Origin of the sequence: Cytobacillus oceanisediminis 2691 (assembly GCF_007678455.1) — a bacterium.
GTDB lineage: Bacteria > Bacillota > Bacilli > Bacillales > Cytobacillaceae > Mesobacillus > Mesobacillus oceanisediminis_A.
Map to the genome: position 1 here is coordinate 171,800 of NZ_VEEP01000001.1, position 57,671 is coordinate 229,470.

A 57,671-nucleotide genomic window follows, 5' to 3' on the forward strand; every position below is an offset into this window, starting at 1 on the left:
AAAGCCGAGGATGACCATGGTGTATACCTGAGAGTGATTGATTACAAATCAAGCGTGAAGGATGTCAATCTGACAGAGGTGTATTACGGTGTAGCACTTCAGATGCTCACCTACCTGGATATCATTATCACCCATTCACCGCTTCTTGTCGGGAAGCAGGCTGACCCTGCAGGTGTACTCTATTTCCATGTGCACAACCCGATTGTCAATGCTTCAAAAATGCTGACGCTTGATGAAATTGAAGAGGAAATCCTTAAACGTTTTAAAATGAACGGATTGCTGCTAAGCGATGAGAATGTCATCCGGATGATGGACAAGGGGCTCGATACAGGCAGTTCACAGATCATCTCCGCGGGTTTTAAAAAAGATGGAAGCCTGCTGAAGAGCTCGAAGGTTGCCAGCCGTGAGGATTTTGACCATTTACGGCAATTTGTGCGCCATAAGTATGTGGAGACCGGCAACAGGATTGTCAGCGGAATTGTTGATGTTGCTCCATACAAACTCAAGGACCGGGCACCATGTACATTCTGCTCGTTCAAGCCGGTATGCCAGTTTGACCAGGCGGTTGAATCGAATGACTTCAGGAAGCTTCCTGTCATTAAAAAGGAAGACCTGCTGCAGTCGCTGAGACAAGACGAAAACTTGAAGGCCGATGATGGGCTGGCAGTCGATTCTGCAAGACTTGAAGAAATCAAGAAGTTCGGCCTACTGTCAGCAATAGGAGAGGAGGAAGAGGACCTTGGCTAGAATGAATATACCGCCAGTACCGGAAGGCGCGACATGGACGGAAGATCAGTGGAAGGCAATTATGGCCTCGGGGCAGGATATACTTGTCGCAGCGGCGGCCGGATCAGGTAAAACGGCTGTTCTTGTCGAGAGGATCATCAGGAAAATCACTTCGGAGAACTATCCTATTGACGTCGATGAGCTGCTCGTCGTAACGTTCACAAATGCTTCTGCGGCTGAAATGCGTCACAGGATTGGTGAAGCGCTTGAAAAAGCCATCAACAGCCACCCTGATTCAACACATCTGAAAAAGCAGCTGAGCCTGTTGAATCGAGCGTCCATTTCAACGCTCCATTCCTTTTGCCTTGAAGTCATCAGGAAATATTATTATCTGATTGATGTTGACCCTGGCTTCAGAATCGCGGATGAAACCGAGGGACAGCTTTTGCGGGACGAAGTGATTGAAGATCTTTTTGAAGAAGAATACGGCAAAGCAGATAATCAGCCTTTTTTCAATCTGGTGGATGCGTTCACGAATGACCGCAGCGATGAAGGGTTGAAGGACATCATCACTGACCTGTTTGATTTTGCCAGATCCAATCCTTCCCCTGATGCGTATCTTGATTCCATCGTATCCATGTACGAAGCAGCAGGCAGCATTGCGATCGAGCACTTGCCGTTTATGAAAGTACTTATCTCAGATATCGAGCTGCAGCTTCAGGGGGCAAAACAGCTTCTCGAAAAAGCGCTGGACATTTCCAGGATGCCGGGCGGACCGGCACCACGGGCTGTCAATTTTACAGAAGATCTTCATGTGATCGACACATTGCTGGCTGCCAGTGAACAAACCTGGGGAGATTTGCATGAAGCGATACAGCTTGCTGATTTTGGGAGGGCAAAGACATGTCGCGGCGATGATTACAATAAGGATCTAGTCGATAAAGCCGCCAAGCTCAGGGACCGTGCAAAGAAAATTGTCCATGATTTAAGAAGTGAACTATTTTCCAGAAAACCAGAAAGCTTCCTGAAGGATATGCAGGAAATGAAACCGTTGATCGCCGTGCTGATTGACCTCGTGAAAGAATTTTCGCACAGGTTTGGAGAAGTGAAGCAGGAACGTGGTCTCGTGGATTTTTCAGACCTTGAGCATTACACACTTGAGATATTGACTGCAAAGACTGATGATGGAAATGTATCTCCTGTATCGCCTTCCGAAGCTGCACTGGCCTACCGCAATAAATTCAAGGAAGTGCTGGTTGATGAATACCAGGACACGAATATGGTCCAGGAAGCCATCCTCCAGCTGGTAACGGCAGAAGGAGAGGCAGCCGGGAATCTGTTCATGGTTGGGGACGTAAAACAATCGATCTACAAATTCCGTCTTGCTGAACCAAACCTTTTCCTCGGAAAGTACAACAGGTTCACGGCTGAGGGTGAAGGAACTGGCCTGAAAATTGATCTTGCGAAGAATTTCAGGAGCCGAAGCGAAGTACTGGACGGCACCAATTATTTATTCAAACAAATCATGGGCGTAAAAGTCGGTGAAATCCATTACGATGATAATGCTGAATTGAAAAAAGGGGCTCCCTATCCTGAGGATGATTCCTTCCCAGTCGAGCTCCTGTTGATTGATAAGGGAGAAGGTGCTTCAACAGACTATGATTCCCCAGAAGTGAATGAGTCAGCTGATACTGAATTCGATGCTGAAGACCTTGAACAGTCCCAGCTCGAAGCAAGGCTGATGGCCAAGCATATCAAGGATATGGTTGAAGAGCGCCGGGGTGTGTATAATCCCAAAACAAAAACATCCAAACCCGTCAATTATCGCGATATCGTCATCCTTCTTCGCTCAATGACTTGGGCTCCTCAAATCATGGAGGAATTCAAGCAGCAGGGAATCCCGATTTACGCGAATTTGTCGACTGGCTATTTCCAGGCGACAGAGGTCGCGGTCATGCTTTCTTTGCTGAAAGTAATCGACAACCCTTATCAGGATATCCCGCTTGCCGCTGTATTGAGGTCACCGATCGTCGGCCTGGACGAAGAAGAACTAGCCATCATCAGGATCAGCCAGAAAAGAGGTTCGTTCTATGAGGCGTTGACGGAATTCTGTCTCCACAAGCCGACAATAGAAAATGAAGCTCTTCATGAAAAGACGAGTCGTTTCTTTGAAGGCTTGAAAAAATGGAGAACGGCTGCAAGACAAGGATCTGTTTCTGATTTAATCTGGCAATTATACAGGGAGACGAGGTTCTTCGATTTTGCAGGCGGGATGCCAGGCGGAAAACAACGCCAGGCTAATCTCAGAGCGCTTTATGATCGCGCAAGACAATATGAAGCGACGAGCTTCCGCGGCTTGTTCCGCTTTTTGCGCTTCATTGAACGGATGAGGGAGCGTGGCGATGATCTTGGCGCGGCAAGGGCGCTGGGAGAACAGGAAGATGTCGTCAGGATCATGACGATCCACAGCAGCAAAGGGCTGGAATTCCCAGTAGTTTTCGTAGCGGGACTTGCCCGGAATTTCAATACGATGGACTTGAAAAAATTCTATATGCTTGATAAAGAATTTGGCTTTGCTGCTAAGTACATCAACCCTGAGAAGCGAATTTCGTTTCCATCTTTGCCGCAATTGGCGTTCAAACGCAAGCATAAGATGGAAATGCTTTCTGAAGAGATGCGTGTCCTCTATGTTGCCTTGACACGGGCAAAAGAAAAGCTCTACCTGATCGGTTCTGTGAAGGATGCAGATAAAACGATCAGCAAGTGGCAGGACGAAGCAAGCCATCCGGAATGGCTCCTTGATGAATATTTAAGGGCATCGGCATCAGGCTATATTGACTGGATAGGGCCAGCTGTTATCCGTCATAAGGATTGTGAGTCGATCAGGGGAAGCCAGGCAATCCTGCATCCTGCACTCGACGAAGAGATTAACTGTCATCCATCCCGCTGGAAAATCGCAACGATTAACGCAGAGGAAATCATTTCATATGCCGATGAGAAAGACGAAGAGCGCGAGAGCCTGATGGATCTTGTCGCAGCTGGCCAGGCTGTAAACCAGGTTTCGGAACTGGCTGATAAGGTCAATGAACAGCTTTCATGGAAATATCACTTTAAGGAAGCGGCCAATCACCGTTCGAAACAGTCTGTAACCGAGCTGAAGAGAAACCACGAAACAAGGGATGAGGAGAGCGGGACACAGATCGTCCGCCGGTTTACGAAGCCAATCCTTAACAGGCCAAGGTTCATGCAGGAAAAAAAGCTCACCCCTGCAGAACGGGGAACCGCGATGCATATGGTCATGCAGCATATCGATCTTTCCAGGCCGATTACAGAGTTAAGCCTTGAATCACAGCTGGAGCAAATGGTCGAGAAGGAGCTGCTGTTCCCGGAACAGAAGGAGGCAGTCGATCAAAAATGGATTCTTGCCTTTTTTGATACTGAGATCGGCCAGCGACTCCTTGGAGCAAACAAGGTCAGCCGCGAGGTTCCATTTTATCTCTCATTGCCGGCAAAAGAGGTTTACCCTGATTGGCAGGGAGAAAATGAGCCGATTTTTATCCAGGGGGTCATCGACTGTATTTTCGAGGATGAGAAAGGGACAGTCCTGCTTGACTTCAAGACAGATGGCATCCATGACCGCTATAAAGGCGGGTTCGAACAGGCAAAACCGATTTTGGAAGAGCGTTATCGAATCCAGATCAGCCTGTATGCAAAGGCGATTCAACAAGTATGGAAAAAGCCAGTTGAAGAGAAATATTTATATTTCTTTGATGGCGGACATCTTCTGGAAATGGATCAGTTCTAAATTAAAGGAATCGGTTGATTGTTCACACAATCCTTGCCGATTCCTTTTTTTGTAGCGTATGGGACAGGTGCACAACTGATTAAGAAAATCCATGAAGGGGAAATTACCAACAGGGCTTGTTGAAGGAGGGATTGTAAATGGCAAAGAAAAGCCATATCAACACTTGTGAACTATGCTGCAGGAATGAGGTCGAGGTCACGGTCCATCATCTGACACCAAGGGAAATGGGCGGAGCCTTCATGCCAACTGCCAGCCTTTGCATTCCTTGCCACAAACAGATACATGCTTTATTCACAAATGAGGAGCTGGCTACGGAATTGAATAGTATTGAATTGCTCCGCTTACATCCTGAACTGCAAAAATTCCTGAGATGGATAAAAAAGCAGCCCTCTACAAGGCTGCCGAGAATTTTAAAATCAAATGCTCGAAAACGTAAAAAGCGCTAGTTATTTCCTACTGTCGGCTGGTCGATCAGGTTGGCATCAAGGACATTACTGGCGCTAAGTCCGTTATTCGTAACAATGAAACCACCAGTATTGAAACCACCCTGCCCAGCGACTGTTTTTGAATTACTTTTTGGCGAGATGAACAGTGTGTCGCCAAACTGCACCGTCCCGCCGCCTACATTCAAGATTTGGACTGGACCTATGATTGCTGGCATTGAAAACATCCTTTTCTGCTATTCTATTGGGCGATATACATAAAAAGTTGCGGCTAGTTAGCCAAATTCAGAGTCATTAAAAAATGCGATGCCCAAAAGTCAATATACGAACGGTAGAATGGCCTAAGAGTACATCAGCCTTGATAAAACAATATGCATGCATCAACGATTTTGTTCGGGGCGCGGCAGGAGATGCCGGATGTGCTTGACCCTTGCCTCCATAGAAACATTGCAGGTATTCCCAAGATGCACCACTGAAGAAGACGATACACCCAGTATATTGATACTCCGCACCTTTAAGACAGGATTAACATTATGAGTAGAACTATTTATGGTTTCAACATCCGGTTGAAATGTAATGGGCTCAGAAAAAATGGGGTAGGCACTAAATGCGCCTTCATTCTCATAAAATACTTCACGCTCTCTTTGGACTGCAAGAGCTCTGGAAAATGCCTGGATCTGCTGGGAATCACCTATTTGGAACACTGAAGAAAATATTACTGAATCTATTTTTATTCTATCAACACTAGCGATTCTTTGAAGCATCATCGTCCAGCTTCCGGCGAAAGAGGGACGAACGGCCCGATTATCAGTGACTCTGCAGGAGTATCGAATGTGGATGCCAAATTGATGGTATCTGCATCCCCGACCATTAGCAGCGAGGAACTTGAAACGCCAAGGATTCTGATGTCGCCAACGCAAATATCCCTGTTATAGACTTGAAAATTCATTCTGAACGACCTTCCTTTACATTATCTGGCAGGTTTTTGAGGAAGAGGAATACACCATTCTGAATCTCCTGCTTTAGCAGGTCAATCACTTGATTATTCATCTCCGGGCTTATTACCGTCCCATTCTCACCGGAGGACCTTTCCTTTAAATGTGCCGCCACTCTGCCAGACAACTGTTTTCTGATATCTTCTTTTATAAAAGTGAAATAAGAATCATCTACATTGATCCCCAGCTTCGCTTGAGCATCGCGATAGATACCCTCTAAATCCGTTTCAAGGTATTTGTACAGTGCTGTTTCAATTTCGATTGTCCTCTTAAACAGCTGTTTTCCAGGAGTAGGTACATTAACCGCTTTTTGATCTACCGAAAAATCATCAATTCCATCCAGTTCACTCGGGTTCAAGCCAATATTCAAAGTCCCTTCAAGAGTTTCTACCTTCAACTGGTCGAATTTGTACTCGATATTTCCAATTTGGACTGGAGGCCGATCCTTCAATGCTGCAACTTCTTGCTGCAAATCCATGGCCATTTTTTCCAATTTGGATATCTTTTTGCTTTGGTGCTGTACATATAAATGCAGCTTTTTAACATATTCATAAAATTCAGCATTCAAACGAATCACCTCGCCTCGAACCAGTTTTTAAATGTTAGCTTCGTGTAACCGGAGCCTGTAAAGGAACCGCAGGTGTCTCAAGTATTTCTGGTGTATATGATGTACCTGTTGTTATTTGGGAGGGATGCAGCGCCTCTGGAGCTGGTGCTATAAAGCCGCCCGTGTTATATAGGTTAGAAACTGGCTTGATCAAACCAGCACTGCCAATTTGCAGGACAGAAGAGTTCGATATTCCCTCAACCTTTAAAAAATTGATATTGATCGATTGTTGTATATAAAAATTCAACCTAATCACCCGCACTATACATTCAAATAATTTCCTTGATCAATTGCATCTTGGTCATAGGTATTTGTCGAGCTAAGATTATTGTGTATGGTCAATCCGTCTCCGGTATTGAATGAGCCCGCACCGGAGAAGGTTTTAGCGCTGGAACGGGGAGTTATTCTGTAGACATCGCCAATGTGGAAGACCGCACTGCTGCTAATTGAAATGACCTGTATGACCCCAACTATTGCTGGCATGAGCAACACCCTTTATTTTGATTTCTTTATTATCCTATGTGCCCAAATAAAGAATGTGATTAAAATGCCTATTTGTTTCAAATAAGGAACTACACTAAACAAAGTTCCTATGAAAATTTCCTGGAAAATCAGCTATGAAAAATCATGTTATATAACAGTTGAAATTTTGTATAACAGAGATGTAGATATGTTAATATATTTATATATTAAGAATTTTAAATTTATTATTACAGGAGGCAAATAATGAACGTTCCATTGCTGTTGAACCAGTTTCTAGACCGTGCGGTATCGCTTTATGGAGACAAAAAGGCTATTTTTTCCGAGGACAGGGCGCTTACATATTCTGAGTTGAACGAAAGGGTAAACCAGCTTTCGGATGGTTTGAGGAAGCTTGGAGCCGCCAAAGGTGACCGGATTGCCTACCTTGCGCCAAATTCAATTGAAATGCTTGAAGGTTTTTATGGTGTCTTCCAGGTCGGAGGTGTGATGGTGCCTTTGAACATTCGCCTTAAACCGGAGGATTATCTATTCATCCTTAACCACAGTGAATCCAAAGTGTTATTTGTCGATCAGGATTTATACCATCTCGTCGAGCCAATCAAAAACCAACTGGAAACCGTGAAGGAAATCATTGTCCATTATAAGGAAGACAGCCTCGAGGAAATCGGATACGATGTGTGGCTTTTACAGCATTCTCCCGAACCGTTCAAACGCGAAGAATTAGAGGAAAATGATGTATGCAGCCTCCTCTACACAAGTGGAACGACTGGGAATCCCAAAGGGGTCATGCTTACCCACAGGAACAATTATCTGCACGCACTAAGCACGATGCATCATTTGCGGGTAAGCGATGAAGATGTCCTGTTGCATGTCCTGCCGATGTTCCATGTAAATGGTTGGGGGTCTCCATTTTATTACACGGCAAACGGCGCTTCTCAGGTTTGCTTCCGCAAAACAACCCCCGAGGCGATTTTCAGCGCATTGGAAAAGCATAAAGTCAGCGTGATGCATATGGCACCGACAGTTTTGAACGCCCTGCTCCAGTATTATGAAAAAAATGTCCCGAACATTGAACAGCAGGTGCGTGTAGTCATCGCTGGATCGGCACCGCCGCCAGCATTTGTTACACGTGTTGAAAAAGAACTTGGCTGGGAGTTCATCCAGGTGTACGGCATGACGGAATCTTCCCCGTTAAGTACGATTTCAACTGTCAGGTCGCACTTGAAGGGACTGCCATTGAATGTACAGTACAGGATGAAAGCGAAGGCCGGCATCTCGATGATTGGCTGCGAGGTCAAGGTTGTCAACGACTTTGGCGAAGAGGTTGCACATGATGGCAAGGAAATCGGCGAAGTGATCACGAGAAGCAATGGAGTCATGAAAGGCTACTGGAAAAATGAAGAGGCAACCATGGAAACGATCCGCAATGGGTGGCTCCATACAGGTGATATGGCGACCGTAGACGAATACGGGAATATCGACATTGTCGATCGTAAAAAAGATGTCATCATCAGTGGCGGGGAGAATATATCGTCCATTGAGGTCGAGGGGGCTTTGTATGACCATCCGGCTGTCCTTGAAGCTGCAGTCATCGCCGTCCCGCATGAAAAATGGGGGGAGACCCCGCACGCATATGTCGTGTTACGTGAAAATGAACAAATCACGGAAAAGGACCTTATTGCTTTTTCCAGGGAGAAACTGGCCCATTTCAAAGCGATTACTGGGGTAACCTTTGTAAAAGAACTGCCAAAGACTGCTTCTGGGAAAATTCAAAAAGTCCATTTGAGGAATGAGTATTGGGAAACGAAGGGAAAGGCTGGAAGATTTGTGAATTAATAGATTGCGGGGGATGCCGTTAGGTGGTGTCTCCTTTTCTATAAAATTGTATGCATGATATCCAATCTGTATATAAGGTAGTGGTTTCTATGCTGGATCCTCCGTTCCTTTTGCAAGGTTCGCTGATAGTGTGATATACATAGATTATATGTTAAACATTGGATGGAATGAGGGGGAAAATGGATATTAACGGAAGGGCATCGGGAAGGATTGTTTCGATCGACCGGATGCGGGGTTTTTCATTGTTAGGGATTTTTCTTGTCAACATGATTTCATTCCACTCACCGTATTTTTATATTGATCCTGAAACATGGTGGGAGGGAAATATAAATTTATTTACATACAGATTCATCGATGTGTTGATCCAGGCAAGTTTTTATCCGTTGTTTGCGATGTTGTTTGGATATGGGCTGGTGATCTTAAGGGAGCGTATCCTCGATAAAGGTCTGAAGTTCACTCCGCTTGCCGTAAGAAGGCTTTCGCTGCTGCTGCTGATTGGCTGTATCCATGCTTTCTTTATCTGGGAAGGGGATATCCTCATAACCTATGCAGTCTGCGGTTTTGCCTTTCTTTTATTCCTGGGATGGAGCGCAAAAAGGTTGATGATTGCAGGTTTGGCCATCTATATTGTCCCAAATCTCCTTCTCGTGCTGATGCTTGGAGCAGCCTCGGCGGTGGATGGAGGGGCAGAATTTTCAATGTATGATGGACAGGCTGCAGAACAGGCAATAAATGTCTATCGAACTGGGAGCTTTGCCGAAGTGACAGAGCAAAGAATGACAGAGTGGTATAAAAATAATAATCTCATGGGTTTGTTTTTTTATTTAATCACAATTCTGCCTTTGTTCATGTTTGGAGCAGGTGCGGCCAAAATGAGGCTGTTCGAAAAAGTACACAGGAATAAGAAAAAGATCAGGACATACGCAGCCGCACTTTCTATTCTCGGTCTGTTGATCAAGTCAATTCCGTACCTTTATGGAAGAACATTGATGACTGATTATGCCCAGGATATTTTTGGAGGTGCAATGCTGGCGATGGCTTATGCGCTGATCATTGCCCTTCTATCCGAGCACAGGAAAATGGACAGGGTCCTTTACCCGCTAGAAGCTGCCGGCAGGCTGTCAATCAGCAACTACTTATCCCAGTCTATTTTCTCAACGATGATTTTTTACAGTTACGGACTCGGTTACTATGGCGATGTGTCCATATTCGCTGGAACAATGCTGGCTCTTGCCATCTATGCAAGTCAATTAGCTGTCAGCAGCTGGTGGGTCAAAAGGTTTTATTATGGACCTGTCGAATGGCTGTGGCGAAGCGGTACTTATTTAAAGAAACAGCGTTTTAAAAAGGGTGCAGCCTGATGGAAAAAATCATGATCATAGGCAACGGGGGTTCGGGGAAATCAACATTCGCAAGAAAGCTGGGAGTGGTTCTTGCCAAAGAGGTGTACCATCTTGATGCCTTGTTTTGGAAACCTGGATGGGAAATGACAGCAAGTGATGAGTGGAAGGCTATTTTAACAGAAATCATGGCAAAAGATTCATGGATCATGGATGGAAACTATGGAAGCACAATCGAGATGAGAGCGCGGGCAGCGGATACAATCATCTTCCTCGATTACTCTACTTCAAGATGCCTTTATGGTATTTTTAAAAGGCGTGTCATGTATCATAAGAAGTCCCGGCCTGATATGAATGGAGGCTGTGAGGAAAAACTTGATTGGACATTCATAAAGTGGGTGGCAGGATATAAGCGTAAAAAAACACCAGGAATCCTTGCATTCCTGGATGAGATGAAAACATCAGGTAAAGAAATTCATCATTTCACAAATCCTCGGGATACCGAGCATTTCATTACACGAAACAATGAATAAAGGGGGCAATTCAAATGAAATTCGCAACAGTAAAAAATGAAAAAGGCCAATGGATCGGCATCGTAAATGATGAAGGAAGTCATGTTTTGCCACTGCAAGAAGTACATGGAAAAATGGGGGACGAAAAAATTTTTTCATCTGACATGATTGAAGCCATATCGTTAGGCGACAAATTTCTTCAAGAAGCTGAAAAGACAGTTCAGTGGGTAAAGGATAACAAGCTGGAAAGTGAACATTACCTTCCGCTATCATCCGTTGAATTGCTGGCGCCAATTCCCCGTCCGGCCAAGAATATTTTCTGTGTAGGGAAAAATTACGCTGAGCATGCGATCGAAATGGGGAGCAAGGAAGATATACCCGAGCATGTCATGGTATTCACCAAAGCACCTACGACTGTCACCGCCAATGAACAAGAAATTTTAACTCATAGTGAATTGACAGAGCAATTGGACTATGAAGGTGAACTGGCAGTTGTCATCGGCAAGAAAGGGAAAGGAATTAAAAGGGAAGAAGCGCTGGATTACGTTTTTGGCTACACAATTATAAACGATGTTACTGCCCGCGACCTCCAGGCAAGGCATAAACAGTTTTTCATTGGCAAAAGCCTTGATACGACATGCCCGATGGGACCATGGATTGTACATAAATCAGCAATCGCCAATCCGAATGAACTGGACATAAAGACAACTGTTAATGGTGAAGTAAGACAGGACTCCAATACAGAAAACTTCATTTTTCCTGTTGAAGAGATTATTGCCGTGCTTTCGCAAGGTATGACGCTGGAGCCGGGTGATATCATTGCGACCGGAACACCGGCAGGAGTAGGGAAAGGCTTTAAGCCGCCAAGGTTCTTGAAAGCCGGGGATACCATTGAAATAACGGTTGAAGGCATTGGGACGTTAAGGAATACAGTGACAAATTAATAGAAATAATCTCCTGATTCTCCTTATAAATTATAGGGAGAATTTTTATTATATTATTATAATTTTAAAAATATTTTATATTTTCTGTATTTATTTGCAGGAGTTTTTACCCATATATGAGAATATATTTGTGGCAGTGATTGAATACTCATTCAGTCGCTTTGACATATATATAATTCTCATGGGGGAGTATGAATGAATTGGTTTAGCTTGTTTTTGGCTCAAATGTCCCAGCTGGCATCGAGTAAAGGGGTACTCTATTCTGTAATAGCAGCTTTGTTAGTGCCAATCGTCTATGGCGGAATCCTGCTGTCTCCAGATTGGGGACCGTATGATAATCTCTCCAATCTGCCAGTTGGGGTTGTCAATAATGACAGAGGTGCCATGTCCGGGGACGAGCCCCTTAATGTCGGTGAAGATCTTGTGGCAGACTTGAAGAAAAGCAATGACTTAGGCTGGAAGTTTGTAGATTCAGAGGAAGCAGAAGAAGGATTGAGAAGCTTTAAATATTACATGGTCATTGAAATTCCAGAAGACTTCTCTGAGAGAGTGACGACAGTTCTTGAACCGGACCCGAAAAAGCTGGAACTCAATTATATCCAGAATGAGGGCCTTAATTTTATGGCAGCACAGGTCACTAAAAGTGCAACAGAAAAGTTAAGGGAGAAGCTGGCGAACAAGATAACGGAAAAGTATGCAAATAATATCTTCGCGAGTCTTGGTGAAGTATCAGATGGATTTAAGACAGCAGCTGATGGTTCTGCGCAACTGCATGATGGAACAGCTGAACTCCAGGATGGAACTGGGCTTCTATTGACTTCTCTAAATGAGAAGTCAGCGGATATTTCCAAGCTTGCGGCTGGAACTCTGGAACTGAAAAGGGGTACTGGTCAATTGGCCGGCACATTAGCTGAAAAACAAGGAAGTATATCTGAGCTGGCAAACGGTTCAAAGGAGCTCGCAGCCGGTACGGCTCAATTGGCAGGAAGCTTGAAATCTAAACAAAGAGATATTACAAAACTTGCAAACGGCTCTAAAGACCTGAAAAACGGTACTGGCCTGCTATTAAGCTCTCTTAATGAAAAGTCCGCAGACATTACCAAGCTTGCGGACGGATCAGCAGATGTAAATGCAGGGACTGGGTTGCTTCTGCAAAAGCTTAAAGACGGACAGCCGGGCATTACTCAACTGGCTGCGGGTGGTAAGCAGTTAGAAGAAAAAATGCCAGAGCTTAAGGCTGCTACTTCCGAAGTCTTGGCTGGTTTACAAGCGGCACAACAGGCTGTAAAGGTAATTGGACCTGGAACTAAAGAAGTGGCGGACGGGATTGGCGAAGTAATTACAAATTCTCAAAATCTAGGAAGCAATCTGCAAAACCTGACTGTACTGATAGAATCGTATCTTGCTAAGAACCCAAGTTTAGCCACAGATAAAGAATTTTTAACTATTTTAGGGACGAGCCGAGGAATCAGGGATGCTGCCACAAAACCAGAAAATGCAACCAAACTACAAGAACTGAAAGATGGAGCGGATCAGATTGCTGCAGCGTTCAATGAAAAAATTCCTGCAGAACAAGGATCACTGGCATCAGGAATTAATCAACTGGCAGAAGGGCAGAAATTAATAAACAATGGAGTAGCTGATTTAGCAGCAAAAGCCCCAGCCCTTTCTGCCGGAACAGCAAGTGTAGCGGCAGGCTGGGATGAAATGATCACTAAGGTCGGTTTGCTTCATGATGGAACATCTCAAATAGCTGCAGGAAATAAATCGGTCAATGCAGGGTGGGGAACCATCACAGCAGGAGTTAAGGAGCTTGATGGGGGAGCAGCGCTAATCTCTGCCGGGAATCAAACGGTAGATAAAGGCTGGAAGGAGCTCGCTACTGGTGCGACAAAAATCCATTCAGGTGCAGCTCAGGTCAGCGATGGAAATGCTGCCGTAGATAATGGATGGCGTGAGCTGACAGCTGGTGCTTCCAAGATTCATTCTGGAGTTGTCCAGGTTAGCGACGGAAATGTAAGTGTCGAAAAAGGTTGGGGAGATCTGACAGATGGAGTAACAAAATTGAATGATGGAGCCGGGAAACTTTATGATGGAAGCGGTGAATTGGCTGCCGGATTAAAGGATGGAGCCGAGGAAACTGGTAAAATTAAAGCTAATGAAAAAAATATCGGCATGTTCGCCTCACCGGTGGAACTAATTAGTAACAAAGTCAATGGCTATTCACTTTACAGAGATTCTTCTGCGCCATATGTAATGACGCTTGCATTATTCGTGGGGATATTAATCATGTCAATGTTCATCAATTTCAACAAGCCTCAGGAACTAAATGTATCCAAGGTGGGCTGGTTTGCCGTGAAATTTTTGAATCTTGCTTCCCTGGCCGTTGTTCAGGCAATCCTTCTATCCATCGTGGTCCTCGCATTCCTGGGATTGCAGGTTACAAACCCAGTTGGATTCATAATGTTTGCTATACTGGTTAGTATTGTATTTGCGGCAATAGTTATGTTCTTTGCTTCGTTTGGGAATATCGGCCGGTTTATTCTTTTTGCATTAGTTGTCATGCAGCTTTCGACAACTGGATCAAACCTTCCAATTGATATGCTGCCAGAGAACCTGCGAAGTTTAAGTGCCTACTTGCCATTTACTTATTCAATTGCAGGATTTAAAGCTCTGATTTCACTAAATGATTTTTCAATGGCGTTGAGGAATCTGGGTGTTCTTCTTGGTTTTCTGATCCTGTTTGCTTTGATGACTGTAACAGTCTATTTATTTAAGACAAAAGAACAACCTCAACATACCGATTTGGCCATGTAATGGCTGGGGGACATCCTGAAAAGGGTGTCTCTTTTTTCATGTCTGGCAGATTACCTTATACTTATGAAATTCCTATTGAATATGTTATGATATTTTAGACTTTACTATTAGGAGGACGGGTACATGGTACATGCCCATATGACAGCCTGGTTTTTGGCTTTGGTTTTATTCTTCGTTGCACTGGGACTACATAAAAGCGGTAAGGAAAAGGGCGCGAAAATTGTCCAGATGGTCCTTAGATTATTTTACGTGCTGATCCTATTGACTGGCTTCTGGCTACTTTTCAGCATTAATATCAACATTATGTATGTGCTGAAAGCAGCGGTTGGCCTGTGGGTCATCTCTATGCTTGAAATGATCTTGATCCGTACAAGAAAGAACGAAAAGGCATCTATTTTGTGGGTCCAATTCATCGTAGCAATCTTGCTTGTACTATATTTAGGTTTCTCACTTCCGCTCGGAACAGACTTGTTCTAAATAGGATTTGTCGAAAAAAAGCTGTCCAGAAATGGGCAGCTTTTCTCTTTTTGTCATATCTTCACCCGGTCAATTATGGTAATTTAAGAGTTAAGGGATATTGGAGAAATATAGAAAATGGAGAATGCAATGGCTACGACAAAAAGCTGCGTTTACGAAAGTGACAAACAACTTAATAGCTTTATAGAGAGCAATTCATTCAAAGATCATGCCAATCTATTGGTGCAAATTTTTTATACAGAAGCAGGGAAGCTTAAGCGCCTTCAGCAATTACTTAAGAAACAGCTTCCTGTGTCTGCCGTGCTAAGCTGTGAAGCCGAAGGGGATTTTTATGAAGAGCATCCTTACATCCTCTCTTTTACTGCTTTCAACAAACAAGAGCTGGATGCAAGCCGCCATGACCAGCACACCATCAACACATTGACACATTTGCTGGCCACTACACAACAAGACATCCTTCATCTTAATGAGAGTCTTGAGGTTTCTGAACAATATTATCGGTCCTTGTTTGACAATAATGGGGACTTTGTTTATTCGACAGATCTGAATGGGAACTTCACAAGCGTTAACCAGGCGTTCATGAGAACCTTCGGCTATGGTGAAAGTGAACTTATTGGCAGGTCTGCGCTGAATTTTATTAATCCTGAAGACGTTCATCGTGCAAAATTGCATTTTATTCAAGCGCTGAAGGGAAAAGATCAGACCTATACCATCGAAATTCAGATTAAGAGCGGCGAGTCCCAAATTTTCCAGATAAAAAACATCCCGATCACGGTCAATGGATCCTGTGTGGGAACGTATGGAATCGGCAGGAATATCACCCGCCAAAAAAAGACAGAGGAAAGAATCATTCAGCTTGCCTATTATGACCAGGACACAGGTTTGCCCAACAGGATGAGATTTACGGAACAGCTGGAGGAAATGATTCACCGCGCTAAGCATAAGAAAGAACTGCTGGCAGTCCTTGTTATTGACATAGACCGCTTCAAGATCATCAATGACAGTCTTGGGCATTATGCGGGAGACATTGTATTGAAACAGCTGGCTGACAGAATCCAGAATCAGATGCCAAAAGGGGCCTATTTTGGGAGATTCAGCGGCGATAAATTTACGATGCTTTTGACAGAGGACGTCGAGATCGATCAGACGACCAGGATGGCAAGAGAATTGCAAAGGCTTATATCAAAGCCTCTATATCACCAGAATCAGGAGTTTATTGTCACAGCCAGCATTGGGATCAGCTCATTTCCGGGGGATGGCCTTGATGAGCATACCCTGCTGAAAAATGCAGATATAGCGATGAACCGTTCAAAAAACCAGGGCGGGAATAAAATCACTTATTTTTCAACCGGGATGAATGACCAGGCAATGGTGCGACTGGAGCTGGAAAGCTACTTAAGGAAAGCATTGCAGAAAAATGAGTTCCGTCTCTGCTATCAGCCGCTGATGGATTTGAAATCAGGAGAAATCACCTGTACAGAAGCCCTTATTCGCTGGCAGCACCCGCATCTTGGGCTTGTGTCACCGGCGCAGTTCATCCCGCTCGCCGAAGAAACAGGATTGATTGAGGAGATTGGCGCCTGGGTTCTGACAACAGCATGTGTCCAGACAAAGTACTGGCAGGAAAATGGTTTCCCGAATCTCGGGATTTCTGTTAATGTCTCCGCCTATCAATTCCAGCAGCATGCTTTTATCGGCCAGGTGATTGAAGCTCTGAAGGTTTCCGGGCTTGCCCCGGCATATCTATCATTGGAACTGACAGAAAGCGCGATGCTGAAGGATATTGTTTACAGCATTTCCGTCATGAAGTCATTACAGGAGCTCGGGGTGAAAGTATCAATCGATGATTTCGGGACAGGTTATTCGTCATTAAGCTATTTACGCAATTTGCCAATTGATACGCTTAAAATCGACCAGTCCTTTATCAATAATCTTCATGACGACCCTTCCGATATTGCCATCGTCAAAGCAATCATCACCATGGGTCAGGGCTTAGCAGTGAAGATTGTTGCTGAGGGCGTTGAAACTCATGAACAAATGAACATCTTGAGAGACCTTGATTGCCATTATGCACAAGGTTACTATATCCAGAAGCCGCTCGAAACGGATGCTTTCGAAAAAGGTTTCAAGACAATAGAAAACGTTGCCTACACGGTAAAATAAGAAAATCGATTTCTATGTTTTTACGAAGATTCTTGCATGTCCACTTCATCTGAGAAAAAACGATTACGTAAAAGCCTGCATTCACATCGAATGCAGGCTTCTTTGCAGTTTAGGAAATCCGTTCGATCACGGTCCGCTTCCCGTTGTTCAAGGTCAGTTCAAACCGGTCATTCTGTATTTCATAATAATCAAAGTGATGCTGTACGCTGCAGATGTATTCTTCGTTATCGAAAATCAAAAAATTTACACCGGATCTCCCTGTTTCATGATCGAGGAATGTCAGATGGTTATAACAATAGATACAATCATAGATGGAGAAATTCAACGAATTCAATGTATTGATGAACTGGACAAATGCCTCATCATTCAATTCATCCAGCAGACGCTCGAAAGAATAAATCAGCTGCTTCCTGATCCTGATCATTTCCTGGTCTATCAGAGAGATGGTTTCATTGCCAGTCTGGATGCTTCCGTTATCCAGCAAAAACCCCCTGCACCATTTGCTGTTTCGCTGAACTTCAACCTCCTGGTGGATAAATTCCTCAACAAGTGCGGCTTCGTCCGTTTCTTCATCAAAGAAAACCCATTGCGAATTAATATATTCTACGGTCCCGGCATTGAACGACCGGGGCTGGAATTCAATCAAATTGCTTCGTTGTTGTCGATTCATTTGGATCCTCCGTTTATTGTCGCTCACCTTCTTTGTAGACAGATTTCGGCGAATTTATAACATGATTTAAAAGTTAGGCAATTAACCAGTTTGAATATTGCTGCATAAGATGAGTAATGCTTAAGCGATTACTGCGTTTCAGGACGAATCATTGGCAGGCAAAAAGTTCCGCTTAGAAGGGATGATGGTAAATGTGTGGAATAACCGGTTGGGTAGACTATCGTAAAAATTTGGACCATGAGCACAAGACGATTGCAAAAATGGCGGAAACTTTGAGTAAAAGAGGTCCTGATGATACCAATGTATGGACTTCACAACACGCTGCACTGGGCCATAAAAGGCTGGTGGTTGTCGATCCCGAGGGAGGCAAGCAGCCAATGACCAGAGCACAGCGAGACAGCCGTTATACCATTTGTTATAACGGAGAATTATATAATACTGAAGACCTCAGAAAAGCACTGCTATTAAAAGGATATTCTTTTAACGGTCATTCTGATACAGAGGTTTTGCTCAATTCTTTCATGGAATGGAAGGAAAATTGCCTCGAGCATTTAAATGGGATTTTTGCCTTTGCCGTTTGGGATCATCAGGAGGAAAAGCTGTTCATCGGGCGTGATCGCCTTGGTGTAAAGCCGCTCTTCTTTATTGAAACAGCGTCAGGTTTTATGTTTGCTTCTGAACAAAAGGCTCTGCTGGCACATCCTGATGTGAAGCCGGAGGTAGACAGGGAAGGGCTTTGCGAAGTTTTTGGGCTCGGGCCATCCCGTTCGCCAGGAGCTGGTATTTTTAAGAATATGAAGGAGCTCCGTCCAGGTCATGGACTCATTTTTTCAAAAAATGGGCTGAAGGTGTGGAGATACTGGAATGTGAAAAGCGTAGAACACAAAGACAGTCTTGAAGAAACTTCCGAGAAGGTGCGTGAGTTGTTCACAGACGCTGTAACAAGGCAGCTCGTTTCCGATGTTCCGCTTTGCACATTCCTTTCCGGGGGATTGGATTCAAGCGCCATCACCGCGATTGCCGCGAATCATTATAAGACTGAGGGCAAGGGGAGCCTGCATACTTACTCGATCGATTATGAAGGTAACGATCAGTTTTTCAAGGAAAATGAGTTCCAGCCTAATGCGGATGCCTTCTGGATCAATAAAATGACGGAAACATTCGGGACCGTTCACCATAACAGCGTCATCTCACAGAACGATCTGGCAGACTATCTGACAGAAGCCGTGCATGTTCGTGACCTGCCGGGGATGGCTGACATCGATTCATCACTTCTCTGGTTCTGCCGTGAAATCAAACAGGATTTTACCGTAGGCCTTTCAGGTGAATGTGCTGATGAAATCTTTGGAGGATATCCTTGGTTCCACAGGGAGGATGACCTGAACCGGCAAGGATTCCCGTGGATGCGGTCCATTAATGAACGGCAAAATATGCTGAGAGACCACTGGCGGAAAAAATTGAGTCTAGAAGAGTATATGATGGCGAAATTCAATGAGACGATAGCAGAGGTGCCGGTACTTGAAGGAGAGAATCATATCGATGCAAGGCGAAGACAATTATTCTATTTAAATATCGTTTGGTTCATGACCACCTTGCTCGACAGGAAAGACCGGATGAGCATGGGCGCGAGCCTTGAAGTTAGGGTGCCGTTTGCCGACCATCGCCTTGTGGAATATGTCTGGAATATCCCATGGGAGATGAAGATGCACGGCAACAGGGAAAAAGGAATCTTGCGCAAGGCATTGGAAGGCACTTTACCTGATGAAGTATTATACCGAAAAAAGAGTCCTTATCCGAAGACCCACCATCCGGCATATACTCAGGCAGTACAGGGGATGCTGTCAGATTTCATGGCCGATTCAAACAGTGCACTGCATGAATTCTTCGACAGAGCTACACTGCAAAAAATGATTGAAACCGAAGGAGCCTCCTTCAAAGTGCCCTGGTTCGGCCAATTGATGACCGGCCCACAGCTGCTGGCACAGCTTGCCCAGATTCATATCTGGTTCAGGGACTATAATATTAATATTGCAGATTAAAAAAGCAAGCCCTGGGAGAGGGCTTGCAGCAGACTGCAGGCGATTCCAATTTGCCTGCAGTTTTTCATAGAAATGGAAAAAAACATTGATAATTACCAATTCGCTATAAAAATTCGATTTTCGCTATATAAATTATAAAGTCGCTATAAAAAAGAAATTTTCGCTATATAAATAAAAAAGTCGCTATAAAATCATGATTTTCGCAATATAAATATTTTTTTAGCTATAAATATATAAATTAGTTTTCCGAGTGACCATTTCTTCTGCAAAATAAGTGCATTTTTACTTTAATACGGTAATTTTCATTTATTCCGCGGTTACAAACGACTTTTTCACCCAAACTCTGGATCTCCAGCGCCACAGCATCAGCAGCCCCCGCAGCCATTCGTCTGCGATGAAGGCGATCCAGATGCCGACGAGTCCCATCTCCAGGTAGATTCCGAGGAAATAGGAAAGCGTTACGCTGACTCCCCACATGGACAGGATTCCCATATAAACCGGAAATTTCACATCGCCTGCAGCTCTCAATGAACTGATCAGCACCAGATTGAAAGATCTGCCTGGTTCAAGGATGATGGTAAGCAGGATTAAGATGGTGCCGAGTTCGATGATGCTGAGGTTGTCAGTGAAGATTCCCAGCAGGTTTTTTGAAAAGAAAGAAACGATCACTGCAGCTGCGATTGAGATCAATATCGCAAGTTTTAAACTTTTTAATGCTCGTTTATATGCGTTCTCAACTTCTTTTGCTCCGACCATATGGCCAATCAAAATCTGTGTTCCCTGACTGATTGCGATACTGAAAAGGAAGATGAACATCATGACATTTTGCGTGTAAACCTTTGCGGTCAGTGCCTGGGTTCCAAGGGAAGCAATAAAATAAGTGATCACCATTTGCGATCCATTATAGCTAAGGTGCTCGCCTGCAGAAGGAATCCCGATATTGAGCAGGTTCTTTAGATGCCTTTTCGGAAAACTGAATAGCATCGACAAGGGCAGCGATCCAGGGATCCGCTTTGTCATGACAAAAATGGCCGCGAGCAACCCGAAGATCCGGCTGACAGTTGTTGATATTGCTACACCTTCAACCCCAAGTATTGGAAAGCCGAAGGGACCGAAGATGAAGAAATAGTTGCCGATGACATTCAGCACGTTCATGCCGATGGTGACATACATGATATCACGCGTAAATCCATAGCTGCGGATAATGCTGCTGACTGTCATGATCAGCGACTGAATGAATGAAAATCCGCCGACAATCTTCAAGTAGGAATTGGCTTCATCAAACAATTCGGGAGGAAGGTCCATCAGCTTTAGCAATTGTTCACTAAAAATGAACACAGCAGCACTCAGGAGAATACCAAATACAAGGTTAGCCCCGATTGAGACAGAAGAAACCTCCCGCGCCTCATCATCGCGTTCAGCACCCAGGTTCTGCGCCACAAGAATAGCTGTGCCAGTCGCTACAAAGCCGAACATGACAATGACCATGGAAAGGATTTGATTGGATACCCCGACAGCTGCCACAGAGTTATCCGAATACTGGGACAGCATCAGCGTATCCGCATTCCCCATCAGCATATATAGCATGATTTCAATAAATAGAGGCCATGTAATGGCAAATAACGATAGTTTAGCAGTTTTTTTCTTCATGTTTTTATATCTCCAAGTTGTAATTCTTTTATTATACAGACTCTGGAAGGGAATTGAAGTAAAAACCTTCATTTTTCGAAAATAAAACGAGGATAATAGATTGTTGGGCTAGAACATCACAATTTGGCAATATTTAGCTGGGATTCTGCGTTCATTCCGCTTAAGCGATATATGAAATTCTGCAGAACCTTGGTAATTCCGCGAAAAACGCAATTATTCCGCGAACATCCGTGTTAATCCCGGGAAAAACGCAATTATTCCGCGAACATCCGTATTAATCTCGCGAAAACCTGCATAAATCCCGCGAAAAACCCCTTTGATTCCGCGAACAGGGTAATTCTATTCTAAAAGTGTAAATAATATCCCACCATAAAAAAACAAACCCCTTCCAAAAACAGGAAAGGGGTCCCCACTATTTAAAACTGGAACAATGCAAATCCGTTTGCGGCAATCTTGGCTGACAGCTCATCGCTCTCAGCAGCATATTCTTCGCCCGTATAAATATTGGTGATCTTTTTGCCATTTAAATTGAAAGGCAGATGATAATTTGCTTCTTCATTGCTCATATTCACGACGACAAGGATTGTTGTCTCACCATTGGATTTTGTATAAGCAAAGCAGCTTTCATGGTAATCGGACGGAATGAAGTGGAGTTCGCCTTCATTCGCCAGAAGCGGATATTCTTTACGGAGGCGAATCATCTTCTGGACGTGTTCAAACATAATCTTGTTCTGATCTTCAACATTCCACTTCATGCACTCACGGCAGCCAGGATCCTGCTCCCCGCTCATGCCGATTTCATCTCCATAATAGATGCACGGAGTTCCAATATAAGATAGTAATACAGTGAAGATTTGTTTTACCTTGTCTTCGTCGCCGCCGCATTCTGTCAAGATTCTTGGTGTATCATGACTCCCAATCAGATTGAAGGCGACTTCATTGACGTTCTTCGGATACATATGGTTGACTGTTGTCATGTTTTCAATGAATTCTTTTACAGTAATCGAACCCCGGGCAAACAGGTTCAGGATATTGGTCGTGAAAGGATAGTTCATGACCGCGTCAAACTGGTCGCCTCGCAGCCACGGCATCGAGTCATGCCAGATCTCACCAAGGATGTAGAGGTCAGGTTTGATGGCTTTCACTTCTGTACGGAATTTTCTCCAGAATGAGTGGTCGACTTCATTCGCAACATCGAGTCTCCAGCCATCAATATCGAATTCACGTACCCAGTAGCGCCCGACTTCGAGCAGATATTCGATCACTTCTGGATTTTCTGTATTGAGCTTTGGCATTGATTTTTCAAAGGCGAATGTATCGTAGTTGGGCCTTGGCTCCATTACAAGAGGGAATTCTTTTGTGTGGAACCAATCCTTATATGGAGATGCTTCGCCATTTTCTAAAACATCCTGGAATTGCGGGAAATAGAAACCGCTATGGTTGAACACCGCATCAAGCATGACTTTGATTCCATGTTCATGGCATACCTGGACCAACTCTTTCAAAGTTTCCTTGTCACCGAATTGAGGGTCAATTTCCATATAATCGATCGTATCGTATTTATGGTTGGAATAAGCCTTGAAAATCGGTGTAAAATAAATACCGCTTATGCCCAGGTCCGCAAGGTAGCTGATGTTCTGGATAACACCTTTCAAATCGCCGCCAAAGAAATTATCCCTTTCCGGAGGGGCGCTTCCCCACGGCAGTGCACCTTCCGGATCATTCGAAGGGTCACCATTTCCAAATCGCTCCGGGAAAATTTGATACCAGACTGTATCTTTCACCCAGCCAGGAGCACGGAAAACATCAATATTATTCAAGTATGGAAAAGCATAATAGAAGCCAGTATCCTCAGGAGGTTCAGGATAGAAACCCTTTTCGGTCAGATAAGCGGTTTCAGTTACATCATTCAATTCAAAGCCATAACGCATCCTTCTGTATGGCGGCTTTATCGAAACAAACCAATAATCGAATAACAGATCGGACCCACTTTTAATCATTGGAACGGAAGAGAAATTCCATTTTCCATCCGCCCAATCATACGGATCACCATTTAATAGGGAAACTTCTTTCATGTCATCCTTTTTCGTTCTGATGCGGATATGCAGTTCTTCATTGGTGCAAGCGTATGCATAATTATCTTTAGGACGGTGATAGATCGCTTCTTTTAACAAGGAGAAACCATTCCTTTCATTATCAATTCAAGATTAAAACAAGGTTAGACCACCTATTTTAAAATGTCAATTATAAAAGTTCGATTCACAAAAAATTAACGAATTTAGTATTTTGGTAAAAAAAATAAAAAAACTAGTTGTCAAAATGATTTAAGTCTTTATAATAAGAGTTAGGTTGTGCAATCGTTTTCATAGACTTGCAAACAACATTACAAACGTTTGCACAGATTGAGAGAATATCTGCACAATAAAAAAGTAATTACACATTTTTAGGAGGGGTATACACATGAAAAAGGCATTGTCGATTTTCATGATGCTGATCTTAATGGTCGGTGCTCTTGCTGCTTGTGGACCTAAAGAAGAAGAAAACACAGGTTCAAAAGACAACGGCGAGAAAACAGAAGATGCTTCAAAACCAGAGAAGCTGGTAGTTTGGGAAGATAAAGAAAAGTCTGGCTGGCTTGAAAAGGTAGCAGCTGACTTTGAAAAAGAAAACGGTATCAAAATTGAGTTCAAAGAAGTAGAAATGGCTACAAAAATGAAAGAACAATTACGTCTTGATGGTCCTGCTGGAACTGGCCCGGACATCATCACTTTGCCGCATGACCAAATCGGTGAGCTTGCAGTTCAAGGGCACATCGCTGAACTTAATGTAAGCGACGATGTAAAAAAGACTTTCTCTGAGTCTTCAATCGCTGCACAAACTTTCGATGGTAAATTATACGGACTTCCAAAGTCTGCTGAAACTCCAGTTTTCATCTACAACAAAGCTCTTATGACTGAAGTTCCTGCTACTATGGAAGATTTATATGAATTCGCAAAAGCTAACACTAAAGACGGCAAATATGGTTTCCTTGCACTTTGGGATAACTTCTACTTTGCACATGCTCCAATCGCTGGAAACGGCGGATATGTATTCGGGGAAAAAGACGGAGCTCTTAACCCTCAAGATCTTGGCTTGAACAATGAAGGTGCTGTAAAAGGTACTGAGTACATCCAGAAGTGGTACGCTGAAAAGCTATTCCCTAACGGAATCGTCGGCGAAAACGGCGGATCTGCTATGGACGGACTTTTCAACGAAGGTAATGTTGCTTCTGTCATGAACGGACCATGGGCATTCGGCGGCATGAAAGATGCTGGCATCGATTTCGGTGTTGCTCCATTCCCTAAATTCGCTGATGGCACTCCAATGAAGACTTTCATGGGTGTTAAAGGATGGCACATTTCTTCTTACTCTAAGAACCAGGAATGGGCTACTAAGTTCCTTGAGTTCATCACAAACGACGAGAACGCTAAGTACCGTTTCGAGCAAACTGCTGAAGTTCCAACAAACGTAGCACTTGTTGACGATCCAGCAATCGCTGAAAACGAAGGTGCTAAAGCTGTTGCACTTCAGACTCAAGACGCAGTTCCAATGCCTAACATCCCTGAAATGGGTGAAGTTTGGGCACCAATGGCTAGCGCATTGCAAACAGTTGTAACAGGCAAAGCAGAGCCAAAGGCAGCACTTGATTCAGCTGTGAAGCAAATCGAACAGAACATCAAGCAAAACCATTCAAAATAATAGCATCAATAGATATAGCAGTACCTCCCATGGGGGGTACTGTTATATTTTCCAAAGGTATATTCCAGTTTCTGTGTATTCTGTAATGCATTGTGAAAAGTCACAAAGTTTACGAAAAACCGCAGTAAAAAAGTCTTTCATTGGGCAAACGGTTGCGCTAGAATAGAGATAAGTCAATCAGGTGCTTCATGAGAGTGAAAACAAGAGATTTCAGTATAATACAGGAATGAAACGATCTTCTGTATGAAAGACAATGTATTCGTTCTCATAAAGCATCTGATGCTTTTAACAAGGCGGATTATCGCAAGATTTGTTGTCACTGCAGCCATGGTTAGTCAAATAAAACCTAGCTTATATGTGAACCAGCAATGTTTTCGAAATAGCCTTATCAATTATAGAAAGAGAAAGGGGAATATAGGATGAAAGAGAAGTCCTATCAAACCAACCACCGCAGAATAGCAACAGCCCTTTCGATCATTCCTGGGCTAGGACAGCTATACAACAAACAATACTTAAAGGGAATCACTTTCCTGATCCTGACTGGTGCATTCTTCGGAGTGTTCTCAGATCTGCTTAACATGGGATTATGGGGTCTGTTTACACTGGGAGAGCAGACACCTCGTGACCATTCCATCTTCTTGCTGGTAGAAGGGATTTTGGCGCTTATTGTCCTGATCTTTGGAATCGGTTTCTATCTATTCAATTTGAAAGATGCTCATAAGACAGGTTTAAAAAGAGACATGGGTGAGCGTCTAAGTACAGTTAAGGAGCAATACAACAACTTAATTGATAATGGTTTCCCATATCTGATCATGTCACCTGGATTCCTGCTCCTGATTTTTGTTGTTGTATTTCCTATCATTTTCGTTGTTTTACTCGCATTTACAAACTACGATTTATACCATTCGCCTCCTGCAAAGCTGGTTGATTGGGTGGGTCTGAAAAACTTCTTTGATTTGTTCCAATTAGAATCTTGGCGTCAGACATTCTTCTCCGTTCTTTCATGGACAATCATCTGGACATTTGTTGCAACAACTTTCCAGGTGGCTTTGGGAATGTTCCTGGCCATTCTCGTCAATCAAAAGGATGTAAAAGGGAAGGCGGTCATCCGTACTGTGTTCATCCTTCCTTGGGCAGTACCAGCTTTCGTTTCAATTCTTGTTTTTGCAGGTATGTTCAATGAATCTTTTGGTGCCATTAACCGTGACATCCTTGGTTTCTTCGGAATTGATCCGATTCCATGGATGACTGAAGCAATGTATACAAAAATTGCGTTGATTCTGATCCAGACTTGGCTTGGATTCCCGTTCATTTTTGCGATGACAACCGGAGTACTTCAATCCATTCCTGAAGAATTGTATGAGGCAGCTACAGTGGACGGTGCAACGAATTTCCAGAAGTTCAAAAACATCACATTGCCGTTAGTGCTTTTCGCAACAGCGCCAATTTTGATTACACAGTATACTTTCAACTTTAATAACTTTAATATCATTTATCTCTTTAACGGCGGTGGACCTGCAGTGCCAGGAGCGAATGCCGGCGGAACAGATATCCTGATTTCGTGGATTTACAGCCTGACAATGACATCTGCACAATATTCCAAAGCTGCTGCCATCACCATGCTGCTTTCCTTGATCGTTATCGGTGTAGCTCTATGGCAGTTTAAGAGAACGAAATCATTCCAGGAAGAGGATATGATGTAATATGAGTATTAAACGACAGAAATATATCAGACTGACACTAACGTATCTTGTGATTTTGGCTATGTTTGCGATCATTATTTATCCACTCCTTTGGATTGTCGGTTCTTCCTTCAATCCTGGACAGAGTCTATCTGGGTCTAATATTATCCCTAAAAATGCCACTCTTGCCCACTATAAGGAACTGTTTGATCTTGACCGCAGCAACTATCTGTACTGGTACTGGAATTCATTGAAGGTAAGTGTGCTGACAATGGTGTTTACAGTCATCCTTGTAAGCCTGACAGCGTATTCCTTCTCGAGGTACCGTTTTATTGGACGGAAAAATAGCTTGATGACATTCCTGATCCTGCAAATGATTCCGAACTTTGCAGCATTGATTGCGATTTTCATCCTGGCATTATTGACTGGGTTACTTGACACACACTTTGGCTTGATCCTTGTATACGTCGGGGGGGCAATCCCGATGAATACATGGCTGATGAAGGGGTATCTTGATACAATTCCGAAAGAGCTTGATGAATCTGCCAAAATGGACGGTGCAGGCCACCTGAGGATCTTCTTCCAGATCGTCATGCCATTGGCCACACCGATCATTGCGGTCATCGCATTGTTCTCATTCATTGCACCATTTGGAGATTTTATCTTAGCGACTGTACTGCTTAGGACAGAAAGTAAATATACACTTGCTGTAGGATTATATGATTTGGTAGCCAAACAGTTCGGCGCAGAATTCACCACCTTCGCGGCTGGTGCTGTTCTGATTGCCGTTCCAATCGCTATCCTGTTCCTGTCGTTCCAGAAATACTTCGTATCAGGATTGACGGCTGGCGGAACAAAAGGATAATCTATTAGGGCAGATAAATTTTAAGCAAAGGCCGTGTACGGTCTTTGCTTAAATTATGAGGAGGAGCGGAGATGAAAAAAAAGTTCATCTTCATCTTGATTCCGTTTCTTCTTTTTTACGCCCTACCAGTAGGCGCAGTTGAAAAAGAAGGACGCAAATGGCAGGATGAAACAATTTATTTCTTAATGGTGGACCGTTTTAATAACGGTGACAATAGCAACGATTTCAAGGTCGATGCGAAAGATCCCAAGGCCTATCATGGCGGAGACTTCCAGGGAGTCATCGACGAATTGGACTATATCAAGGACATGGGATTCACTGCTATCTGGCTGACGCCTGTATTTGATAATGTTGATAAAGGCTACCATGGGTACTGGATCAAGGATTTTTATAATACAGAAGAGCACTTTGGAAGCGTTGACAAATTCAAAGAACTCGTTAAAGAGGCACATAAACGGGATATTAAAATCATCCTTGATTTTGTCGTTAATCATGTCGCTCCTGATCATGAGTGGGTGAACGATCCGGCCAAGCAGGAATGGTTCCATGAAAAGCAGGATATCATCGACTGGAACAACCAGGATGAGCTGGAGAAAAACTGGCTGTATGGGCTCCCAGACTTAGCACAGGAAAATCCAGAGACAAGAAAGTATCTGCTGGATGCCGCTAAATGGTGGATTGAAGAAACAGATATCGATGGGTACAGACTTGATACTGTCCGCCATGTACCAGTTGATTTCTGGGAAGACTTTTCAAAAGAAGTGAAGAGCGTAAAAGATGATTTTTACCTGATTGGCGAGGTTTGGTCAGAGGATCCTAATTATATTGCCAAGTATGATAAAGCCGGGATCGATGGCTTTGTTGATTTTCCATTGAATGAACAGCTGCGGACGGCTTTTGAAAAACCAGACCAGACTTTGGACTGGCTGCTGACTACGGCGAAAAGAAATAAGGCAATCTATGAAAATCCAGAGCTGATGGGGAACTTCATCGATAATCATGATATGGTCAGATTCACTAGAAAAGCGGTCCAGAACAGGCAGCATCCGGGAACGAGATGGAAAATGGCGCTGACTTATATGTATACGGCTCCAGGAATTCCAATTGTTTATTATGGAAGCGAAATAGCGCTTGATGGCGGTGAAGATCCTGATAACCGCAAGCAAATGAGCTTCAGGGCAGATAAAGAATTGATTGATTACGTAACAAAAATCGGTGAGCTTCGAAACGACCTTCCATCTTTAAGAAGAGGGGATCTTGAGGTCCTTTATGAAAAGAAAGGAATGGCTGTCTTCAAGCGGACCTATCAGGATGAAACAGCAGTCATTGCCATTAATAATACATCAAATACTCAGCAAGTCACTTTGACTGCCGATCAGCTTGAGGATGACAAGGAACTGCGGGGTTTGCTTGCGAATGACCTTGTCAGGAGCAAGGATGGTGAGTATAACCTGGCGCTCGAACGGGAGAAAGCAGAAATCTATGTACTCGCCGAGAAAACAGGGTTGAACATACCTTATATTGCAGCAATGGGTGCTGTGTATGCTGCCTTCTTCGGCTTCATTATCCTTCTTGTCAGAAAAGCAAGAAAGAGAAACAAAGAATAAGGCGGGTCCAATACTTACCACTATTGTTAGCACCGGCTCTTGAAAAAAATAAGGAACAAAGCTGGACAATTCATTTATAATAAAGATAAGGATTTTTTCTGGCAAAAGGGAGGGGAACTTAATGGCTGTTACTATAAAAGATGTTGCGAAGGTAGCAAATGTCGCACCTTCAACTGTCTCTCGTGTTATCGCCAATAGTCCCAGGATCAGCGAAAAAACGAAGGAAAGAGTCAGGGAGGTTATGGACCAGCTTGGGTATCACCCAAACTTTATCGCCAGAAGCCTTGCAAGCCAATCGACCAGGGCAATAGGGCTTGTCATGCCAAGCTCAACTGATGTGGTCTTTCAGAACCCATTCTTTCCCACTGTCCTGACTGGATTGAGTGAGGGAGCACATGCCAAACAATATGCTCTCCACATGACAACAGGGAAGACAGATGATGAAATCTTCGACGGTGTTGTCGCGATGGTCCAGGGTGGCAGAGTCGATGGTGTGGTTCTTTTATACTCAAAGGTAGAAGACAGGGTAATCTCCTACCTGAAGGAACGGGATTTTCCATTTGTGGTAATCGGCAAGCCGTTCAAAGATGATGAAAATACTAGTTATGTTGATAATGATAATTTCAAAGCAGGTAAAGAAGTGACCGAGCATTTGATTCAGCTTGGCCATGATCGAATCGCCTTCATTGGCGGGAATCTCGATCTCGTTGTGACAGTGGAGCGCCTGCTCGGCTATGAAAAGGCTTTGAGAAACTCAGGAATCCAGTTAGTAGACGATTACATCATCAATGATGAATTCCTGCGTGAGAGCGGCCAGGATGCCGTAGAAGTGCTGTTGTCATTGGAAAAACCGCCTACAGCGATGGTGGTTGCCGATGATCTGATGGCATTAGGTGTTTTAAATAAGCTTGATGAAATAGGACTAGCAGTACCTAAAGACATCTCCATTGTGAGTTTTAATAATGTATTGATTGCCGAGATGGCAAGACCGCCACTGACATCCGTCGATATCAACATCTTTGATCTTGGATATCAGGCAGCTAAAAGCCTGATACAAAGAATTGAGAACCCGGATGAGCCGATCAAGCGAATCATTGTTCCATTCAAAATTGTTACAAGATATTCATGCGATCGTCCTAAAGAGTCGCTTGTATAATGGAAAGAGGCAAAGCACTGCTTTGCCTCTTTCTTTTACCCATTTACAATCGTTCCGCCGTTGACATGGATCGTCTGCCCACTTACATAAGTAGAGTCATCGCTAGCGAGGTAAACATATGCCGGCGCTAGTTCATACGGCTGGCCAGCTCGTCCCATTGGCGCATTCGTGCCAAATTTCGCAACTTCCTCAGCTGTGAATGTCGATGGGATAAGAGGTGTCCAGATCGGGCCTGGCGCCACGCTATTGACACGGATGCCCTGCGACGCAAGAGACATGGCAAGGGAACGTGTGAAAGAAACGATCGCACCTTTTGTTGAAGAGTAATCAATCAGCTTCTCATTGCCCTTATAGGCTGTTATAGATGAAGTGTTAATGATGGTGCTTCCTTTTTCAAGGTGAGGAAGCACCGACTTGGTCAAATGGAAAATCGAGAATACATTCGTACGGAACGTCTTCTCCAGCTGTTGTGCAGAGATATCAAGCAAGCTCTTTTGCGGATGCTGCTCAGCCGCGTTATTGACAAGGATGTCAATTTTGCCGAACTCATCAAGTGTTTTCTTGGCAGCTTCCTCACAGAACTGCTCGCTGCCAACGTCCCCGGCCAGGAGCAGGCATTTTCTGCCTTCAGCCTCAACAAGCTCCTTCGTCGTTTTGGCATCATTACTTTCCTCAAGATAGACAATCGCTACATCAGCACCCTCTTTTGCATAATAGATTGCCACTGATTTGCCAATGCCGCTATCTCCTCCAGTGATCAAAGCAACCTTGCCAGATAATTTCCCGGACCCTTTATAATTTTCATCTACCGATTTCGGTTCAGGATTCATCTCCGGCTCCGTACCAGGCTGATGATCCTGATGCTGAGGCGGAAATCCCTGCTTATTCTTCTCGTTAGCCATAGAACACGTCACTCCTTCGATTTGATTCAACACTTATTAAATTCCTTTAAAATCCAGAGAAAAAACATGGAAATTACTTCTTTAAAAATTGTGTGATTGAAAATGACGGACAAAACAGGAGTAAAGGAAGTGATATTCTGTCCGTCATTACGGCGATGACGGACAAAAAAGGAGAGCGAGGGCGGGATTCTGTCCGTCATTGAGCCGATGACGGACAGAAAAATAAGGAATAGGAAGTTTTCTGTCCATCATTAAGGCGATGACGGACAAAAAAGGAGCGCGAAGTTGGATTTCTGTCCATCATGAAGGCAATGACTGACAAAAAGACGGAAGAGGTAAAGAGTTTTGTCCATCAAAAAAGCGGCCCTCAAAAAGGAGCCGCTTCAATTCATTACTGTAGTTTATTTTTAAAGATAAAGTATGTCTTGTACCCGCCAGTCAGGTTCTTGACTTTGAATCCGTTCTGTTGAAGGATTCGGGAAGCAAGGTATCCTCTTAGGCCAACCTGGCAAGTGATCAGGATTGTTTCGTCTTGTGGAAGCTCATCAAGGCGGCTGCGAAGCTCATCAAGCGGGATGTTCTTTGTACCTTCGATTTTGCCTTGTGCGTGTTCTTTCTCGGTACGGACGTCGATCATGAACATACCTTCCTTAATCAGGTCATCCACTTCATAGTGCTGGACAGTTTCAATTGTACCGTCAACAATATTGGATGCTACGTAACCAGCCATGTTTACTGGGTCTTTAGCAGAAGAGAATGGTGGTGCGTACGCAAGTTCTAGTTCCTGAAGGTCATAGACATTCAATCCCCCTTTGATCGCTGTTGCAATGACATCGATTCGCTTATCGACACCATCTTTACCAACTGCCTGTGCACCGAAAATCTTGCCTGTTTCTCTGTCAAAGATGACTTTTAGCGAGATTTGCTCTGCACCAGGGTAATAGCCGGCATGTGACAGCGGGTGAATATGGACCACTTCATATGGAATTCCAAGTCTGCGCAATAGCTTTTCACTGTTGCCAGTAGTAGCTGCTGTCAATTCGAATACCTTAACGATAGAAGTACCGAGTGTTCCAGGGTACGCAATTTTACGTCCATTGATATGATGTCCAACAATATGTGCCTGGCGGTTCGCAGGCCATGCGAGCGGAATCATCGTTGGCTGACCATTGATGTAGTCAGTCACTTCGATTGCATCTCCCATTCCATAGATGGATTCATCAGAGGTTTGCAGATATTCATTTACCTTGATACCGCCGCGTTCTCCAAGGTCAAGGCCAGCATCTGCTGCAAGTTTGTTTTCCGGACGTACACCGATTGACAGGATGATCAATTCAGCATCAAGGACCTTTCCGCTTTCAAGGACAACCTTTGTGCCATTTTCCTGTACATCTGTAATGCCATCTCCAAGAATCAGCTCCACGCCATTCTTTCTTAACTCATCTTCAACGATTGCCGCCATTTCTGGGTCAACTGGACCCATTACCTGGGGCAACTTTTCTACAAGAGTGACATTCACGCCGGCGTGAACAAGGTTTTCTGCCATTTCAAGGCCAATAAAGCCGCCGCCAATCACAACTGCATTCTTTGGCTTGTTGTCTTCAAGATAGGCTTTAATCCTATCCATATCAGGAATATTTCTAAGTGTGAATACATTTGCGCTCTTCAATCCTTCGATTGGCGGGACGATTGGTTTTGCTCCCGGTGATAAAACAAGTACATCATAGCTTTCATTGTATTCTTCACCAGTCTGGACATGTTTGATTGAAACTGTTTTTTCTTCACGGTTGATTGCAGTCACTTCTGAGAAGTTGCGAATATCCAGGTTGTAGCGTGCATTCATGCCTTCAACAGTTTGAAGAAGCAATTTTTTGCGGTCTTCGATTACCCCGCTGATATGATATGGCAATCCGCAGTTTGCAAAAGAAATAAATTCTCCTCTTTCAAAAAGTACGATTTCAGCTTTTTCATCAAGTCTTCTAAGTTTGGTTGCAGTAGTTGCTCCACCTGCAACGCCGCCTACGATTACGATTTTTTTACCCATTGTATGATCATCCTTTCGGTCGAAAAAAATTAATTTTTTATACCCCTACTGGTATATTAACTCGAAAATAGAGGGAATCCAATAGAACTTTGTGAAGGATTTGTGAAAGTTATTTCGAATTCCCTATTCCAAACAGATAAATATCACACCAAGGAATAATACATTAATTTTAACGTGTAAATAGGATAATACCGTAGGTGGTTTGTGAACCATTCATGAACAATTGAAAATTAAGGACAATTAGGGACCTTTTTAGGCGCTATATAACTGGCTAAAATAATCGATATAAAACAAAAACGGACCCTGATTTCCAAGGTCCGTTTTCTTCCCATATTTAGTGTTGCCTTGCTATTAGCGATAATTCACGAATTGCACATCAACAGTCAAATCGGCTTCCTTGACGGCAGCAATGATCTTTTGCAGGTCATCGCGATTCTTCCCTGTCACGCGCACCTGATCGTCCTGGACTTGGCTCTTGACCTTCACACCGCTGTTTTTAATGATTGTGTTGATTTTTTTGGCGTTTTCTTTGTCAATGCCCTGCACGAGCTTTGCCCTTTGGCGGACAGTACCGCCTGAAGCACGTTCTACTTTTCCGTAATCCAGATTTTTTATAGGGATCCCGCGTTTGATCATTTTGCTGAATAGAACGTCCTTCAACTGGTCAAGCTTAAATTCATCATCAGAAATTAGGACGAGTTCTTCCTTATCAAGTGAAATATCACTTTTGCTTCCTTTAAAGTCGTAACGGTTTTGGATCTCTTTCATTGCAATGCTAATCGCATTGGTGACTTCAGACATATCTACTTTGGACACAATATCAAATGAGCTCTCTTTGGACATGGTTACCTCCGGGTTATGTAATTTATGCAGCGCTGGAGACAATGATTGTCCAGGCGCTTTCGCTTTTGCTTACATTATAGTAAAATATAGCAGTTCAAACAACTTTGCGTAATTTTAGGAAAGATGTTAATAACAAGGCAGGAGGGAATTTTTATGTCCTTGAATGAATATACAGGTCAGACTCAGGAATTGACCGTAGCAAGAATCGTGGATTACGGTTATTTTTTAACAGATGGAGAAGAAGATGTCTTGCTCCACTCCAATGATACCGACCGGACCTTTGAAGAAGGGGACAAGGTCGAGGTTTTTCTGTTTGTAGAATCAAGAGGCAGGCTGGCTGCGACGACCACCATTCCGAAAGTGCAAGTGGGACAATATGAGTGGGTATCCGTTGTCGATGTGAAGGAAGGAATCGGAGTATTCCTGGACATTGGCATCAGGAAGGATATTTTGCTGGGTGAGGAGGACTTGCCAGTTGTTAAATCGGTTTGGCCTCAAAAAGGGGACCTTCTTTATATTACGCTCCGTGTAAATCGCAATAATATGATTTACGCGCGGATGGCTACAGACCCTGTCATCCAGGAAATCTCTGTTGCAGCGAACAGAAGTGCTTTCAATAAAAATGTACACGGCTATGTATACCGTACGGCAAGGGTCGGCAGCTGGATGATCACTGCTGAAGGATATAAAGGCTTTATCCATGAATCACAGCGCCGGACAGAGCCGCGGATTGGCGAGAAAGTCGAAGGCCGGATCATCGATGTGAAGCCGGACGGTTCCGTCAATATCTCCCTGCTGCCACGCAAGCAGGAGGCACTTGATGAGGATGCCGAGAAAATAATGGCGTACCTTGATCTGCGGAATGGAGCAATGCCTTACCATGACAAGAGCATGGCTGAGGATATCCAGGAACGCTTCGGCATGAGCAAAGGCTCCTTCAAACGCGCACTTGGCAGACTAATGAAAGAAGACAAGGTGTACCAGGAAGAAAATTGGACATATAAAAAAGAAAAATAGAGCCGGCTGGCTCTATTTTTTTTTACAAGTGATCTGTCTTCTTGGAATATTCGTTTTTGCCAGCCTTCCTGTTCTTTTCACGCATCATATTTTTTTCATGGCGAAGGGCATTATTGTCCTTTGCTTTTTTATCGTTATCGGATGTATGCGGCATAATAAAAACTCCTTTCAGGTTAGGTACATTTTATTTTTCCTAAAACCTGAAAGGAGTATGTAGTTAAGATGGCTGTTTATTTAAAAAGAAAATGGCGATTGTGCCTGGACCTGTATGGGAGCCAACGGCGGCACCAATCGAAGTAATATAGACATCTTTTGCATGAAGTTCCTCAATGATCATATTCTTCATCTCAGTCGCTGTTTCGAGGTCATCGGCATGGCTGATGCCAACTACCTGTTCCTCAAAAGCCACTCCGCGCTCCTTCATCACTTCGATAATCCTGCGCAAAAGCTTCTTCTTGCCGCGGATTTTTTCCAGCGGAACTAATTTGCCGTCTTCAACATTAAGCAATGGTTTAATATTCAAAAGCCCGCCGACAAACGCAGATGCTTTGGACACACGCCCGCCCTTTGCAAGGTGGTCGAGGTCATCAACGGAAAATAGATGTTCCATATGCTCGCTATGGAATTGCACCGCTTTAACAATTTCCTCCTTAGAGTAGTTTTCCTTTGCCATGCGGACTGCCTCCATGACAACTAGGCCTTGTCCAAGGGAAGCACATTTTGTATCAATCACCGACAAGTTGAAATCAGGATATTCTTCTTTGACCTGTTCGGAAATCATTACCGCTGTTTGGTATGTACCAGATAACTCAGAGGAGAACGCTATGTATATACCTTCTTGTTTATTTTCGGCCATTTCTGTAAAAACTTCTTTAAAACCAGCAGGGGAAGCCTGTGAGGTTTTAGGAAGATTGCCAGCACGTATTGCATCATATACCTGTTTTGGCTGGATTGTTCTTAAATCTTCATATTCTGTCCCATCAATATGGACTTTTAACGGGAATAAAATAGCGCCATTTTCTTCATAAAAATCCAATGGCAAATCACATGCACTGTCAGCCAAGATTTTTACTGACATGACTTTCACCTGCTTTCAACCTTTATATGTTAATAGTTTATCGGGAATATGGGAAAAAGACAATTAAATGTAGTGATTTTCGGCAAAATAGGGGTAGAGGAAGAATAGAAAAGAATAAGGGGGATTTACATGGTCTGGTTGGAAACGAAAAAAATCTTCATCGTGGTGATCGGTGCATTCTTAAATGCATTGTCACTGAATTTCTTCTTAATCCCGGCAAATGTCTACGCAAGCGGCTTTACCGGTATTGCCCAGCTCGTTTCAAGCATACTTGGTGAATTTGCGCCATTTAATATTTCTACAGGAATCCTTCTTTTACTGCTAAATATTCCGGTGACCATCCTTGGATGGAAAAAGGTAGGGAAATCATTTACCTTCTATAGCTTCATTTCAGTATTGCTTTCATCAATCTTTCTTGAAATCCTTCCGGTTAAAGAAGTATCAGGTGATATCCTGCTGAATGCAGTTTTTGGAGGAGTCATTGCTGCGCTGGGCGTTGGGCTGACATTAAAATGGGGCGCTTCGACTGGCGGCATGGACATTATTGCAATGGTACTATCCCGCATGAATGATCGCCCGGTTGGTACATATTTCTTTACATTGAATGGCATCATTATAATGACTGCTGGTTACATCTTCGGCTGGGAAAATGCGCTCTACACTCTTGTGGCTCTCTATGTGTCGACCCGAGTGATCGATGCGATCCATACCCGCCATGAAAAATTGACAGCGATGATCGTCACCAAGAAATCGGATGAATTAAAGAAAGCCATCCATGACAAGCTTGTCCGCGGTATCACTTTGCTTCCTGCGAAAGGGGCTTTCTCCGGCGAACAGAAAGAAATGCTGATCATTGTTGTTACAAGGTATGAATTGTATGACCTTGAACATATCATCAAGGAAGTCGATCCTCATGCTTTCACCAATATTGTGGAGACAGCCGGGATCTTTGGGTTTTTCAGGCGTGAATAAAAGTTGGAACGGGGGTTTGAGATGAAGAAATTCAGCTTGTTGATTATTTTGCTTTTGATGGCCGTTGCTCCTGCTCTGGCGATCGGGCAGGAAAAGCAGACACCAGAAAAATCGGAGTTCAGTTTTTACATTGACCCAATCGCCGGGGCCGAACATGCTGTATTTGAACTGACTCTGCAAAACCATGGAGATGGAGATTTGGTATTTGAATTTCCTACCTCCCAGAAATATGAAATCATCGTAATGGATGGCCAAAGGAATAAAGTCTATCAATTTTCTGAGGACAAGGCATTTGCCCAGGCGTTTGAAAAACTGGCGCTAAAACCGCACGAGACAATGAAATGGCGGGAAAGCTGGGATTATAAAAAGGCGGGAACAAGGGTCAAAGAAGGAGAATATACAGTTAATGCACAGTTGAAAGCAGTAAGCGTCAACGGAAAACCTGTCCCAGACAAACAGCAGTTGACCGATCAAAAGCAAATGTACATTCCAGGCGAAAATCCTGTCTTTAAAGGTATACAGGCTGAAGGAGGAAGGGGCTCGTATAAAATATCAGGCGAAGCGAGGCCAATCGGCGGGAAATTCTTCTATACTGTCGAGGATGGACACAACCAGTTAATTGCTGAAACAGAAGTTGTCCCACAATCAAAATACCCGAAATGGCACCCTTTTTCGCTTGATGTAACAATTCCTGAAAATAAGCTGCCCCAAAACGGATCGCTCATCCTCAATCTTTACGAACGCAGTAAGGAAGGTGAAATTATCCACACTTATCCAGTCCTGCTCGAAAGATTCAACCAAAATAAATAAATCAAAGCAAAAGCTGGCGGGAATCCCGCCAGCTTTGCTGTTACTGGTTTTCAATTGAATTCAGCTCGTCCTGGAATGACCTTAGCTGCTCTTTTTCCGCCATCGTTGTATTGGCATATGCGGAAGAAAGAGCATTTTTCGCCTTGCTGATGGCTGCAGATTGTTCCGCAGGCTCCGCAGTCTGAGCTAATTGGACAGCCTTCCTAGCTTCCTGAAAAAGCCTGTTTCCCATCTAAATTCCCCCTAAAGAGGACTCTCTGACATTCGCCATCTTTTGAGCTTCAGCTTCGGCATACGTGGTGTGGTAAGGGATTCTTTGAGAATGCTTGGAGACAGAATCTACCCCTTGCTGTACAAAACGCTTGGATTTATTGCCTTTACCCATCGTTTTACCCCTCCATCTACGAGCGAATTTTGAAACAGTCAATCTGGCTGCTTCAGTCATAGTATGCTCTTTTAGGGGAAAAACAATCGGGAACGAACCAGGTTCGATTTGGCAGGTTCAGACATTTATGATTGAATTTTTTCTGTACAGCAACTTTGTCGGACAAACAGAAACGGAAGGAAAGGAAAAGTGACCGATACAGCCTATCTATCGGATAAACCGAAGCGTGAGGAAAGGGAAAGTGACCGATAGAGCCCTCCTATCGGACAAACAGGAGTGTAAGGAAAGAAAAAGTGACCGATAGAGCCCTTCTATCGGACAAACAGAAGCGTGAGGAAAGGAAAAGTGTCCGATAGAGGCCTCCAATTGGACATACGCAACAGGAAAACATGCAAAAAAGTCCGATAGAACTCATTCCTATCGGACAAATCACTTCTTGTTATTTTATAGTGCTTTCAGATTAAGCAGATCGTTCAAATACACACCAATTCCGTCTTCCTCATTTGTCAGGGTCATATCGTTGGCGATATTTTTTACATCGGCCACGGCATTGCCCATCGCGATTCCCCGTCCTGCATATTCCAGCATCTCTAAATCATTGTCTTCATCGCCGAATGCAATGATCCGCTCAGCAGGAATTTGGAAATAATCAGAGGCCTTTTTTAACCCGACAGCTTTATTCAAGCCATTTTTGACAATTTCCACGACATGGAATGGTGCTGCCCAGCTTCTGTGATCAATCACTTCTGCATGGACCTCAGAAAGGTGAGCACGGATCTTGCGGACATCCTCCTCGTCAGAATGGATCAGCATACTTGTCGGAGATGCCTTTAGGTACCGTCTTAAATCACCGGTTGTTATATTTGGGTTGCCTAAATTGAAGATATCCATCAATTTTTCATCATGATAATGGACATATACATCATCGATTACTTCGGCGATGATGTTATAAAATTTAAAGTCATCGAGTGCTTCGACAATGTCCTTGGCAACATCAATCGATAAAGGGGAATGATGTACACCCCAGCTGTTGTCAAGCGGATGGTGAATGAAAGCTCCATTGAAATTGACGATTGGTGTGTCCAGCTGCAGTTCATGGTAATACATTTCACTCGAACGGAATGGTCTACCTGTAGCGATCATAACTACATGTCCTTCTTCACGTGCTTTTTTGATGACTCGTTTGTTCCGTTCAGAAATCTTTTTATCATCTGTAAGTAATGTACCGTCCAGGTCTAAAGCGATTAAATGTTTTTCAGCCATAAATACTCCTTCTTATCTCTGTTTTTTAAATCCTATGCGTATGATTGGCTCTTTCTTCATAAGAGTTCTACAATACATATTTGGATGGTAGTGAATTTCTTCTTATAACCACTATGGTAACCATTTTACATTTAAATTGTAAAAAAATCATATAACATACTTTAAAGCGCGGTAAAATTTATTGTCTGTTCGCATAATTTGGAGGGTTTAACAGTGATTTTAGTCGAAAAGAAACGCATTCAAGATATTCCCGTTCTTCATATCGCAAAACAAAGTCAATTTTCAGATAGAATGCCATTGATTGTTTTTCTGCATGGTTTTACAAGCACAAAGGAACGAAACATGCATTATGCCTATCTCTATGCCGAAAAAGGTTTCAGGGTGATCATGCCAGAAGCAAAATACCATGGAACCCGCAGTGAGGGATTGTCAGAGACAGAACTTGGCTTCCGTTTCTGGGAAATCGTCATAACTTCTATCGAAGAGCTTTCATCAATCAGAACAGAATTGGTCGATGAAGGACTAGTTGATCCTTCGAGGATTGGCGTAGCCGGAACATCGATGGGCGGCATCACCACGCTAGGCGCGATGGCTAAGTATGACTGGATCAAGGCCGGCGTGAGTTTAATGGGCAATCCGTCATTTGAGCAGTTTGCTCTGTGGCAGCTGAATGAAATGGAAAAACGGAATGTAAATATCAATTTATCGAAAGAAGAAATTTCAGAACTGCTCAATCAGCTGAAGCAGTATGACCTCAGCCAGCAGCCGGAAAAACTGAACAAACGTCCTCTGTTGTTCTGGCATGGCAGGATGGATCCAGTAGTACCATATGAATCGGCCTATCATTTTTATGAGCAAACCAGGAAAAACTATGTGGGAACAAAAGGAATGTTGGAGTTCATTACAGATGAACATGCTGGGCACAATGTGTCAAACGCTGGTGTAGAGGCTTCAGCAGAGTGGTTTGCAAAGCATATCTAATACCTTCCGCTTTTAATGGGAATGAATCATTGTTATGATAGAAACAGGTACAGCATTAATAAAGGAGTGTTCACCGATGGATGAAGAATTAAAAGAGAGCATTATGGGTGCGCTTGAGATGGTCGTTGACCCTGAACTTGGCGTAGATATCGTGAATTTAGGGCTTGTATATGATGTTGATTTGAATGAAGAAGGGCTTGCAACTGTAACGATGACCCTGACGTCAATGGGCTGCCCGCTAGCCGGCACAATCGTCGAACAGGTAAAATTAGCACTTGCCGACCTTCCAGAAGTCAAAGATACAGAAGTGAACATTGTTTTCAATCCGCCATGGTCAAAAGACATGATGTCACGTTACGCGAAAATTGCCCTTGGGGTAAGGGATTAATCAGCCTTTTGAAACAACAGGAAAATTTCCTGCTGTCAGACTGTAGACAAACTCGATGGAATTCGAGCTTGTCTACAGTTTTTTTGTTTGTGCTGGAATGGGGCTGTTGATTTCCGTTCCAGGCGCTTCGCTTTCCGCGGGGCCGGCGCTGAGCCTCCTCACCGCCGTTGGCGTCTGCGGGGTCTCACCTGTCCGTCTGATCCCACAGGAGTCTACGCGCCTTCCACTCCAATCAACAGGATTCCTCAACTTAGTGTGGAACTAACCGTAAGTCTCTTTTAAAATAGATACATATAACGCTAAATGTGATAAAGATACATTCCAAGAACAATCCAATCCCTCGTGATCAAAAGTTAGAAATGGTTGCATTAGACCAGCTGGTTCATCAGACCATTTAGTCCGCAAGATAAAAGCAGCCCTTGATTTTTCTTTCATCTGACAGCAGGAAATCTCCTGCTGTTTTTTATTTGTTTTGAAGACAAAGGTCACACAATTGTCATAGAAAAAGAATGATTGGCCATAATTTATGTGAGTTAGTTCACTTAAACATGTTGGAAACACTTATATACTTCTTGTATAGAGAAGTACTTAAGGAGGCGCCAATATGTTTGATAGAGATTTTAACAAAGACCCATTCATTGTGATTTGGGAACTTACAAGAGCCTGCCAGTTGAAATGCCTGCACTGCCGTGCGGAGGCACAATATAGAAGAGATCCTCGTGAACTGTCTTTCGAAGAGGGAAAAGCGCTGATTGACCAAATATACGAAATGAATAATCCGATGCTCGTGTTCACAGGCGGAGACCCTTTAATGAGGGAGGACGTTTTTGATATCGCCGAGTACGCTGTAAAAAAGGGTGTCCGTGTATCGATGACACCTAGTGCGACACCGAATGTAACCAAGGAAGCGATCGAAAAGGCAAAGGCGGTCGGTCTATCGCGATGGGCCTTCAGTATCGACGGACCAACAGCAGAAGTTCACGACCACTTCAGGGGAACAGCCGGTTCCTTTGATTTAACGATGGAAAGAATAAAATATCTGCACGAGCTCGAAATTCCGATACAGATCAATACCGTCATTTCCCGATATAATATAGAGTATTTAGATGAAATGGCAAAAATGGTTGAAGATCTGGATTGTGTCCTGTGGAGTGTATTTTTCCTTGTCCCGACAGGACGCGGCCAGGAAAAGGACATGATTTCACCTGTGGAGCATGAAAAAGTGTTCCAATGGCTTTATAATTTAAGCAAACGGGTGAAGTTCGACATAAAAACTACAGCTGCCCAGCACTACCGCCGGGTTGTCATTCAGCAAAAAATGCGTGAAGCCAGGGATCATACAGACGAAATCAACTACTTGACGGCCCTGACAAATGAGGGGTTGACGGGATCCATCGATGGTCTCGGCCGGGCTCCAAAAGGTGTTAACGATGGAAATGGGTTTGTATTCATATCCCATATTGGATATGTGTACCCGAGCGGATTGCTACCGGTTAAAGCAGGGAATGTCCGGGAACAGCCTCTTGCTGAAATTTACAGGGAATCTCCCGTATTCAAGTCACTGAGGAATCCTGATGAATACAAAGGGAAATGTGGTGTTTGCGAGTTCAGGCATGTATGCGGAGGTTCGCGTTCTCGGGCATATGCCATGACAGGAGATTACCTGGAGAGCGAACCGTTCTGCGTGTATATTCCTAAAGCACTGAGAAAACAAAAGCAGGAAAGCTAACAAACCAGGGAAAAGGAAAGAAAAAAAGCAGCTCTGCTTCTAAAAGGGCTGCCTCATAATATAAAAAGCGAGTGAAGCTGGGCTTCACTCGCTTTTTATATTAGTCGATTGAACAGAAAACCGCCGGACAATTTTCACAGCCGATTTCCTTGCGTAAGTAATCTACATCATGGATCAGGATTTTCCCTTTTTTAATGGAGATGATTCCTTCGCGTTTCAAGTCATTCAGAATCCTGTTTGTACTTTCACGTGATGTGCCGCAGAAATTGGCCAGTTCCTGATTTGTTAATGGAAGGTCAATCAGAATGCCGGTATCTTTATGGATACCATAGCTGTTCGTCATCCTGATCAATGTAGAGAATAGCGCTCCCTTTTTTCCGTTAAGTACTAAATCACGGAATTTAGTCTGTGTTTTGCGGAAATGGTCGCTCATCCATTTCATGAATTCGAATGCGAGCGATGGATTTTGAAAAATCTCCTTTTCGATGACATCTTTCCTGATTGCGGAAATGGTTGCATCCTCCAGGATCAATGCGCTAAGCAAATATTTTGGTGCCTCGGTAAACAGGGTCAATTCACCGCATAGATCATTTTCCCCGCAAATCCTTAACGCAAGTTCACGTCCATCCTGGGTTACCTTGCTAATCTGCACCTTTCCGCCAAGAATCAAATAAAGCTCCTCTGCCTCCATGCCTTCCTGGAACAAGTATGTGCCCTTCTTAACCTTGAATGTCCTGTCTGCAAACTGGAGCAATTCTTTAATTTCTATTGAATGAGTCACTTTCGTTGTGTTTGGCATGGTCATCACCCTTTTTTAGAATATAAGTTTCCGTGGCTTTTCGTTATTGAGACAATAATAACATCTGGATAGTGTTAACTAAATAACGCATGGGGAATTGTCAAAATCCCGTCACATTCTCTCTTCGTTTTGTTCACATTTTCGAAACAAAGTTGCTATAGGTATATTATATCGATAAAAAAAGTAAGTTGATTCCGATGTTAGAAGTCAACTGTGACAGTTTATTGAACAAAGAAATAGGAGTGAAGTTCTTCACATCATAAGGCCATGTATTTTTCTACGATTTATTTATCAAGCAAAAATCGCCTGAAAACTAGGAGGGGGAAGAATCATGCGAACACAAAAAAATCAGCTGCCGCTTCAAACGCTCAGTCTGGTTGCAGGTTTTATGGTGTGGGTTATTTTATCCGCATTAATGCCGTTCATTAAAGAGGATATAAAGCTTACAGCAAATCAAATCGCGATGGCGACTGCCATTCCTGTTGTCCTGGGTTCCGTTATGAGGATACCGATTGGATACTGGACAAACAAATATGGAGCACGAAAACTGTTCTTTGTCAGCTTCGCATTCCTGTTGTTTCCGGTGTATTTCATCAGTCTGGCAGATTCTTTTATTGACCTGCTGATCGGCGGCTTGCTGGTCGGTATAGGTGGTGCAATTTTTTCTGTCGGTGTGACATCCCTCCCGAAATACTATCCAAAAGAACGCCATGGATTTGTGAACGGAATTTATGGGGTAGGCAATCTCGGAACTGCGGTCACGACTTTTTCGGCACCGGTCATTGCATCGCAGATTGGCTGGCAGTCAACAGTCCAGCTTTACCTGGTGCTTTTACTGGCATTTGCATTGCTTAACTTTTTCCTTGGTGACAAAAATGAACCCAAAGTTCCTACTCCACTGGGGGATCAAATTAAAAGTGTATACAAGAACCAGAAACTCTGGGCATTGAGTCTGTTTTACTTCTTAACATTTGGATCATTTGTAGCTTTTACGATCTACCTGCCGAATTTCCTTGTGTCACATTTTGAGCTCGATAAGGTAGATGCCGGAATCAGGACAGCAGGATTCATTGCCCTTGCTACATTCTTCAGGCCGATTGGCGGCTGGCTTGGTGATAAATTCAACTCATTCATCATCTTGATGATTGTCTTTGCAGGCATGACCATTTCAGGAATACTGCTGTCTTTCACACCTTCCCTGACCCTTTATACGATTGGCTGTCTTACGGTAGCAATCAGTGCGGGGATTGGCAATGGTACCGTCTTCAAACTAGTGCCGCTTTATTTTTCAAAACAGGCGGGGATCGTGAATGGTATAGTATCAGCGATGGGTGGATTGGGAGGCTTCTTCCCGCCGCTTATGCTGGCCTTCCTGTTCAACCTGACAGGGCATTATGCCATTGGTTTCATGGCTTTGTCGCAGGTTGCACTTGCGAGCCTGATCATCGTCATCTGGATGTACTATCAGGATAAATTGAGCCTTGCTAAAAATATCATCGACCATACTGCAGAGGGAATCATGATCACGGATGTGAAAGGCATGATTGAAAAGGTTAACCAATCTTTCACGAATGTAACGGGATATAAAGCTGAGGAAGTCATTGGGAGAAACCCAAGAGTCCTGAGGTCAGGAAAGCATGGGGAGGCTTTTTACAAGGAGATGTGGAAATCCATTGAGGAGAATGGATTCTGGCAGGGAGAAATCTGGAACAAAAAGAAGAACGGAAACATCTATCCTGAATGGCTTACAATAAGTCCTTTAAAAAATGAAGCCGGAGAAATCAAGAACTATGTCGGCATATTCAGTGAGCTACCTATAAAAAAGAAATAACCTTAAGAAGGCTGCATCCAATCCTTGATGCAGCCTTCTATTTTAGATAATATGACAACATAATGACATTTTCTGATAAAAACACTATCCTGCCAGTTTTTATGTTGTAATATAGACATAAGGGTAAAAGCTACTATTTTAAATAGAGGACTATTGATGTTACTGTGAGAATATTAACAGTGAACCATTACTATAGCTGTTACAATGTCAATAATCAAAACTTCTATAATTGGAGTTGACACAGATGGTAAAAAGCATAATTAAAGACCAATTAAATAGACCGCTCCGCGATTTGCGTATTTCTGTTATAGATCGCTGTAATTTCCGGTGTCAGTATTGCATGCCTGCCGAGATTTTTGGACCAGACTTTGCATTCTTGCCTAAAAGTGAGCTTTTGTCATATGAAGAAATCGAACGTGTGGCCAAATTGTTCATAGATCTGGGTGTTGAAAAAATCAGGCTCACAGGCGGCGAGCCATTGATGCGGAAAGACTTGCCGATCCTTGTCAAGAAGCTCAACCAGATTGAAGGGCTTAAGGATATCGCATTGACTACCAATGGCGTGATGCTCCCTAAATATGCCGAAGAGCTGTATGCAGCAGGGTTGAAGCGCGTGAATATCAGTCTGGATAGCTTAAAGGATGAGCTGTTCGGCGAAATCAATGGCCGCAATGTAGGGGTAGGGCCAGTACTCAAGGGAATCGAATCGGCAAAAAAGGCCGGGTTGGGCGTTAAAATCAACATGGTCGTCAAGAAAGGCCTGAATGATTCCGAAATTCTTCCGATGGCAGAATTCTGTAAAAAGGAAGGACTGGAGCTCCGATATATTGAATTCATGGATGTGGGCAGCACTAATGGCTGGAAGATGGACGACGTCATCACGAAAAAGCAAATCCATGACATGCTGAGTCAGCACCATGAACTGGAAGCGGTAGACCCTGATTACTTTGGCGAGGTCGCTAAAAAATACCGATACAAAGGTACGGATATCAACGTCGGCTTTATTTCCTCAGTTTCTGAGTCCTTCTGCTCCAGCTGTACAAGATCACGTTTATCAGCGAATGGCCAGGTGTTCACCTGCCTTTTCAATGGCAATGGTCATGATATCCGTGACTTCATGCGTGCCGGTGCAACCGATGACGAGCTTCGTGAACGAATCACAAATATCTGGAATCACAGAACGGACCGTTATTCAGATGAACGTACAGCTGAAACCGTCGCGAACAGAAAGAAAATCGAAATGTCCTATATTGGCGGCTAAAGACTCCTTCGGGGGTCTTTTTCTGTTCCTCTGGAGTTTTTTATCCAAAGGAAAACAGAGGCTTCTGGATTTTGGGCATACTATGTTTCCAACCAAAAGGTTTATGGGTATACATGAATCTACGATAAAATTTGTTGGAGACTGCCGAATGCTAAAAAGAAGAATTGAATTTTTATTTGTATTTATTTTAATGGTGTGTTTTTATATTGTCTTTTTTACTGGGTACAGCCAGGCAATTAAGATTGCAGCGATCACCGTTTACTCCCTTATCCTGTTTGTCAGCATCTTTTCGTTGATGCTCGAGAACCGTTCCGCACAGCATACGCTGATGTGGATGTATGTAATGCTGTTATTTCCTGTCGCCGGGTATTTCTTTTACCTATTTTCAGGACAGCTGTATTTAAAAGGGTATCTGTATAAAAGCAAGCGTACCAGGGATCGTGACCAATGGGAAAAGCTGATGAGGAATGAAGAGTCGAGGGATCTTTCTTTCTTGATTGAAAATCAGTTTTGCTTCGCAAAATATGCAAAGAATTCAGCGTTGACTCCAATTACGACCGACTCAAGGGCAAAAATCCTTAAAAATGGGGAAGAGACTTTTTCTGAATTAAAAAAGAAATTGAAGGAAGCAGAAAAGTTCATCCATATGGAATACTATATTTTCAGGTCTGACCGGCTTGGCAGGGAAATAATTGACATCCTGATAGAAAAAGCCAGGCAGGGTGTTGAGGTTTTATTCATGTTCGATGCTGCCGGCAGCATGAAGATTGCCGCCACGGACCTTAAGGACATGCAGGAGGCAGGCGTTAAAGCTGCGCCGTTCTCTCCGCTCAAATACGGGTTCTTCAATCAGAAATTCAATTTTCGGAATCACAGGAAGATTGTCATCATTGACGGGGAAATCGGATTTGTCGGCGGATTGAATGTAGGCGTAGAATACCTCGGTGAAGATGAGAAAATCGGTTTTTGGCGCGATACCCATATGGTGCTGACAGGAGAGGCTGTCTATACCCTCCACAATGTCTTCCTGCTTGATTGGGAATATGTGAGCGGTGAAAGGGTACTTGGGAACCATATAGCCGAAAAAAAGCCGCATGAGAGCGATGAGCTGGATGGTGCGATTCAGGTAGTGCCAAGCGGGCCGGACACACAGCAAGGAATCATGAGTGATTTTTACTACACGATGATGTCCTGCGCAACTAAGTCGATTTGGATTGCCACTCCTTATTTTGTTCCTGATGAAGCGATAAGGACAGCATTGAGAGTGGCTGCAGCCAAAGGAATAGAAGTAAGGATCATGGTTCCGGAAATCAATGACAGCTATCTGACACAATATGCCAGCCGATCATACTTTTCTGAACTGCTGCGGAATGGGGCAGAGATTTACTCCTATAAAAAGGGGTTCCTGCACCAAAAGGTCATCATTGTCGATGGGAATATCGCTTCGATTGGGACGGCCAATATGGACATGAGGAGTTTCCATCTTAATTTTGAAGTGAACGTCTTCCTGCTTGGAACGAGTTCAATCAGAGATCTTGTAGCACATTATGAAGCGGACCTCGAAGATTCAGAGAAAATCAGTGCTGTCCAATATCATAAACGAGGACTCTGGGAAAGAACGAAGGAATCCTTCGCCAGACTGTTTTCAGGTGCATTATAGACCAACCAAAAAATGACCCCATCTTGAGAAAAAGGGGTCATTTTTTTACTGAGGCCTGCGATTTTCCTTTTATGCAATAAATCTCGGGAATAGAATATTATTCTCAAGATGTACATGCATGAATGTGTGTGACTCCAGGGCTTCAAGCCGCTTGTAAACTAAACGGTATGTTCCGCATGCATCGATTGGCGGATTGAAATCTTCAGTAATCTCGCGTAATTGTTTCAATATTGAGCCTGCATGATCATGTTCTTTCTCTAATTCTTCGATTTCGGCAATGATTCCAGCCCGCTTTTCAACATCAGCACTTTCAAGTTCCAGAAGCAGCGGGAACACTGTGGCTTCCTCTTTGGCTGTATGCTCTAAGAGCTCCTTTTTTAATTCATAAAAAAGTTCATTTACTTTTAACAGTTCATCGTGGCGTTCACCATGGACTTTCGCTACTTTGGTTACATATGGGCTTAGCATTTTCAGTTCTTCCTCAAGCTCACGGTGGTATTTATTCTTGATATGCTCGATCAATTCTTCAGAATCTGTATCGGTCCATACCTCCATGTTTTCGGCTGTGCCATTATGTTTTTTGTAAAGTTCTTCCAGCTGATTCATCAATTCAGGAACGTCAAGGTTCTGCTCCAACGCGGCTTCTGATAGCGGACGGTTGCCGCCACAGCAAAAGTCGAGTCTGTTTCTCTTGAATAAATCACTGGATTGAGGGAATATATTGACAATATCTTTAACTAGTGAATGTTGTTCAAAAGGCATTTTCATTAAAAAAACCTCCAATAAAAAATGTATACTGTTTACATACTCAGCATAAAGCAAATGTAATTACTACTTGGTGATGTGTATCACACTTCACAAAAAATCTACATATTTTTAAAAGTTTTTATGAGAGAATACTGTGAGGTTTGTTATGTATTCATTTTTACATTACTCTTATAATGAAAAGGGTAATCAATCAAGAGAAGCCTGCAATAGGAGCTGATTATATGTTAGAGCGAAGGAATCCTATCCCAATCGGAGAGGCAGTTAAGAGAGTAATGGAGCACAAAAAGAGTGGCTCTATCGAATATGTTTCAATCAATGAGAGTTATGGGCGCTATTTATCAGAGGATCTGAAAGCCACAAGTGATGTTCCGCATTTTGACAGAGCACCCTACGATGGCTATGCAATAAGGTCAGTCGATTCAGCGGAAGCTTCCCAAAACCAGTCAGTCGAATTTGAAGTGGTGGACCATATTGGGGCAGGAATGCTTACGGATAAGGAACTGGGACCTTTCCAGGCTGTAAGGATCATGACTGGGGCCCAAATGCCAGTTGGCGCCGATGCTGTGGTCATGCTTGAATTAGTAAAGGAAATCGAGCGTGATGGAAAGAAATATATGGAAACGAAACGCAAGCATAATAAAGGAGACAATGTTTCCTATCGCGGCGAGGATGCAAAGGAAGGGGAAGTGCTTGTCAAAAAAGGCACGTTCATCAATCCTGGTATCCAGGCGATGCTGGCGACTTTTGGCTATGCTCAGGTCCCTGTTGCGAAAAAACCGGTGATAGGCCTTTATGCAACCGGCACTGAACTGCTTGATGTCCATGAGCCGCTTGAACCGGGAAAAATCCGCAACAGCAATTCATATATGATTTCCGCTCAGATTCTCCGGGCGGGAGCTGAAGTTAAATATTTCGGTCAGCTGCCTGATGACTTTGACACCTGCTTTGATGCAGTAAGCAAAGCGATTGAGGAAGTGGATTTATTCATTACAACCGGGGGAGTTTCCGTAGGGGACTATGACTACCTGCCGGAAATTTATGCAAAGCTTGGAGCGGAAGTCCTGTTCAATAAAGTAGCGATGCGTCCGGGAAGCGTGACGACGGTTGCCCAGCTGGATGGCAAGCTGCTGTTTGGCCTGTCTGGAAACCCATCTGCCTGCTATGTAGGATTTGAGCTATTCGCCCGGCCGATCATCAGAACAATGCTGTTTACCGATAAGCCGCATCTAAGGAAGGAAAAGGCGATTTTGGATGCCAATTTCCCTAAGGCAAATCCATTCACAAGATTTGTCAGGAGTGCCTTGACAATCGAAAACGGAAAGCTGGCAGTTACACCGAGCGGTCTTGATAAATCGAATATCATCATGAGCTTAGCGGGTGCTAATTCACTTATGATTCTTCCGGGAGGAACAAGAGGTTTCGAAGAAGGAACTGAGGTCGAGGTCCTGATGCTAGAGGACCATGTTGGCAGTGACTGGCCTTGGTAAAACCGGTACTGTTCCAGGTGGCAGGATATCAGAACAGCGGGAAGACGACACTGAGCCTTAACCTGATTCAGCAGCTTTCTGCAGCTGGCCTGGAGGTTGCTACGATCAAACACCATGGCCACGGTGGAAAGCCGGATATCGCGGAGGAAAAGGATTCAGGCCGCCATATGGGCGCAGGAGCAGTTGTCTCCCTTGTCGAAGGTGGAGGCAGGCTCGTCCTTCACGCGGAGAATCGGCAATGGTCCCTGGCTGAAGAAATAGAGGTTTTATCCTGCTTCAAGACAGATGTCATCCTGATAGAAGGCTACAAACGCGAGGCTTATCCAAAAGCGGTCATTCTAAGGAACGAAGCAGATTTAGAATTATTGAAAGTTCTTGCAAATATCAAGGTGGTTTTTTATCGTGACCCGAATCTGGCCAATCTATTGAAAGATTGTGCCTGCCCTGTCTTTCAAATGGAAGATGACAGGGGAGTGAATTGGGTTCTTGATTATATTCTCGAGCAAGTTTAGGTGGAAAGTTCGTCTTTCCACCTATTTTTATGTCGAATTTAGCTGGATGGGCGACTTTTATCACTGTCACTTCACACTTGCACGGTTAGAATGTTAAATGGAGTCCGATGATTGTGTAATTTTTGTGAGGTGAAAGCAGTGGAAATGCTGCAGATGTTTTTATGGATTGTCTACCCTTATACGGTAGTTGCCATAGTTGGGATGGGCCTGGTCTGGCGATATGATTCATCAAGGGATGAGGAGGCACGCTCAACAGCAGGGAAGCTTCTGCTGATGGTGGTAAAAGTAATGATGGCTGCGAGTACAGCGACCGGGATTGCCATAGTGCTTTCGAGCAGCATGGCTGATGAACCGCTCCTATTGTTCCGATGGCTGATCAGTCTCGCACAGCTGCAGCCAGACATAAGCTTAATCCTGGAGATTTCCATTCTCTCAAAGATCCATTTTGTCGTTGTGTTCTTGTTCCTGTTAAGTCTGGCATTCACAAAGGAAATTTATTATCTTTTGAAGCCGCATCAATATTTGAAGAAAATCTATCTCAAGCTTCAGGTTGAGAAAAGAGGATGAACTCTTGACTGCACACAATTGGTTATCGAATACAACCAATTGTGTGCAGCTTATTTTATTTTAGTGGCTCTTTTTTGACAGTTCGGTGTCAGTTGCAAACAGGGGTGGCAAAATGTGATGAGTTTCACTTATGTAATCCCCCGGCTGTTTTATAGTTAAAGCAGGAACCAAAAGGGAGTGTTCATTCATGAAATTATTTATGCCAAAACAGCATGGAGCCTGGGCGATGTTGATCATCCCTTTCTGGCTTGGAGCAGCGGCAAGTGAAATCGTCTGGCAGCATATCCCGTTTTTTATTGGGTGGCTATTACTATATTTGGGAACATATCCGCTTCTGTTGATGTTCAAAAAAAAGAAAATCCCGTTTTATCGCAAATGGGCGCTAATCTATATCATCCCATCCTTAGTATTCTTAATGGTCCCGTTATTCACGACACCATCCATTGTGTTCTTTGGGTTTGCGATGATTCCATTTTTCGTCCTTAATGCCTATTTCTCGGCCAAAAATAAAGACAGGGCACTGATGAATGATCTAAGCGCGATCATTGTTTTTTCCATCGCTGGCCTTGCAAGCAGTTATCTGCCTGCTGCAGAAATCAATCAGCACGGTGTTCTCGTTTTTGCTTCAAGTATACTATTTTTCACAGGAAGTACTTTCTATGTGAAAACGATGATCCGGGAAAAGAAAAACAGTCAATTCAAGTGGATATCCTGGACTTATCATTTGCTGGTCCCGGTTTTGTGGCTGGCAGCCGGAGAAGTCATTGTCGCCGTTGCTGCAGTACCAAGCCTGATCAGAGCCGTCGCATTTTACGGCAAGCCACTTAGCGTCATGAAGGTTGGAATATATGAAATCATAAACGCAGCATTGTTTTTCATCATCATGCTTTTCGCAATTCAATAAAAAATAAAGAAAGCCGCCAGAAATCTGGCGGCTTTTCTTTAAGAGATAAGAGAATATATAAATTTCATTTCAAGCTATAAAATTGGAAAGTCGCTATATAAATCGAAAAGTCGCTATATAAATCGAAAAGTCGCTATATAAATCTGAAAGCCGCTATAAAAATTGATTAGTCGCTATATAAATTGAAACTCGCTAAATGTCCAGATCCAGCGCCTTGGTCAGGCCCTCCAGCGCTTGTCGGGCCTGACCAAGGCGCTTGCGCTTTTCTTATTCAATATTGCATATTTCAATCGGGCAATTCTCGCAGTCGATTTCCCGTTTCAGGCGATGAAGTGCATGTATGGTTATATAGCCTTTGTCGATAGAGATGATTTCCTGTTTCCTGAGCTCGCTCAATAACCGGTTTACAACTTCACGCGATGTGCCGCAGAAGTTTGCGAGTTCCTGATTTGTCAAGGATACATCAATTTTCATGCCGTCTTCGGTTTTTACACCGAAACTGTTCACCAAACGGATCAGGGTAGAGTACAATGCACCTTTCTTTCCGTGAAGGACCAAATCCCTGAACCTGGTTTGCGATTTGCGGTGCTGCAGGGAAAGCCATTTAACGAGTTCCAGTGCCAATCCGCTATCTTTTGCGATTTCGTCCTCGAGCCGGTCCTTTTGAATAACCGCAACACTCCCGCTTTCAGAAGCCCTGGCGTTCAATATATGCTGCGATTCCGGACTGAACAATGTCAATTCTCCAACCAACTCACCGGCAGAGCACATTCTGATCGTAAGCTCGCGCCCATCCGGGATCATTTTGCTGACCTGGAATTTCCCGCTCTGGATAATGTATAACTCATTCGCAGTATTTCCCTCTTCAAAAAGGAAGCTTCCTTTATCGATATTTTTAATTCTATGAACTTTTTCAAACAGCTTATTCATATTTGGTGACAAGGTTGCAGCCGTCAACATGTGATTACCACCTTATTAAGGGAGTTTATACACCCGTCCGTATCTGATATTAATATAATTATATTGTAAAGCATACAAAATCATCAATCTAATTGTGAAATGTTCACATATTTTTAATAATTTAGTTGCCTTTTTATAGTTTAGTTTTTATAATAAAAAGAACTTTACTAATAATTATAAATAAATATGTTTATTTATGCATATCGTGAAAGGAGGAAAAACGTGAAGGCAGCTATTATCGGAACGACAGGTTATGGGGGCGGGGAGCTGATCCGTATACTAAACAATCATCCATCTTTCACTATTCATTCAGTACATACAACACGGGATGAAAAGCCTGTTTCTGCAGAGTATCCCCATTTGACAGGCATCTTTGATAAAGTCCTCACCAGCATTGATCCAGAAAAAATCGTTGATGAATCAGACATTGTCTTCCTGGCAACACCATCGAAAGTTTCCGGAGAACTTGTCGAAAACTTTTTTAATAAAAACATCAAAGTCATCGACCTGTCCGGAGACCTGAGATTAAAAGAATCCAATACTTATAGAAACTGGTATAAGCATAAACCAGTAGACAATTCGATTCTGGCCGAAGCAGTGTATGGCCTAAGCGAATGGAACAGAGAGGAAATTGTGCATGCAAGCATTCTTGCCAATCCAGGCTGCTATCCAACAGCAGCGCTTCTCGGCCTCGCGCCGGTCTTGAAGGAAAAAGTAATTGATCCAAATAGTATAATCATTGATGCAAAGTCTGGCGTATCGGGGGCAGGAAGGTCGCCTTCCCTGGGCACCTTGTATGCTGAGTTGAATGAAAATTTCAAAATTTATAAAGTGAACGAACATCAGCATATTCCGGAAATTGAACAACAGGTAAGTTTTTGGAATGGTGATGGGGTGAAAATAACCTTTAGCACCCACCTCATTCCGGTAACGAGAGGGATCATGACGACCATGTATGTGAACCTTAAGGAAGATTGGGATACTTCGAGATTGCTGGATTTGTATGAGGAAACTTATTCTCGGCACCCTTTTGTAAGAGTCAGGAAGGAAGGAATCTTTCCGGCCGTGAAAGAAGTTAAAGGTTCTAATTACTGCGATATCGGATTGCATGCGGACAGCCGGACTGGAAGGCTGACGATTGTTTCGGTCATTGATAATTTAATGAAAGGCGCTGCAGGGCAGGCTGTCCAGAACGCCAATATAATGTTTGGATTAGATGAAACAGCGGGTCTTGAAATGATGCCCCTGTATCCATAAAGGAGGATTATATGTACCAGGCTTTGACAGACCAGAAGTTGATCAAAGAAATCCCGGAGGGCGGGATCTTGACTCCAAAGGGATTCAAGTGCGGCGGAGTTCATGCTGGATTGCGCTATAACAAGCTTGATTTAGGAATGATTGTTAGTGAGGCACCAGCAAGCTGTGCTGCGGTTTATACAACAAGCCATTTTCAGGCTGCTCCGCTGGTTGTTACACAGGAGAGCATTGCCAGTGATGGAGTTCTTCAGGCCGTCGTCGTCAACAGTGCATGCGCGAATGCTTGTACAGGCGAACAGGGATATAAGGATGCACTGAAGATGAGGGCGCTGACAGCGGAAAAATTAGGGATTCCTGAACATCATGTAGCTGTAGCCTCCACGGGAGTCATAGGTGAATTCTTGCAAATGGAAAAAATTGAAGCGGGAATCGCAAAGCTCGCAGTCGGGAATGCTTCCGAAGATATTAAGGACTTCCAGACGGCGATTCTGACAACCGATCTTGTACAGAAGCACTCTTGTCATTGTGCTTTGATCGATGGAAAAACCGTTTCGGTGGGAGGAGCAGCAAAAGGTTCAGGCATGATTCATCCGAATATGGCCACGATGCTCGGGTTTTTAACGACTGATGCGAATATATCAAGTGCAGACCTGACATACGCACTAAAAGAAGTAACCAATACAACATTTAATCAGATCACTGTCGATGGCGATACCTCGACAAATGACATGGTCCTTGTAATGGCAAACGGAGCTGCCGGAAATAAACTGCTGAATCCTGAGCATCCTGAATGGCCGGTTTTTATTGAACTGTTAAAAGAAAGCTGTGCCAGCCTTGCAAAACAAATTGCCAGGGATGGGGAAGGAGCGACAAAACTGATTGAAATATCCGTATCCGGTGCATTGTCTGATGAAGAGGCACGGATAATTGGCAAGCAAATAGCCGGTTCAAACCTTGTCAAGACCGCGGTATACGGTGCAGATGCCAACTGGGGAAGGATTATTGGGGCGATCGGCCAGAGCCAGGCAACCGTAAATTCGAATACCGTGGACATTTCGCTTGGTGACATCATCATGCTGAAGGATAGTACACCGATTGCTTTCGACGAAGAAATCGCAAGAAACTATTTGATGAATGACAAGGTGGAAATTTTCGTGGATCTCCATCTAAGTGAAGGCAAAGGAATGGCATGGGGCTGTGACCTTTCATATGATTATGTGAAAATTAACGCAAGCTATCGGACTTAAAGGGGCGGATTCTTTGGAAACTGTAGTCATTAAATGCGGCGGAAGTGTGCTGGGGGAACTTGATGACCCATTCTTTATGAGTCTTAGAGAATTGATGGAAAACGGATATTATCCTGTCATCGTCCATGGTGGCGGGCCAGCAATCAATTCAATGCTTGATTTATATAACATCCCTGCGGACTTCAAGGAAGGGCTTAGGGTAACGTGCGATAAAACGATGGAAATCGTTGAAATGGTCCTGTCAGGCCAGACGAACAGGCAGCTGTGCGGGATATTGATGAAACAAGGATTCAAGGTTCTTGGTATTAATGGGAGCGACGGATCCTGCTTGCAGGCAGACTATATCGATAAACAAGGGCTAGGGTATGTAGGGAAGGTCAACAACGTAAATACTGACCTTATTATGATGGCAGTTGAGTCGGGTTATATTCCGGTCATTACTCCTATCGGAATTTCGGAGGATGGCTGCAAGCTGAATATCAATGGAGATTACGCTGCTGCATCGATCGCGAAAGCTTTGAATGCCGAGCGCTGTGCTTTTGTGACCAATGTCGATGGCATCCTGATCAACGGTGAGTTAATCGCCGAAATAACGGATCATGAGATAGAAAACTATATTTCTGATGGAAGCATTTATGGCGGAATGGTACCCAAGGTAAATTCAGCATTATCTGCAACAGCCGCCGGTGTAGAGAAAGCGATGATCATTTCTGGCAAAAAGCCATTCTATAAAAATGACTGCTGGCATGGAACCGCGATTGCCGCAAAGGAAGGAGTGCTAAAATGAGTCATTTATTCCCTACTTACCAGAGATGGGAGATTGAGCCTGAGAAAGCAAGCGGATCGGTCATTCATGGGAAAGATGGACGTGAATATCTTGATTTTACTTCAGGTATAGGTGTATGTAATCTGGGCCATCGTCCTGAAGGGGTAGAACAGGCTGTCAAAGATCAGCTGGAATTATTCTGGCATGTATCAAATCTTTTTCCGCAAAGCATCCAGGAGGAAGCAGCCGGAAAACTTGCGAAAGCGTCTGGTTTGGATTGTGTGTTTTTTGCCAACAGTGGTGCAGAGGCTAATGAAGCAGCAATAAAACTGGCGAGAAAAGCAACCGGCAGGAAGAAGATCATTACGTTCCTGCAATCCTTCCATGGGCGTACGTTTGCTGGCATGGCAGCGACAGGGCAGGAAAAAATCAAGCATGGATTCGGGAGTATGCTCGAAACCTTTGTTCACTTGCCATTCAATGACCTGGAAGCTCTAAAAAATGAAATTGATTCCGATACAGCAGCCGTCATGATTGAAATTGTTCAGGGTGAAGGCGGAATTCATGTCGTTAATGAAGAGTTTATTAAAGAGGCAGACAAACTCTGCACAGAAAACGGGGTGCTGCTTATTGTCGATGAAATCCAAACGGGAATCGGGCGTACAGGAAAGCCCTTCGCCTTTCA

General features: G+C 43.6%; 53 protein-coding genes (2 of these 53 running past the window's edge). 33 read left to right on the forward strand and 20 right to left on the reverse strand.

The features are described from left to right. The 3 genes from addB to FS736_RS00930 form a co-directional block, all read left to right on the forward strand. Positions 1 to 747, forward strand: partial view of a helicase-exonuclease AddAB subunit AddB gene (gene addB, locus FS736_RS00920; protein WP_144474489.1) — the 3' portion only. It extends 2,829 nt beyond the left edge of the window; only the last 747 of its 3,576 coding nucleotides appear in the window; the start codon falls outside the window, past its left edge; it ends in the stop codon at positions 745 to 747. A gap of 1 nt (position 748) precedes the next feature. Further along, complete coding sequence (gene addA, locus FS736_RS00925) at positions 749 to 4,531, forward strand: helicase-exonuclease AddAB subunit AddA (protein ID WP_144474974.1); 3,783 nt, start codon at positions 749 to 751, stop codon at positions 4,529 to 4,531. Between the two features lie 137 nt (positions 4,532 to 4,668). Further along, a complete protein-coding gene (locus FS736_RS00930) occupies positions 4,669 to 4,977 on the forward strand; it encodes an HNH endonuclease (RefSeq protein ID WP_144474490.1) in 309 nt (102 codons plus the stop codon). Here FS736_RS00930 and FS736_RS00935 read toward each other — a convergent pair. The 6 genes from FS736_RS00935 to FS736_RS00960 all read right to left on the reverse strand — a co-directional run bounded on the left by FS736_RS00935 (position 4,974) and on the right by FS736_RS00960 (position 7,059). After that, positions 4,974 to 5,192, reverse strand: a complete 219-nt coding sequence (locus FS736_RS00935; protein ID WP_023615349.1) for a spore germination protein — start codon at positions 5,190 to 5,192, stop codon at positions 4,974 to 4,976. The two genes, FS736_RS00930 and FS736_RS00935, sit on opposite strands and share 4 nt — an antisense overlap. A 162-nt stretch (positions 5,193 to 5,354) precedes the next feature. After that, positions 5,355 to 5,741 (reverse strand): spore germination protein GerPE, encoded by a 387-nt coding sequence (locus FS736_RS00940; protein WP_313959694.1) that lies wholly within the window; start codon positions 5,739 to 5,741, stop codon positions 5,355 to 5,357. After that, entirely contained in the window at positions 5,738 to 5,923 is a 186-nt protein-coding gene (locus FS736_RS00945) for a spore gernimation protein GerPD (RefSeq protein ID WP_144474491.1), read from the reverse strand. The genes FS736_RS00940 and FS736_RS00945 overlap by 4 nt, the downstream gene beginning before the upstream one ends. After that, positions 5,920 to 6,537: a spore germination protein GerPC gene (gene gerPC / locus FS736_RS00950; RefSeq protein ID WP_260983498.1), complete on the reverse strand. Its 618-nt coding sequence runs from the start codon at positions 6,535 to 6,537 to the stop codon at positions 5,920 to 5,922. Before gerPC ends, FS736_RS00945 begins: the two co-directional genes overlap by 4 nt. A gap of 34 nt (positions 6,538 to 6,571) precedes the next feature. Continuing rightward, entirely contained in the window at positions 6,572 to 6,823 is a 252-nt protein-coding gene (locus FS736_RS00955) for a spore germination protein GerPB (protein WP_144474492.1), read from the reverse strand. Between the two features lie 14 nt (positions 6,824 to 6,837). Continuing rightward, on the reverse strand, positions 6,838 to 7,059 hold the full coding sequence (locus tag FS736_RS00960; RefSeq protein ID WP_144474493.1) for a spore germination protein: 222 nt from the start codon (positions 7,057 to 7,059) through the stop codon (positions 6,838 to 6,840). Positions 7,060 to 7,302: 243 nt separating this feature from the next. Between FS736_RS00960 and FS736_RS00965 the strand changes: the two genes are divergently transcribed. The 7 genes from FS736_RS00965 to FS736_RS00995 all read left to right on the forward strand — a co-directional run bounded on the left by FS736_RS00965 (position 7,303) and on the right by FS736_RS00995 (position 17,148). After that, positions 7,303 to 8,895, forward strand: a complete 1,593-nt coding sequence (locus tag FS736_RS00965; RefSeq protein WP_144474494.1) for a long-chain-fatty-acid--CoA ligase — start codon at positions 7,303 to 7,305, stop codon at positions 8,893 to 8,895. Positions 8,896 to 9,074: 179 nt separating this feature from the next. After that, entirely contained in the window at positions 9,075 to 10,256 is a 1,182-nt protein-coding gene (locus tag FS736_RS00970) for a DUF418 domain-containing protein (RefSeq protein ID WP_144474495.1), read from the forward strand. Further along, on the forward strand, positions 10,256 to 10,768 hold the full coding sequence (locus tag FS736_RS00975; RefSeq protein WP_144474496.1) for a DNA topology modulation protein: 513 nt from the start codon (positions 10,256 to 10,258) through the stop codon (positions 10,766 to 10,768). Before FS736_RS00970 ends, FS736_RS00975 begins: the two co-directional genes overlap by 1 nt. Before the next feature lie 14 nt (positions 10,769 to 10,782). Continuing rightward, the gene (locus tag FS736_RS00980; protein ID WP_144474497.1) at positions 10,783 to 11,691 is read left to right on the forward strand and encodes a fumarylacetoacetate hydrolase family protein; all 909 of its coding nucleotides are present in this window, start codon (positions 10,783 to 10,785) and stop codon (positions 11,689 to 11,691) included. Between the two features lie 195 nt (positions 11,692 to 11,886). Then, entirely contained in the window at positions 11,887 to 14,508 is a 2,622-nt protein-coding gene (locus FS736_RS00985; protein WP_144474498.1) for a YhgE/Pip domain-containing protein, read from the forward strand. A gap of 123 nt (positions 14,509 to 14,631) precedes the next feature. Next, the gene (locus FS736_RS00990; RefSeq protein WP_144474499.1) at positions 14,632 to 14,985 is read left to right on the forward strand and encodes a YisL family protein; all 354 of its coding nucleotides are present in this window, start codon (positions 14,632 to 14,634) and stop codon (positions 14,983 to 14,985) included. 129 nt (positions 14,986 to 15,114) lie between these two features. Further along, the gene (locus FS736_RS00995) at positions 15,115 to 17,148 is read left to right on the forward strand and encodes a putative bifunctional diguanylate cyclase/phosphodiesterase (protein ID WP_260983499.1); all 2,034 of its coding nucleotides are present in this window, start codon (positions 15,115 to 15,117) and stop codon (positions 17,146 to 17,148) included. A 109-nt stretch (positions 17,149 to 17,257) separates the two neighbouring features. Here FS736_RS00995 and FS736_RS01000 read toward each other — a convergent pair whose 3' ends face one another. Then, positions 17,258 to 17,818: a DUF2777 domain-containing protein gene (locus FS736_RS01000; RefSeq protein WP_144474501.1), complete on the reverse strand. Its 561-nt coding sequence runs from the start codon at positions 17,816 to 17,818 to the stop codon at positions 17,258 to 17,260. Between the two features lie 191 nt (positions 17,819 to 18,009). Between FS736_RS01000 and asnB the strand changes: the two genes are divergently transcribed. Next, positions 18,010 to 19,857, forward strand: coding sequence for an asparagine synthase (glutamine-hydrolyzing) (asnB, locus tag FS736_RS01005; protein ID WP_144474502.1), 1,848 nt, complete (start codon positions 18,010 to 18,012; stop codon positions 19,855 to 19,857). A gap of 306 nt (positions 19,858 to 20,163) precedes the next feature. Here the strand turns inward: asnB and FS736_RS01010 are convergent, their stop codons facing one another. Next, positions 20,164 to 21,507 (reverse strand): MATE family efflux transporter, encoded by a 1,344-nt coding sequence (locus tag FS736_RS01010; RefSeq protein WP_144474503.1) that lies wholly within the window; start codon positions 21,505 to 21,507, stop codon positions 20,164 to 20,166. Between the two features lie 416 nt (positions 21,508 to 21,923). Further along, positions 21,924 to 23,681 carry an alpha-glycosidase gene (locus tag FS736_RS01015; protein ID WP_144474504.1) on the reverse strand — a complete coding sequence of 586 codons (1,758 nt, stop codon included), beginning with the start codon at positions 23,679 to 23,681 and terminating at the stop codon, positions 21,924 to 21,926. Positions 23,682 to 23,967: 286 nt separating this feature from the next. Here FS736_RS01015 and FS736_RS01020 point away from each other — a divergent pair, with 286 nt between their 5' ends. The 5 genes from FS736_RS01020 to FS736_RS01040 all read left to right on the forward strand — a co-directional run bounded on the left by FS736_RS01020 (position 23,968) and on the right by FS736_RS01040 (position 30,555). Beyond that, positions 23,968 to 25,245: a sugar ABC transporter substrate-binding protein gene (locus tag FS736_RS01020; RefSeq protein ID WP_144474505.1), complete on the forward strand. Its 1,278-nt coding sequence runs from the start codon at positions 23,968 to 23,970 to the stop codon at positions 25,243 to 25,245. Positions 25,246 to 25,664: 419 nt separating this feature from the next. Beyond that, positions 25,665 to 26,948, forward strand: a complete 1,284-nt coding sequence (locus FS736_RS01025; RefSeq protein WP_144474506.1) for a carbohydrate ABC transporter permease — start codon at positions 25,665 to 25,667, stop codon at positions 26,946 to 26,948. Between the two features lies 1 nt (position 26,949). Continuing rightward, positions 26,950 to 27,792 (forward strand): sugar ABC transporter permease, encoded by an 843-nt coding sequence (locus FS736_RS01030; RefSeq protein ID WP_144474507.1) that lies wholly within the window; start codon positions 26,950 to 26,952, stop codon positions 27,790 to 27,792. A 71-nt stretch (positions 27,793 to 27,863) separates the two neighbouring features. After that, on the forward strand, positions 27,864 to 29,399 hold the full coding sequence (locus FS736_RS01035; protein WP_144474508.1) for an alpha-amylase family glycosyl hydrolase: 1,536 nt from the start codon (positions 27,864 to 27,866) through the stop codon (positions 29,397 to 29,399). A 121-nt stretch (positions 29,400 to 29,520) separates the two neighbouring features. Then, positions 29,521 to 30,555 (forward strand): LacI family DNA-binding transcriptional regulator, encoded by a 1,035-nt coding sequence (locus tag FS736_RS01040; RefSeq protein WP_144474509.1) that lies wholly within the window; start codon positions 29,521 to 29,523, stop codon positions 30,553 to 30,555. 35 nt (positions 30,556 to 30,590) lie between these two features. Here the strand turns inward: FS736_RS01040 and FS736_RS01045 are convergent, their stop codons facing one another. The 3 genes from FS736_RS01045 to FS736_RS01055 form a co-directional block, all read right to left on the reverse strand. After that, complete coding sequence (locus tag FS736_RS01045) at positions 30,591 to 31,457, reverse strand: SDR family oxidoreductase (RefSeq protein ID WP_144474510.1); 867 nt, start codon at positions 31,455 to 31,457, stop codon at positions 30,591 to 30,593. A gap of 391 nt (positions 31,458 to 31,848) precedes the next feature. Continuing rightward, complete coding sequence (locus FS736_RS01050) at positions 31,849 to 33,501, reverse strand: CoA-disulfide reductase (protein ID WP_144474511.1); 1,653 nt, start codon at positions 33,499 to 33,501, stop codon at positions 31,849 to 31,851. Between the two features lie 351 nt (positions 33,502 to 33,852). Continuing rightward, on the reverse strand, positions 33,853 to 34,344 hold the full coding sequence (locus tag FS736_RS01055; RefSeq protein ID WP_144474512.1) for a YajQ family cyclic di-GMP-binding protein: 492 nt from the start codon (positions 34,342 to 34,344) through the stop codon (positions 33,853 to 33,855). Positions 34,345 to 34,497: 153 nt separating this feature from the next. Between FS736_RS01055 and FS736_RS01060 the strand changes: the two genes are divergently transcribed. Next, positions 34,498 to 35,361, forward strand: coding sequence for a CvfB family protein (locus FS736_RS01060; protein WP_144474513.1), 864 nt, complete (start codon positions 34,498 to 34,500; stop codon positions 35,359 to 35,361). Positions 35,362 to 35,383: 22 nt separating this feature from the next. Here the strand turns inward: FS736_RS01060 and FS736_RS01065 are convergent, their stop codons facing one another. Beyond that, the gene (locus FS736_RS01065) at positions 35,384 to 35,515 is read right to left on the reverse strand and encodes a DUF3941 domain-containing protein (RefSeq protein ID WP_125478228.1); all 132 of its coding nucleotides are present in this window, start codon (positions 35,513 to 35,515) and stop codon (positions 35,384 to 35,386) included. A gap of 63 nt (positions 35,516 to 35,578) precedes the next feature. Next, on the reverse strand, positions 35,579 to 36,439 hold the full coding sequence (locus tag FS736_RS01070; protein ID WP_144474514.1) for a DegV family protein: 861 nt from the start codon (positions 36,437 to 36,439) through the stop codon (positions 35,579 to 35,581). Between the two features lie 129 nt (positions 36,440 to 36,568). On the opposite strand from FS736_RS01070, the gene FS736_RS01075 reads away from it, so the two are divergent. Together FS736_RS01075 and FS736_RS01080 are read left to right on the forward strand one after the other, a co-directional pair. Beyond that, entirely contained in the window at positions 36,569 to 37,411 is an 843-nt protein-coding gene (locus tag FS736_RS01075; protein ID WP_144474515.1) for a YitT family protein, read from the forward strand. A 21-nt stretch (positions 37,412 to 37,432) separates the two neighbouring features. Beyond that, entirely contained in the window at positions 37,433 to 38,221 is a 789-nt protein-coding gene (locus tag FS736_RS01080; RefSeq protein WP_144474516.1) for a BsuPI-related putative proteinase inhibitor, read from the forward strand. Between the two features lie 40 nt (positions 38,222 to 38,261). Here the strand turns inward: FS736_RS01080 and FS736_RS01085 are convergent, their stop codons facing one another. The 3 genes from FS736_RS01085 to FS736_RS01090 form a co-directional block, all read right to left on the reverse strand. Continuing rightward, positions 38,262 to 38,453, reverse strand: a complete 192-nt coding sequence (locus tag FS736_RS01085; protein ID WP_144474517.1) for a DUF3813 domain-containing protein — start codon at positions 38,451 to 38,453, stop codon at positions 38,262 to 38,264. Next, on the reverse strand, positions 38,454 to 38,606 hold the full coding sequence (locus FS736_RS24095) for a hypothetical protein (protein WP_186326628.1): 153 nt from the start codon (positions 38,604 to 38,606) through the stop codon (positions 38,454 to 38,456). A gap of 444 nt (positions 38,607 to 39,050) precedes the next feature. Continuing rightward, positions 39,051 to 39,869 carry a Cof-type HAD-IIB family hydrolase gene (locus FS736_RS01090; RefSeq protein ID WP_144474518.1) on the reverse strand — a complete coding sequence of 273 codons (819 nt, stop codon included), beginning with the start codon at positions 39,867 to 39,869 and terminating at the stop codon, positions 39,051 to 39,053. Positions 39,870 to 40,082: 213 nt separating this feature from the next. Between FS736_RS01090 and yjfP the strand changes: the two genes are divergently transcribed. From yjfP to FS736_RS01105, 3 genes are all read left to right on the forward strand, one after another. Then, the gene (yjfP, locus tag FS736_RS01095) at positions 40,083 to 40,850 is read left to right on the forward strand and encodes an esterase (RefSeq protein ID WP_144474519.1); all 768 of its coding nucleotides are present in this window, start codon (positions 40,083 to 40,085) and stop codon (positions 40,848 to 40,850) included. A 76-nt stretch (positions 40,851 to 40,926) separates the two neighbouring features. Next, positions 40,927 to 41,238 carry a metal-sulfur cluster assembly factor gene (locus tag FS736_RS01100; RefSeq protein WP_079508061.1) on the forward strand — a complete coding sequence of 104 codons (312 nt, stop codon included), beginning with the start codon at positions 40,927 to 40,929 and terminating at the stop codon, positions 41,236 to 41,238. Positions 41,239 to 41,842: 604 nt separating this feature from the next. Continuing rightward, positions 41,843 to 42,967 carry a TIGR04053 family radical SAM/SPASM domain-containing protein gene (locus tag FS736_RS01105; protein WP_144474520.1) on the forward strand — a complete coding sequence of 375 codons (1,125 nt, stop codon included), beginning with the start codon at positions 41,843 to 41,845 and terminating at the stop codon, positions 42,965 to 42,967. 100 nt (positions 42,968 to 43,067) lie between these two features. Here FS736_RS01105 and FS736_RS01110 read toward each other — a convergent pair whose 3' ends face one another. Continuing rightward, entirely contained in the window at positions 43,068 to 43,766 is a 699-nt protein-coding gene (locus FS736_RS01110; RefSeq protein WP_144474521.1) for a Crp/Fnr family transcriptional regulator, read from the reverse strand. Positions 43,767 to 44,097: 331 nt separating this feature from the next. Here FS736_RS01110 and FS736_RS01115 point away from each other — a divergent pair, with 331 nt between their 5' ends. The 3 genes from FS736_RS01115 (at position 44,098) to cls (ending at position 48,518) form a co-directional block, all read left to right on the forward strand. Beyond that, positions 44,098 to 45,597, forward strand: coding sequence for a nitrate/nitrite transporter (locus tag FS736_RS01115; protein WP_144474522.1), 1,500 nt, complete (start codon positions 44,098 to 44,100; stop codon positions 45,595 to 45,597). 244 nt (positions 45,598 to 45,841) lie between these two features. Next, positions 45,842 to 46,858, forward strand: coding sequence for a GTP 3',8-cyclase MoaA (moaA, locus tag FS736_RS01120; RefSeq protein WP_144474523.1), 1,017 nt, complete (start codon positions 45,842 to 45,844; stop codon positions 46,856 to 46,858). 148 nt (positions 46,859 to 47,006) lie between these two features. Further along, positions 47,007 to 48,518 carry a cardiolipin synthase gene (gene cls / locus FS736_RS01125; protein ID WP_144474524.1) on the forward strand — a complete coding sequence of 504 codons (1,512 nt, stop codon included), beginning with the start codon at positions 47,007 to 47,009 and terminating at the stop codon, positions 48,516 to 48,518. A 69-nt stretch (positions 48,519 to 48,587) separates the two neighbouring features. Here cls and ric read toward each other — a convergent pair whose 3' ends face one another. Then, on the reverse strand, positions 48,588 to 49,286 hold the full coding sequence (gene ric, locus FS736_RS01130; protein ID WP_144474525.1) for an iron-sulfur cluster repair di-iron protein: 699 nt from the start codon (positions 49,284 to 49,286) through the stop codon (positions 48,588 to 48,590). Between the two features lie 221 nt (positions 49,287 to 49,507). Between ric and FS736_RS01135 the strand changes: the two genes are divergently transcribed. The 4 genes from FS736_RS01135 to FS736_RS01150 all read left to right on the forward strand — a co-directional run bounded on the left by FS736_RS01135 (position 49,508) and on the right by FS736_RS01150 (position 52,756). Next, positions 49,508 to 50,773, forward strand: coding sequence for a molybdopterin molybdotransferase MoeA (locus FS736_RS01135; RefSeq protein WP_144474526.1), 1,266 nt, complete (start codon positions 49,508 to 49,510; stop codon positions 50,771 to 50,773). Next, positions 50,767 to 51,285: a molybdopterin-guanine dinucleotide biosynthesis protein B gene (mobB, locus tag FS736_RS01140; protein ID WP_251544137.1), complete on the forward strand. Its 519-nt coding sequence runs from the start codon at positions 50,767 to 50,769 to the stop codon at positions 51,283 to 51,285. Before FS736_RS01135 ends, mobB begins: the two co-directional genes overlap by 7 nt. 144 nt (positions 51,286 to 51,429) lie before the next feature. Beyond that, positions 51,430 to 51,852: a respiratory nitrate reductase subunit gamma gene (locus tag FS736_RS01145; RefSeq protein ID WP_251544228.1), complete on the forward strand. Its 423-nt coding sequence runs from the start codon at positions 51,430 to 51,432 to the stop codon at positions 51,850 to 51,852. 187 nt (positions 51,853 to 52,039) lie between these two features. Continuing rightward, positions 52,040 to 52,756: a YwiC-like family protein gene (locus FS736_RS01150; RefSeq protein WP_144474529.1), complete on the forward strand. Its 717-nt coding sequence runs from the start codon at positions 52,040 to 52,042 to the stop codon at positions 52,754 to 52,756. 267 nt (positions 52,757 to 53,023) lie between these two features. On the opposite strand, the gene FS736_RS01155 is transcribed toward FS736_RS01150, so the two are convergent. Further along, positions 53,024 to 53,716: a Crp/Fnr family transcriptional regulator gene (locus tag FS736_RS01155; protein ID WP_395883490.1), complete on the reverse strand. Its 693-nt coding sequence runs from the start codon at positions 53,714 to 53,716 to the stop codon at positions 53,024 to 53,026. Positions 53,717 to 53,938: 222 nt separating this feature from the next. Between FS736_RS01155 and argC the strand changes: the two genes are divergently transcribed. The 4 genes in view from argC to FS736_RS01175 are tightly spaced (at most 13 nt apart) and all read left to right on the forward strand, a layout consistent with a single transcriptional unit that may run on beyond the window. After that, complete coding sequence (gene argC / locus FS736_RS01160; RefSeq protein WP_144474530.1) at positions 53,939 to 54,973, forward strand: N-acetyl-gamma-glutamyl-phosphate reductase; 1,035 nt, start codon at positions 53,939 to 53,941, stop codon at positions 54,971 to 54,973. Between the two features lie 11 nt (positions 54,974 to 54,984). Continuing rightward, the gene (gene argJ / locus FS736_RS01165; protein WP_144474531.1) at positions 54,985 to 56,220 is read left to right on the forward strand and encodes a bifunctional ornithine acetyltransferase/N-acetylglutamate synthase; all 1,236 of its coding nucleotides are present in this window, start codon (positions 54,985 to 54,987) and stop codon (positions 56,218 to 56,220) included. Positions 56,221 to 56,233: 13 nt separating this feature from the next. Further along, complete coding sequence (argB, locus tag FS736_RS01170) at positions 56,234 to 57,007, forward strand: acetylglutamate kinase (RefSeq protein ID WP_144474532.1); 774 nt, start codon at positions 56,234 to 56,236, stop codon at positions 57,005 to 57,007. Further along, positions 57,004 to 57,671, forward strand: the 5' portion of a protein-coding gene (locus FS736_RS01175) for an acetylornithine transaminase (RefSeq protein ID WP_144474533.1). Its footprint extends 487 nt past the window's final position; only the first 668 of its 1,155 coding nucleotides appear in the window; the start codon lies at positions 57,004 to 57,006; the stop codon falls past the right edge of the window. The genes argB and FS736_RS01175 overlap by 4 nt, the downstream gene beginning before the upstream one ends.

Bases quoted from the DNA above. Each gene is read 5' to 3' on its own strand.
- moaA (WP_144474523.1), top strand. From the start codon at position 45,842: ATGGTAAAAAGCATAATTAAAGACCAATTAAATAGACCGCTCCGCGAT.
- FS736_RS01115 (WP_144474522.1), top strand. From the start codon at position 44,098: ATGCGAACACAAAAAAATCAGCTGCCGCTTCAAACGCTCAGTCTGGTT.
- FS736_RS00975 (WP_144474496.1), top strand. From the start codon at position 10,256: ATGGAAAAAATCATGATCATAGGCAACGGGGGTTCGGGGAAATCAACA.
- FS736_RS01145 (WP_251544228.1), top strand. From the start codon at position 51,430: ATGCTGCAGATGTTTTTATGGATTGTCTACCCTTATACGGTAGTTGCC.
- FS736_RS00935 (WP_023615349.1), bottom strand. From the start codon at position 5,192: ATGCCAGCAATCATAGGTCCAGTCCAAATCTTGAATGTAGGCGGCGGG.
- argJ (WP_144474531.1), top strand. From the start codon at position 54,985: ATGTACCAGGCTTTGACAGACCAGAAGTTGATCAAAGAAATCCCGGAG.
- addA (WP_144474974.1), top strand. From the start codon at position 749: ATGAATATACCGCCAGTACCGGAAGGCGCGACATGGACGGAAGATCAG.
- FS736_RS01000 (WP_144474501.1), bottom strand. From the start codon at position 17,818: ATGAATCGACAACAACGAAGCAATTTGATTGAATTCCAGCCCCGGTCG.
- FS736_RS01060 (WP_144474513.1), top strand. From the start codon at position 34,498: ATGTCCTTGAATGAATATACAGGTCAGACTCAGGAATTGACCGTAGCA.
- FS736_RS00945 (WP_144474491.1), bottom strand. From the start codon at position 5,923: ATGAATTTTCAAGTCTATAACAGGGATATTTGCGTTGGCGACATCAGA.
- FS736_RS01045 (WP_144474510.1), bottom strand. From the start codon at position 31,457: ATGGCTAACGAGAAGAATAAGCAGGGATTTCCGCCTCAGCATCAGGAT.
- FS736_RS01065 (WP_125478228.1), bottom strand. From the start codon at position 35,515: ATGCCGCATACATCCGATAACGATAAAAAAGCAAAGGACAATAATGCC.
- FS736_RS00930 (WP_144474490.1), top strand. From the start codon at position 4,669: ATGGCAAAGAAAAGCCATATCAACACTTGTGAACTATGCTGCAGGAAT.
- FS736_RS01085 (WP_144474517.1), bottom strand. From the start codon at position 38,453: ATGGGAAACAGGCTTTTTCAGGAAGCTAGGAAGGCTGTCCAATTAGCT.
- ric (WP_144474525.1), bottom strand. From the start codon at position 49,286: ATGAAAATGCCTTTTGAACAACATTCACTAGTTAAAGATATTGTCAAT.
- FS736_RS01075 (WP_144474515.1), top strand. From the start codon at position 36,569: ATGGTCTGGTTGGAAACGAAAAAAATCTTCATCGTGGTGATCGGTGCA.
- FS736_RS01025 (WP_144474506.1), top strand. From the start codon at position 25,665: ATGAAAGAGAAGTCCTATCAAACCAACCACCGCAGAATAGCAACAGCC.
- FS736_RS00940 (WP_313959694.1), bottom strand. From the start codon at position 5,741: ATGATGCTTCAAAGAATCGCTAGTGTTGATAGAATAAAAATAGATTCA.
- FS736_RS01080 (WP_144474516.1), top strand. From the start codon at position 37,433: ATGAAGAAATTCAGCTTGTTGATTATTTTGCTTTTGATGGCCGTTGCT.
- FS736_RS01070 (WP_144474514.1), bottom strand. From the start codon at position 36,439: ATGTCAGTAAAAATCTTGGCTGACAGTGCATGTGATTTGCCATTGGAT.
- FS736_RS01150 (WP_144474529.1), top strand. From the start codon at position 52,040: ATGAAATTATTTATGCCAAAACAGCATGGAGCCTGGGCGATGTTGATC.
- FS736_RS00960 (WP_144474493.1), bottom strand. From the start codon at position 7,059: ATGCCAGCAATAGTTGGGGTCATACAGGTCATTTCAATTAGCAGCAGT.
- FS736_RS01110 (WP_144474521.1), bottom strand. From the start codon at position 43,766: ATGCCAAACACAACGAAAGTGACTCATTCAATAGAAATTAAAGAATTG.
- asnB (WP_144474502.1), top strand. From the start codon at position 18,010: ATGTGTGGAATAACCGGTTGGGTAGACTATCGTAAAAATTTGGACCAT.
- FS736_RS01020 (WP_144474505.1), top strand. From the start codon at position 23,968: ATGAAAAAGGCATTGTCGATTTTCATGATGCTGATCTTAATGGTCGGT.
- FS736_RS01100 (WP_079508061.1), top strand. From the start codon at position 40,927: ATGGATGAAGAATTAAAAGAGAGCATTATGGGTGCGCTTGAGATGGTC.
- FS736_RS00970 (WP_144474495.1), top strand. From the start codon at position 9,075: ATGGATATTAACGGAAGGGCATCGGGAAGGATTGTTTCGATCGACCGG.
- FS736_RS01105 (WP_144474520.1), top strand. From the start codon at position 41,843: ATGTTTGATAGAGATTTTAACAAAGACCCATTCATTGTGATTTGGGAA.
- FS736_RS00985 (WP_144474498.1), top strand. From the start codon at position 11,887: ATGAATTGGTTTAGCTTGTTTTTGGCTCAAATGTCCCAGCTGGCATCG.
- FS736_RS01050 (WP_144474511.1), bottom strand. From the start codon at position 33,501: ATGGGTAAAAAAATCGTAATCGTAGGCGGCGTTGCAGGTGGAGCAACT.
- FS736_RS01055 (WP_144474512.1), bottom strand. From the start codon at position 34,344: ATGTCCAAAGAGAGCTCATTTGATATTGTGTCCAAAGTAGATATGTCT.
- FS736_RS01090 (WP_144474518.1), bottom strand. From the start codon at position 39,869: ATGGCTGAAAAACATTTAATCGCTTTAGACCTGGACGGTACATTACTT.
- cls (WP_144474524.1), top strand. From the start codon at position 47,007: ATGCTAAAAAGAAGAATTGAATTTTTATTTGTATTTATTTTAATGGTG.
- FS736_RS24095 (WP_186326628.1), bottom strand. From the start codon at position 38,606: ATGGGTAAAGGCAATAAATCCAAGCGTTTTGTACAGCAAGGGGTAGAT.
- FS736_RS01035 (WP_144474508.1), top strand. From the start codon at position 27,864: ATGAAAAAAAAGTTCATCTTCATCTTGATTCCGTTTCTTCTTTTTTAC.
- FS736_RS01135 (WP_144474526.1), top strand. From the start codon at position 49,508: ATGTTAGAGCGAAGGAATCCTATCCCAATCGGAGAGGCAGTTAAGAGA.
- FS736_RS00995 (WP_260983499.1), top strand. From the start codon at position 15,115: ATGGCTACGACAAAAAGCTGCGTTTACGAAAGTGACAAACAACTTAAT.
- FS736_RS01040 (WP_144474509.1), top strand. From the start codon at position 29,521: ATGGCTGTTACTATAAAAGATGTTGCGAAGGTAGCAAATGTCGCACCT.
- FS736_RS01010 (WP_144474503.1), bottom strand. From the start codon at position 21,507: ATGAAGAAAAAAACTGCTAAACTATCGTTATTTGCCATTACATGGCCT.
- FS736_RS01030 (WP_144474507.1), top strand. From the start codon at position 26,950: ATGAGTATTAAACGACAGAAATATATCAGACTGACACTAACGTATCTT.
- FS736_RS00965 (WP_144474494.1), top strand. From the start codon at position 7,303: ATGAACGTTCCATTGCTGTTGAACCAGTTTCTAGACCGTGCGGTATCG.
- FS736_RS00980 (WP_144474497.1), top strand. From the start codon at position 10,783: ATGAAATTCGCAACAGTAAAAAATGAAAAAGGCCAATGGATCGGCATC.
- FS736_RS01155 (WP_395883490.1), bottom strand. From the start codon at position 53,716: ATGTTGACGGCTGCAACCTTGTCACCAAATATGAATAAGCTGTTTGAA.
- FS736_RS00990 (WP_144474499.1), top strand. From the start codon at position 14,632: ATGGTACATGCCCATATGACAGCCTGGTTTTTGGCTTTGGTTTTATTC.